Origin of the sequence: uncultured Umboniibacter sp., from assembly GCF_947497555.1 — a bacterium.
In the GTDB taxonomy this organism is placed as follows: Bacteria; Pseudomonadota; Gammaproteobacteria; order Pseudomonadales; family DSM-25080; genus Umboniibacter.
On record NZ_CANMGY010000001.1, the window covers coordinates 461,371 to 518,542 of the forward strand.

The following is a 57,172-nucleotide window of genomic DNA, read 5'->3' on the forward strand; positions in this document are numbered from 1 at the left end:
GCCAGCGAGTTTAAACTCCGCAACGAGCGAGCCCTGGGCAGAGCAATTCCCGAGCCTTCGTGTTCGTGATTGGGTTAAGTGCCAACATTGGCTGATGGGCCAACTCGGTATTTCCCAATGGGCCGCAGTCGTCGGTGGAAGCTTAGGCGGCATGCAAGCCATGCGCTGGTGTGTGGACTACCCCGATGCACTACGCCACTGCATTGTTATCGCTTCTGCTAGCCACCTCACAGCACAGAATATCGCGTTTAATGAATTGGCTCGTCAGGCGATAAAAGCCGATCCGTCGTTTCATCATGGTCAGTTCAAAGCTAAAGGCGCTAAGCCTGAAACCGGCGTGGCGCTCGCGCGTATGATTGGTCACGTGACTTACCTTTCTGGCGACGGAATGAATCAGCGATTCGGCCGTGAACTCCGCAAGGGTAGCTTTGCGCTGGGACAGGGTGATGATATCCAATTCCAGGTGGAGAGCTACCTACAACATCAGGGCAGTGGCTTCGCTAATCGATTCGACGCCAATAGCTATGTCTTGCTAACTCGCGTCCTCGACTTCTTCGATTTAGCTCGAGATTTCAACAATCAACTCGAACAGGCGTTTGCCGCAACCAATGCGAAGTTCCTCGTGTTGGCGTTTTCCACTGATTGGCGTTTTTCTCCCAAACGCTCGGAGGAAATTGTTGACGCACTGATCAAAGCTGGTAAGAACGTTAGCTATGCCGAGATACAGTCAGATAAGGGCCACGACGCCTTTTTAATTCCGAATTCGCGGTACGAAGCTATTCTATCTGCCTATATGAAGAGGGTTTTGCATGACTAATATTCGTCGTGATTTCGCTCTGGTGGGCGAATGGCTAAACAGCGGCTCTCGAGTTTTGGATCTTGGCTGTGGCGACGGTTTGCTCCTTCAATTTCTCCACCAGCAGAAGCAAATTCACGGACTTGGGCTCGAGATCGATGAGCAAAATATTCAACAGTGTATTGAGCGTGGGATTTCGGTCATTGAACAGGACCTCAACAAAGGACTTTCGCGCTTTGACAATGAAAGCTTCGATGCCGTCGTAATGACTCAGGCATTGCAGGCAGTTAATCGTCCAGATAAGTTGGTCGCGGATATGCTGCGCGTTGGCAAACGTTGCATCATTACCTTTCCCAACTTCGGCCATTGGCGTCCTAGGCTATACTTAGCGTTAAAGGGGCGAATGCCAGTATCGGACTATATGCCTTACTCTTGGTACGACACGCCTAACATTCACTTCTTTACCGTGAGTGACTTTGAAGACTTTTGTCGCGAAAACAACTATCGAATTTCGGCCAAAGCAATGATATCAGGTGATGGCGCCACAAAAACCGGCGGCATACTATCCCGACTCTGGCCTAACTTTTTCGCTGAGACAGCGCTTTACCAACTGGAACGTTGAGATAACTATGATTCGAATTTTTTTACTCTTACTGTGCTTCGTCTCGGCTCCGACACTAGCCCAAAACAAACTCTATAGCGATGGCAATGGTATTCGTATCTACCATACCCTGTTCAACTCGCAGATGATGGACGCAAGCTCCGCGAATGCGCTCGGCTTGGTGCGCGCGCCTAATATGGCAACGTTGACCGTTGCCTTGACTAAGCCTGAAGGCGTCGACCAATTTTCACTGGGAAAACCTGGTCTATTACGTGCTCATATTCTTAACATTCTAGGGCAGCGGACCGAACTCGAATTTACACCCATAAATGAAGGCGAAGTCACCTACTATATTGCCCAGATTCGCTACACCGACCGAGAGACGCTTCGCGTGTTTATCCTAGCGGGCTTCGACGATGGCAGTCGAGGTGAGGCTACCTTCCATCAACAGATGTACATCGAAGATGAGTAAACTCGTACTCGCGAGCAGCAACCAAGGGAAGCTCGCTGAACTCAATCGCCAATTAGAGCATCGCGGGATTACCGTGATTTCTCAGGGTGAATTAAACATTCCCGATGCGGTTGAAGATGGTCTGAGTTTTGTCGAGAATGCCATCAAGAAAGCTCGCCATGCCGCGAAACTTAGCGGTCTCCCAGCCCTTGCTGACGACTCTGGTATTGCGGTTGATGCACTCGGTGGTAAGCCAGGTATTTATTCCGCTCGCTATGCCGACAACCAGGGTGATGAAGCAAACAATCGGAAGCTACTCCTTGCCATGGCAGACAAGACTCAGCGCAGCGCACGCTTCCATTGTTGCCTAGTCCTCATGCGTCACGCAGAGGATCCTACGCCCGTTATCTGTAATGGGGTTTGGGAAGGAAGGATCTTAACAGCACCTCAGGGCAGGAATGGTTTTGGCTATGATCCTGTGTTTTTGCCAAGCGGCTCCGATAGAGCCGCTGCCGAGTATAGCTCGGAGGAGAAAATGACAACGAGTCATCGCGCTCAAGCCCTTGCCCTACTGAATGACTTTTTAAACACTCATCCGGAGTGGCTGACCGGTGGCTAGCCCTAGCAGGGCAATCTATGTCCATTTGCCGTGGTGTGTCCGCAAGTGCCCCTATTGTGATTTCAATTCCCACCAACGCGATCCCAATGCCATCCCTGAAGACGAATATATCAACGCGCTAATTAAGGACATTGAGGCCGAGAAAAGCCTCCTTGGCAGGCTCTCATCCCATTCTGTTTTTTTTGGTGGCGGAACGCCCAGCCTGTTTTCTGCGAACGGCATTGCACGGATCTTATCAGCCTTAAATGACGCCTTCCCTTTTACCACGGATGCTGAGATTACACTGGAAGCGAACCCCGGCACGTTCGAGCAAGCAAAGTTCCGAGGCTATGCTCAAGCTGGAGTGAATCGTTTATCGCTGGGCATTCAATCCTTTGATGATGATAAACTCGCTGCGCTCGGTCGAATTCACGGCTCACTCGAGGCCAAGAGAGCGATTGGCTCGGCTCGAGAAGTGGGGTTCGATAATTTTAATATTGATATCATGCATGGTCTGCCGCAACAGAGTGTTGACGAAGCTCTCGCCGATTTAGCCTGTGCCGCCGAGTTCGCGCCTTCCCATCTATCGTGGTATCAGCTAACAATCGAGACGAATACCGCCTTCTATTCCAATCCGCCTGTGCTTCCAGATATTGACGCCTTAGACGATATTGAAGTAGCAGGCTTTGAGTTGCTGCAGTCCCATGGGTTTGAACAATATGAAGTCTCCGCTTGGGCCAGAGATGGTGCAGTCTCACGACACAACTTAAGCTACTGGAACTACGAAGATTACATTGGTTTGGGAGCTGGCGCTCACGGAAAATACAGCCAAGGTAATGCAGTGCGACGGCGACAGAAGACTCGTCGCCCTGAGGACTATATGACTCATCTTAAGGTTAAGGACTTCGAAGTACCGAGTGGAGATAAAGTCTTTGAGTTTTTCCTAAACCGCCTTCGGCTGTTCTCTCCAGTTACCCAGCTTCAGTTTGAACAAACGACCGGCACCGCCTTCGAAACCATCAGCGATAAACTTCGCCTACTCAAGGATCAAGGCCTGATTACCTTAAACCCCAAAGGCTTTGAGTTAACCTATCGCGGACAGCGATTTCTAAATCACGTGCAGTCTCAGTTCCTCCCGGAGAATGAATAGCACGAGTAGAATTAGGTATAAATATCTTTTTACAGGGGGTTGAAAAAGCCCTGCTCAACCCTCACATTTAAGCTAAATGAATTTGGGAGCTAAACTCCCTCTATTGGAGACTATTTCATGAGCGAGCACATTGTTAACGTCAGCGACGCATCATTTGAGAATGATGTACTAAATTCTTCAGCGCCAGTATTGGTCGACTACTGGGCAGAGTGGTGTGGCCCATGCAAGATGATTGCTCCCGTTCTGAACGACATTGCGGATGAATTTGTGGGCCGCGTAACGGTTGCGAAGGTAGATATTGAAGCAAATCCAGAGACGCCAGCGAAATTTGGCATCCGAGGCATTCCCACGCTAATGATTTTCAAAAACGGTGAGATCGCCGCAACGAAAGTAGGCGCAGTGTCTAAAGCGCAGCTAGCGCAATTCATCGAAGAAAATCTGTAACCGCTAAAGCCGACTCATTAAACGAGTCGGCTTTTTCCACTTGCAATCTAGCGGGTCAATGACTCAGTAGTCCGTTGATAATCACCGTCACATTAGAGTGTTATAAGATTTTTTCTCTTTAACCTTTCATATTTAGCGTTGCGTGTTTATACTGAGGTTCAGCATTAAGATTTAGCAGTGCTGTTAACCATCCCTTCGGGATCCCAAAACCACCTTTTTAACGCTTCCTTGTTTTCGACAGACCTGTCGATGTTAGCCGTTTCTAACAACTCAAAAAAAATAGTAAGCCTATGAATCTAACTGAAATGAAACAAAAGCCGATTGCCGAGCTTTTAGATATTGCCGCAGAAATGGGGCTCGATCATCTTGCTCGTTCTCGCAAGCAGGACATTATTTTCTCGATCCTGAAACGCCACGCAAAAGGTGGTGAAGACATCTACGGTGACGGTGTCTTGGAGATTCTCCAGGATGGCTTCGGCTTTCTTCGCTCAGCTGAAGGCTCGTACCTATCGGGGCCGGACGACATTTACGTCTCCCCTAGTCAGATTCGTCGATTTAATTTGCGAACTGGTGATGCCATTGCAGGCAAGATCCGCCCACCGAAAGATGGCGAGCGCTACTTCGCGCTGTTGAAAGTTGCTGAGATTAATTTCGATAAGCCGGAAAATTCTCGCAACAAAATTCTCTTTGAAAACCTGACTCCACTGTTCCCAGATGATCGTTTAAAACTCGAAGCGGGTAATGGCTCATCCGAGGACTTAACGGGTCGAATCATTGATCTCGTTAGCCCGATTGGTAAAGGCCAGCGTGGACTGATTGTTGCACCGCCGAAGGCGGGTAAGACCATCATGATGCAGAATATCGCGCAATCTATCATTCGCAATAACCCTGAAGCACACATCATGGTTCTGTTGATTGACGAGCGACCTGAAGAAGTAACTGAAATGCAGCGTTCCGTGCGCGGCGAGGTGATTGCCTCAACCTTCGATGAGCCACCAGCTCGTCACGTACAGGTAGCAGAAATGGTCATCGAGCGTGCCAAGCGCTTAGTTGAGCATAAAAAGGATGTCGTCATTCTCCTTGATTCAATCACTCGTTTAGCCCGAGCCTATAACACTATTGTTCCAAGCTCAGGTAAAGTCTTAACCGGTGGTGTTGATGCCCACGCACTTGAACGTCCAAAGCGTTTCTTCGGTGCAGCACGTAATATCGAGCACGGTGGATCATTAACCATTATTGCTACCGCATTGGTCGATACCGGCTCAAAGATGGACGAAGTTATTTTCGAGGAATTTAAAGGTACGGGTAACATGGAGCTTCACCTTGATCGTAAGATCGCCGAGAAGCGCGTCTACCCCGCTATCAACATTCGTCGTTCAGGCACTCGTCGTGAAGATCTTTTGATGAAGGAAGATGAACTCCAGCGCGTTTGGATTCTCCGCAAGCTACTCCACGATATGGAAGACCTTCCGGCCGCTGAATTCTTAATCAGCCGACTTAAAGACTTTAAGACCAATGATGAATTCTTCATGTCGATGAAGCGAAAATAGACATGAAACTTAACGGAGCCTAATGGCTCCGTTTTTTCATCTGCCAAACAATCCAATTAGCATCAACTCAACGTAGAAAAGCCATGTATAAAGACTTACGTGAATTCATCGATTATCTCGAATCCTGCGGCCAGCTTAAGCGCATTAGCCACCCCGTTGACCCCGTCTTAGAAATGACGGAGATCTGTGATCGAACCCTAAAGGCTAAAGGCCCTGCACTGCTATTTGAAAACCCAGTAGGCTATGATACTCCAGTGCTCGGAAATCTCTTTGGTACACCCCAACGTGTGGCAATGGGCATGGGTACTGACGACACTGCCAAACTCAGAGAGATTGGCGAGATCCTTGCGTACCTTCGCCAACCTGAACCCCCTAAGGGTTTTAAAGATCTCGTTGATAAGGCTCCGCTACTCAAAAAATTAATGAATATGGGCCCTAAGACAGTGCGCAAACCTGCCTGTCAGCAAGTGGTATTGGATGAAGTTGATCTAGATCTCCTGCCTATCCAAACCTGCTGGCCAGGCGACGCGGGACCGCTAGTGACTTGGCCGTTGGTCATCACTCGCGGACCGGAGAAAGAGCGCCAAAACCTGGGCATTTATCGCATGCAGAAGATCGGCAAGAACAAGCTGATCATGCGCTGGTTGGCTCACCGTGGCGGCGCACTGGATTACCAAGAGTTTCAGCGTATTAACCCAGGCAAGCCTTATCCGGTTGCGGTCGCACTGGGTGCCGATCCCGCAACGATACTGGGCGCCGTGACACCCGTTCCTGACTCGCTATCAGAGTACGCTTTCGCGGGCCTGCTTCGTAACTCCAAAACCGAAGTTGCGAAGGCACTACTCTCCGACCTGTCAGTTCCAGCGAGTGCTGAATTCGTCCTAGAGGGATTCTTGTATCCCGATGAAATGGCTGACGAGGGCCCCTTCGGCGACCACACTGGCTACTATAATGAGGTTGAGTCTTTCCCAGTGTTCACGGTTGAAAAGATTACCCACCGTAAAGACCCCATTTACCATAGTACCTACACCGGACGACCACCTGATGAGCCAGCCATCTTAGGGGTGGCACTCAACGAAGTCTTCGTGCCCTTATTCCAGAAACAGTTTCCCGAAGTCGTCGACTTTTACCTGCCTCCCGAAGGTTGCTCTTACCGTATGGCGGTGGTCAGTATCAAGAAAGGCTACGCTGGGCATGCGAAGCGAGTAATGCTAGGGGTGTGGAGCTACCTGCGTCAGTTCATGTACACCAAGTTCATTATCGTTGTGGATGATGATATTGATGCGCGTAACTGGGAGGATGTGGTGTGGGCCATGACCACTCGTATGGACCCGGCTAGAGATATGACCATCATTGAAAATACGCCAATCGATTATCTCGATTTTGCGTCACCGGTTTCGGGACTTGGTTCCAAGGTAGGCATGGATGCTACTAACAAGTGGCCGGGGGAGACCACGCGAGAGTGGGGTGAACCTATTGAAATGGACCAACAAGTGAAACAGCGCGTTGATGACATTTGGGCCGATTTAGGCATTGACGACTGAAACGATTAACGTTGAGCAAGCGCCACTAAAGCGCTTCGCTCAATTTCGGTCGCTCCGTTTTCATCCTTTAGCTTCCGCAGTACCGAGGCCAACTCTAGTGCCACAGTAGCGCTCATCGTCAGTGCTATGGCCCGCTGGTAGTAATCCTTCGCCTGCCCCCATAACTCAGCTGAGCAACTCAATCTAGCGAGCGCAATAAGTGCAGTTCGATCGGTTCGATCTAGTCCCTGTAGTTTCTTCAATTGCTTCATCGCATCACTGCCCTTAAGCTGCCCGTAGGACTCAATCATGACATCAGGAGACTGACTGCTTAAGAGCGGACGAAGTAGCTTCTCTGCATCGGCTTCGGCAGAGAGTCTCTTTAAGATGGAGGCATAGTGAGCGGCCAAGCCTGCATTGCGGCGATCTTGCTTGGTGAGTGAATCCCAGATAGCGGCCAAGGCGCTATTATCCGTGTGTCCTTTCTCAATATCGTTCATTGCTCTATCCAACTGTCCGGCCGCCGCAGCGAGACGAAAAGATTCGAGCTTAGTGGTATCAAAAACGCCGTACTTCTCCAGCTTGGGAAGCAATTGGTAAAGCGCTGAGAAATCCTTCAACTCCTCATAGGCGATAGCAAGTAATCGCAGAGCGGAGTTATTATTCGCATTCTCCAGGCGCTGCAAAATGGCGATACTCTGTTCCCAGTGACCTTGTTGCTGATAAATCTCTGCCTGCACCATGATAATGGCAGCCTGTGCAGTTCCATCCGCTAATTGGGCTTCTTCAAGTAATTCAAGGGCCCGATCATTCTCACCCAAATATTGCGAAGATCGGGCGGCTAGGAGGTAGTTCAGCATCGGGGAGTCAACATTGCCAACAGATGCTAGGAGCTGCTGTCGAGCTTTGCCAAAATCACCCATTAGATAGGCCAGAAAGCCTCGATTAGTTCTCCTCGTAGCACGCGTCTTAGTGCCCGCGAGTAGTTGCTTCCTAGCCCATCGACCCGGCATCCAAAGGATGGCGATCACTCGAACCAGTAGCAAAATACCGACCATGGCTAATAGCAGTATGCCAACAGCAGTGACCATTGACATCTGCACCATCAGCTCGCCGCGCGCCAGGGCGACATAGCCGGGATCTTCCAATGCCCACATTGCTAACAGCGTGCCAGAAATACCGGCTATCATTAGCCAGATAATGAGTCGCTTCACGGTGATTGCTCCTCCGTGTCTTGTTGCGCGCCAAGACGGAAGCGCTGTAACGCCTCCTCGGCCGCTCCAATATCAAGCTGACTAATAGAAATAGCTTGCTGTCGCAACGCTAATAGCTCGGTACTGAATGCTCGGCGCTCCGGACTATCAGAGAAATGAAGTTGCAGCCAACTATCAGCACGTTCGAGATTTGCTCTCCAAAGCGACTCATTTTGCTGTAGCAGAGCTAATAAAGATTCCTCTAGCATCAGTTCAAGATTTCGACTCACGAAATAGCGTTCTTCGGGAGCCAGTATCGGGGAGACCGATCGATCAAACTCACGGATATCCACCAGCGCAATAATGCGATCGAAGGTACTTATATCGGCTGATAGCTCAGGCTCTGATTGCTCGGCAACTAGAATCTCAGGCTTCAGCTCCAAGTACTCAATCACACTCGAGAGCGCGCGCACCCTAGCAAACACACCCGCCGTATCTATTTCCGCTGCCGCATTCACCGCCATAAGATCACGCGCCAAAGCTGCTCGCACAGGCTGTAGGTCGAGGTTGTTAATTTCTTGAAGCTGTCGATCAGCCGAACCCAGGAGGGCTCTTGCGCCCTGGACGTCGTTGCTAAGCAAAATGCGCTCTCGTGCCATCCGTAACAGAAATTCAAGTTCCTCTAGCTGCCACACCAAACGATCTGCACTACTGACACCCTTGAGGTCAGACTCAACCCGATTGATTTGCTCTTGCAGTACCGTTAAGTCGTCTAGTGCTCGCTCTAATTGCGTCTGTCGGTCAGCGAGAATATCGAGCGTCTTTTCCGCGCCGTCAAGTTGGGAACGAAGTACCTCATTCGAAGCTTCTACCTGATGGATTTCAGCGGTGATGGCTTGGTGCTCGACAAAACGCTCTTGCCAAACCCAGAATACAAATAGTGCAACGATAATAATCATGAGCAAGTTAAAGCGGGCAAGTAATGAGCCGCGCGAAGTCGCCTTTGCTTCCTTAGCGGGCTTCTGCTGCTTCGCCTCAACCGCTTTCTTTTGCGGCTCCTCGGCTTGAACTTTTTCAGCGGTTAGTTTATCCGACATTCCCTTACCCCTTCGCACCACACCAGGCGGTGACTAGATCTTTTTCTGCAGCCGAAACTGCCTCGATTACACTGCAAAAGCCCAACGACAACGCCATTAAGGCTGCCCGTTCACCCGGGACCACTAAAGTGGGAGCCTGTGCTATCTTGCCATCAAATAGCGTAGCGAGCTCTCTCAAAGCCTGGGTACTTGATACAAAGATACCATCCAATGACGAATTAATCAGCCGCTGTATCGCAGCTTCGCCTGCTCGGCTTTGCCGTTGGTAGCGCTCCAAATACTCCACCCTAGCTCCGCGCGCTTCTAATGCCTCACGAAGCAACTCTCTGCCGCCCTCTCCGCGAACGATTAACCAACGCTGATCTAACACATCCTGCAGCGCCTCCTGAGCAAGCAAGCCTTCGGTAGTGGCTGGATTAGCAGTTAAGACATCGTGGCCGGCGGCGCTAATCAGTGCCGCGGAGCCTTTGCCCATTGCGCACCAGTGCTGGCGAGTGGGCCACTGTGGCCAAAACTGCTCAAAATGCGGCAACGCTAACTGAATAGCAGTTTGACTAACAAAAACGACTCCTGCGTACTCGTCCAAAGACATGACCTGAGTACGCCCCTCTGGGCTAAGCGGAAGCTCGGTGATGGCGAAAAGCGGCTCATGGAACCAATCGACCTCAACGCCGCTCAATGTGGACTCGGCAAAGTCTACGAGCTTAGTGTTCCAAAGGCGCGGCCGTTTAGTCACCATAGACTGCCGCCAAGAGTTCACCGGCGCCTTGTTCCAGTAGCGCCTCAGCAACCTGAATGCCTAGCGCTTCTGGATCCGTTCCTCGGCCCTCGGCACGAAGCAGTGTGCTGCCGTCAAGGCTGCCGACTCTGCCACGCAGCCAAATCTGATCACCTTCCCAGATGGCATAACAGGCAATGGGAACTTGGCAACCACCCTCAAGATGACGATTAAGCGAACGCTCAGCCAAGACACAGGGAGCGGTGACAGCGCAATTTAAGACGCTGAGATAGCTCCTAGTCTGTTGATCATTACTGCGCAATTCAATACCGACGGCACCTTGCCCTCCAGCAGGAAGGCTCAATTCAATATCAATGTGTTCGGCAATTCGATTATCGAACCCCAAGCGTTTAAGGCCTGCGGCAGCAAGAATGATGGCATCAAATTGACCGTCGTCCAGCTTCGCCAACCTGGTATTCACATTCCCTCGCAGGTCCTTAATCACCAAATCAGGGCGAGCGAACTTCAACTGACAGCTACGGCGAAGTGAGCTGGTGCCTACCACCGCTCCTTCTGGCAGTTCATTGAGGGATTGGTAGGTATTCGAAACAAAGGCGTCGCGGGGGTCTTCACGCTCACAGATTACTCCCAGTTCTAGGCCACCTGGAAAGTGCATGGGTACGTCTTTCATAGAGTGAACCGCAATGTCGGCGCGTTGCTCCAACATCGCAACCTCGAGCTCTTTCACAAAGAGGCCTTTTCCACCAATTTTGGCAAGCGGGGTATCAAGGATTTGATCACCCTTGGTAGTCATACCAAGAAGTTCTACTGAGAGATCCGAATACGCAGTTAATAGCGCATCTTGGACATAATTCGCCTGCCAGAGTGCAAGCGCACTCTCACGGGTAGCAATGACGATGGCATGATTGGGCATGTTGATTCCACATTCAAAAAATTATTGTGGGAATTATAGTAACACGAGGATATTAACATCTACATCGAAGACAGGCGCTTTCGCACTTCACTTAAGTGACGACGGGAGACCACAGGTCCACCCTCAATACCCTGGAGCTCAACCTGATACTGACCAGAATTTAACCGTTTAAGTCCCATAACGTGCTCAATCGTGACCAGTGAGTTGCGGTGAACCCGCAGCAACGCATCGCTGTACTCAGTTTCGAGGTGCCGTAATGCTTCATCAAGGACACGTTCGCCATCCTCGGTCACGGCCATGACATATTTTTGGTCGGCGTAGAAATATCGGACGTCTTCGATAGGTAACACGGTTAAGCCGCGGCGACTCTTAATGGTGAGGAACCGACGCTCGCCATTGGGCGTTGCTGCCGAGCGCAGGGCCCGACTCCCCTTAGAAACCTTAGCTAACGCGTCTCGAAGGAGATCTGGCCGAACTGGCTTCAACAGATAACCATCGCCTCCAGAACGAAAGGCTTCGAGTGCATGTGATTCGTAAGCACTGGAAAAGATCACCGCTGGCGGGCAAGGCAAATCACTCAACTCGCGCGCCCAGTCCAACCCGCTGGTTCCGGGCAAGCGAATATCAAGAATGATAACCTCTGGCTGTAGGCGTTCATAAAGTTCTCGCGCTTCAACAACATTCACCGCCTCGCCGACGAGCAGCATCCCGCCAACTTGCTCAGCAATATGCTTAAAATGTTTGCGACTCAACGCTTCATCATCAACGATGATCGTTCGCAACATAGGTTTTCCTTCCTAAAGTTGTCCCAAAACGGCCACAATGACCGTTCATTGCACTAAACCGTGCCGACTAGAACTCTTAGACTAGTAAAGCTGGCGTGCTTTGCACAATTAATTTGCCAATTTTACTCGCTACTATGCCGAAACAGATCAGCTTCTATTCCCTACGTGGATTGCAGGACTGGGCGTCCCGACCTAATATACCCTAAGAATTTTCTATTTTTAGTTATAGCAGGCATTGAAATGAGTCAAAACAAACTTTGGGGCGGACGTTTTCAAGAACCTACGGATGAATTTGTAGAGCGATTCACCGCATCAATAACTTTTGATCAACGCCTTTATCGACAAGACATTCGTGGCAGCTTAGCCCATGCGGCAATGCTAGAAAAAGCAGGCATCCTCAATGTCGACGAGCTGACTGATATTCAACGTGGCCTTCAGGAGATTGAAAGCGAAATTGAGGCTGGCAAATTCGACTGGTCAGTAGGCCTCGAAGACGTGCATATGAATATCGAAGCCGCACTAACCGAGCGCATCGGCATCACCGGAAAAAAACTTCACACCGGCCGCTCGCGCAATGATCAAGTTGCTACCGACATTCGTCTGTGGTTACGCGACGAAATAGACCGGATTGAGCAGCAGTGTATCCGAGCGCAGGCCGGCATTATTCAGCTAGCGGCGCAGGAAGCCGAGACGATTATGCCTGGCTTTACCCATCTACAAACCGCTCAACCCGTCACCTTCGGCCACCATCTTCTAGCTTGGTACGAGATGCTGAAACGTGACCACTCACGTCTCATTGACTGTCGCAAGCGTTTAAATGAATCACCGTTAGGCGCGGCGGCACTGGCAGGTACAACCTATCCAATTCAACGTCAGCTTACGAGTGATATGCTGGGCTTCGACCGTCCTACCGCCAACAGCCTAGATTCTGTTTCTGATCGCGATTTTGCTATCGAGTTTTGTTCGGCTGCGGCCCTCTGCCTAACTCACCTTTCAAGGATGTCAGAGGAGTTGGTAATTTGGACCTCGGCGCAGTTTAACTTTGTTAAACTACCCGATCGCTTTTGCACTGGCTCGTCCATTATGCCGCAGAAGAAGAACCCTGATGTTCCGGAGCTAATTCGTGGCAAGACTGGACGAATGAATGGTCACCTTATTGCACTATTAACCTTGATGAAGAGCCAGCCACTGGCTTACAACAAGGACAATCAGGAAGATAAAGAGCCGCTCTTTGATGCCGTTGACACGTTACACGACTGCCTACGTGCCTTCGCCGATATGGTGCCTGCAATTCAGGCCAACAAGGATGAAATGCGCAATGCCGCACTAAAGGGTTTCGCCACTGCCACAGACTTAGCGGACTACCTTGTAGTGAAGGGGATGCCATTCCGCGACGCTCACGAGGTGGTTGGTAAAGCCGTAGCGTTTGGGGTAGATCAACAGCGCGATCTCAGCGAAATGAGTCTCGAGGAGCTACAGGGTTTCAGCGAGACCATCGGCGCCGACGTATTTGAAGTTCTCACGCTAGAGGGCTCGGTCGCCGCAAGAGATCATTTAGGTGGAACCGCACCCAATCAGGTGCGCGCTGCAGCAGAGCGCGCGCTTACTCACTTACAGTCATTTTCAGCGTAAGGCAGGCTCATTATGTTAAATCATCGTATCGTTGCTGTTCTCATTCTTCTAGGCCTGTTAGCGGCCTGTGGCCAAAAGGGCCCGCTCTACCTTCCTGAGGAAGATGCTAGTCAGCCCGCTTTAGAGGATTAAGCTAGCACTATGTCAGCTGTAAATCGCAATTTCTCGCCAACGATAATTCGTGAAGCCGCGAACTCCTTTGGCACGCCGCTATATCTCTATGACGAGGCGGCTATCCGCAACGCTTTTTTACACTGGCACCAAGCACCTTCAAAACACTCGGTGCTGACCTGCTATGCGGTAAAGGCCAACTCAAACATTGCGATACTGCAACTTTTGAGTCGTTTAGGCGCTGGCTTTGACATCGTTTCGCAGGGTGAACTCGAGCGTGTTCTGCACGCGGGTGGCAAGCCGGAGCGAATTGTTTTCTCTGGCGTAGGCAAGTCGAGTGAGGCCATTGCCCGCGCCCTTGAGGTAGGCATCAAATGTTTCAACGTAGAATCCATTCGCGAGCTAGACCACATTAATACGGTTGCCGCGGAGAAGGAAACCAAAGCCAAAGTCTCGTTGCGTATTAATCCAGACGTTGACGCGAAAACCCACCCCTATATCTCAACTGGCCTGAAAGCTAACAAGTTTGGTATTAGCCATGAAGAGGCGGTTACGGCATATCAGTATGCCTGTTCGCTACCTCAGTTAGAGGTCATCGGTATCGATTGTCATATCGGCTCGCAAATCACCGAGCTAGAGCCCTTTTTAGCCTCGCTCGATAAGTTACTTGTGCTCATCGACCAACTCGCTGACGTTGGTATTGATATCCGCCACTTAGACTTAGGCGGTGGTCTGGGAATTTGCTATACCAACGAGCAAGTGCCATCAGCCGAGAGTTACATCGCAGCCGTTAGCGATAAATTAGCTAATCGTGAATTGGAAATTGTTTTTGAGCCCGGGCGCTCCATTGTCGCCAACGCAGGAATCTTAATTACCGAAGTTATTCTCAGCAAAGAAAACACCGGTAAGCACTTCGCGATTGTTGATGCCGCCATGAATGATTTGATGCGGCCGGCTTTGTACCAAGGTCACCATCACATTGATGTGGTTGCAGGCCCGCGTAAGCTTGAGGCTAGTGAACACTGTTGGGATATCGTTGGCCCCGTGTGCGAAACCGGCGACTTTTTAGGACTAAATCGGCAGCTGAGCATCGCTGAGCGAGATTTACTTGTAATTCACTCGGCAGGTGCTTATGGTTTTACCATGTCGAGCAACTACAACAGCCGCCCACGGTGCGCCGAGGTATTGTTGCGCGAAGATCAGCTCGTTGAAATACGTAGCCGCGAAGTGATTACTGATCTCTTTGCCCACGAGCACCTACTAGCGGAGTAATTATGCTGTTGAAATTTACCAAGATGCATGGTCTTGGCAACGACTTTATCGTTGTTGATGCAGTGAGTCAGCGCGTGCGCCTGACCAACCAACAAATTGCTCAGCTTGGTGATCGTCACTTCGGCATCGGCTGCGACCAGTTGCTGATCGTCGAGGCGCCTAGCCGCCCGGAAATGGACTTTAAATACCGTATTTTCAATGGCGATGGCTCTGAAGTTGAGCACTGTGGTAACGGCGCTCGCTGCTTCGCCAAGTTCGTTCGCGACCAGCGCCTCATCCATCGCGACACCATCCATGTAGAAACTAAATCCCGCGATTTAACGTTAACGATTCGCGACGACGGTCAGATTCGTGTCGACATGGGCGCCCCGTCGTTCGAACCCGCTGAACTCAAGCTTGATCGCGACAAAGCAGCCGTGTACTCGCTCAAAGGCGGGGATCGCCACTTCAAAGTCTCTGCGGTATCCATGGGCAACCCCCATATCGTCACCCGAGTCAGCCAGGCCGAGCGCTACCCCGTTGAAAAGTATGGTCGAATACTCACCAAGCATCGCGCCTTCGCTGAAGGAGTGAATGTCAGCTTCGCTGAATTTATTGATCGCCAAACTATTCGCTTACGCGTGTACGAGCGCGGCGCCGGTGAAACGCTCGCCTGTGGAACGGGGGCCTGCGCCACAGCTGTCACCGCAATCCGTAATGACTGGTGTGACACAAAGGTGAATTTATTACTAAAAGGTGGCACACTCGAAGTTGAGTGGGACGGTAATGATGGATCTGTATTCATGACTGGCCCAGCAACTACCGTATTTAGTGGGCAAATAAGAATATGACCATCGAAAAGGTCGAAGATACACCCTTAACTCCTGAGGCCGTGCGCAATTACTTGCGCTCAAACCCTGAATTCTTTCTCGAGAATGCAGAACTCTTGAACACCTTGAAGGTACCGCACCAGAGTGGCGGCGCTATTTCTTTACTCGAACATCAAGTTCATGTGTTACGGGACCGAAATAAGGACTTTCACACTCGCTTAGATAGCCTCCTAGAGCGCGCGCGTGATAATGATCATAAGTTTCAACAAACTCGTCGCTTTGTTCTCAGTGCTCTGGAGTCACAGGATCTAGCCGAACTGAGTGATGCCGTAGAGCGAAGCCTGTACGATGACTTCGGTGTGGAGGCCTGTTCGTTGATTCTGTTTTCCGAAACACCTATAGATGGTTGTCGAGCGGAGCGGGTGATTGATGCGAATCGATACGTGGGTACCATCCTTACCAGCCAGAAGGCTATTTGTGGCGAATTTCCAGCCAACGAGATGAATTGGCTGTTCCGGCGAAACGGTATTCGTTCAGCCGCCATTGCTCCTTTACAACAACTTCAGTTATTAGGCGTCCTCGCGGTGGGTCACAGTGACCCTAACTTCTACCGGAACGGAATGGGGACACTGTTCCTCAATTATGTGGGTGAAGTACTACAACGGCTCATTCCTGAGCTAACGAATCGCCGTGCATAAGGCGGTTGCCCAGTGGGTTGAGCATTTGACGGTCGAGCGTCGCCTCAGCCCACACACCATTAGTAGCTATCGCCGTGATATACAGCGTTTCATTGACGATGAACCACAGCCTTTAGAAAAAACCCTAGCCGTGAGTTCGTTGCGAGCGCAAATTGCCAACATGTCGCGAGCCGGCCTTGCTACGCGCTCGATTGCCCGAGCACTTTCGAGTTTACAGACTTTTGTGAAGTGGGCTCGTCAGCATGGACTGCTATCCGAAGATTTTGCCTTACCTGCGCTCAAGCGCCCAAAACTGCCGAAACCTCTGCCGAAGGTTCTGGATGTAGACGCTACCGTGGCAGCAGTAGTAGTAGCCGGGGATGAGGATGCGGATTTACGCGATCGTGCCCTGCTCGAACTGCTTTACAGTAGCGGCCTTCGCCTGGCGGAGCTTGCCGGCCTTAACGTCAGTGATGTCAACCTCCCGCGACAGCAGCTAAAGGTCTTAGGCAAGGGCTCCAAGGAGCGGATTATCCCGTTTGGTTCGCATGCAAAAAAGGCCCTGCAACGATGGATTGTACGTCGTCAGCTGGCGCCGAGCTCAGCCCTATTTATTAACTTGCAGTCCAACGCTAGGTTAAGTCATCGGGGTATTCAGTATATCGTGGAAAAGCGCGGTCAACAGGCGGGCTTAGACGTTCGACTACACCCTCACCTGCTACGCCACGCGTTTGCGTCGCACCTTCTAGAAGGGTCGGGAGATCTGCGCGCCGTGCAGGAGCTTTTGGGCCATGAAAACATTAGCACCACCCAGGTGTATACTCACTTAAACTTCCAACATTTAACCGCGGTGTACGACCAAGCACACCCTAGGGCCAAGAAAAAATGAACAACATTAAGCTCGTCGCCTTTGACTTAGACGATACGCTTTGGGACGGGGCTGATGTCCTGAATCGCGCTGAAGAGACCACCTTCAATTGGATTCAAGCGCAGCATCCTGATATAGCCGCCTGCTGGTCTATTGAAACCCTCAATGAGTTGCGCAAGTCAGTCATTGCTCCGCAGATAGATTACGCTCTGCAGCTCACCGATTCACGTCAACGTAGCTTCGCCTCGGCCGCCGCCCAGGTGGGTTACAACCACGAGGACGCACACCAATTTGCCGAGGCGGCCATTGAAGTATTCATGCGCGCCCGCACGGAAGTAGTGTTGTTTCCTGAGGTAGAAGCTCTCATGGATTTGTTAGCTCCCGACTTTAAGCTAGCGGCCATCAGTAATGGTAATTGCCGTGTTGAGGAGACAGCTATCGGCAAATACTTCAACATATCAGTAAGCGCTGAGGGGATCGGCGCAGCTAAACCAGAGATAGGGATGCTCAGTCACTGCCAAGAGAACTATGCGCTGAGTCCCAGCGAGTGTGTGTTAGTGGGCGATAGCGATTTCTATGATGGCCAAGCCGCCAGAGCCGCTGGATGGCACTTCATTCATTATGACATCAACGGTCTACCGCTTCAGGGAACCATCAACAATTTAGCTCAACTACCGGATGCCTTAGCAAAACTCAACAGCGCGAACGCTTAGAATACGTTGTCTCAAGCTAGGTCTGTTAGAGACCTAGCTTGATCGTAAAGCAACCCGTCGATGGCTGTTTAGATAGGCCTACTGCCGTAGTTCGAGGCGGGCTTTTGCGGTGGATCGGCCATCAGGTTCTTTTCAACCTCAACAATTTCACCGCCACTTTGTAAGAACTGCGCAATATCGTCCGAGAGCTGCTCTCGCACTGAACGATTTGACGTCATTGTGCGGAGTTCGCCGCTGCCGTCATACGTTGCATCATTAGCGCTTTTATCTTCAGTAACCTTTGACTTCTTCTTCGCCATCAGAGACTCCTTTTTAGCAAATTACTCAACCGTCTCTATTAAAATGGTTGCTTATTCTATAATTTGCCAATTTATTTTCAAAAAAATCTCTCTGCGCGAGTTAACGGTCACTTTGAGCGAGACGTTTCACACCATTCGACGACCGCATCGAAATCACCGCGAAACTCGACCTCACCCTCGCGTTTACTTTGTTGCCAGTTGTACATTGGGTCATAGTATTCGGTCAGAATGGTTGCTATCCAGGCTCGGTGTTCGTACGGATCCCTACTCGTTTCATAGGCCTCAAAGGCCGCTTCAATCCGACTTTGGAGCTCACCATGCCTCAGCCCACCTAGGCGCTTCTTAATCCGTGCGAATTGAGCAAGAACCGCCTCTCGATAAGGCCTTACGTAGTCGTCACCATAGCGATCTTGATAGTCAACCACTCGGTTAACAACATAATCTCTCAGTAAACGATCAATCCGCTCCTCTTCGGTGGCCTCGATTTCTACCCTCGGGTAATGCTGCATCGCCTGTTGCAGCGTGGGCGGCACGCAACAGCGTCCAATAAGCCGACCCTCATCCTCCAACCAACAGCGGCTACTCGTATCTCGTTGGAGTAGCTTAAGCGCCACCTCATTCTCGAAACTGGTTTGCGCTGGCTGCTCTTCAATGCCCTGGCCGAATACTGAACCCTTGTGACGAGCGAGCCCCTCTAGATCAATCGCGTGAGAAAGCTTAAGGAGCACATCGGTTTTTCCCGAGCCCGTGGCGCCGCTGACGACACCTAAGTTAGCACTGGGCGCCTGTTCCATTTCGGCCAGCAGGGTATGTCTTAGCGCCTTATAACCGCCGTCGACTCGCGGCACGTCATGGCCCAAGCTCAATAGCGCGGCTTGCGTCAAACGGGAGCGGAGACCGCCACGCCAACAATAGAGTACACCGTTAGGGTTATCCTTCGCCCAGGTATCCCATGCGGCTAAACGCTGCGCTTTTACTTCGCCAGATATTAGCTGATCGCCAAGCGCTAGCGCTGCCTGCTCGCCCTCCTGTTTGTAACAGGTGCCCACCTGAGCCCGTTGCTCGTTATCTAATAGCGCAATATTGGTCGCATTAGGTAGTGCTGACACGGCCACTTCTCCGGGCGAGCGCAAATCGAGTAGCGGCGTATTGGCCTTCAGTAGGGCAGGCAGATCACTAATAACACGAAATTCTGTCATAGGGAGTCCTTGCTGGCATTGGCGCTAAGGCAGAGCCGCTGCTGAGCCTGTAGCGCAAGATAAATGGCCGCGATAGCGCGCCCCTCACTAAAATCGTCGCGCTCGAAGAGTTGTTCTAGCTCGGCGATCGGCCAGGCGACCACTTCTAACGGTTCGGGCTCATCACCTTCAAGCGAAGCGGGATACAGATCCCAACAGAGGTAGCAGTCAATGCTGTATTGCATATATCCAGGCGCCAACGTCATGCGTTTTAGATACTGTAGCTTCCGCGCATCGACGCCCACTTCCTCCCGAAGTTCCCGATGGACAGCGTCCTCCGACGACTCCGCTTCGTCAACCGCGCCTTTGGGTAGCGAGAGCTGATAACTATCCGTTCCCGCGCTATACTCTCTGATGAGTAGTAATTTATCGTCGCTAGTGATGGGAACCATCATAACTGCCGGCGGGCCACCTGAGGTAATGAGCCGTTCGTAGGTTCGTCTCGTACCATTAGAAAACTCGAGCTCAAGCTGCTCAACAGAGAACAGTGTTGATTGAGCAACTCGCTGTCGAGCTAATATTTTTGGCGCTGATGGCATATCACAAACCTTTGTAGTGGATGACCTATGATACCCGACTGGGACCAGATCGACACCGTTTTGCTAGATATGGACGGTACCTTATTAGACCTTAGCTTTGATATGTACTTCTGGGGTCAGTTAATTCCGGAAACCTATGCGAAGAAGCACGGCATCAGCTTTGACGATGCCTATCGTCATTTGGAGCCTATATTTATGGGCGAGCAGGGTAATCTTGCCTGGTACTGTTTAGACTATTGGACTAAGGCACTGGATATGCCGGTGGCCGAGATGAAGAGAGCGGTTAAAGATCGTATTGGCGAGCGTCCCGGTACTCAAGCTTTCCTGGCTTGGCTGAAGGCACAGGGTAAAACTATCGTGATGGCCACTAACGCCCATCGCGAAACACTGGCCATTAAATTGGCGGAAGTTGATATTGAGCACTACTTTGATGCGTTGGTAAGTTCGCACGATTTCGGCCACCCGAAGGAAGACCAGGAATTCTGGGACGCTATTATCCACCAGCAGGGCTTTGACAAAGCGCGCACGCTTTTTGTGGATGATTCCTTCTCGGTCCTAGCGTCAGCCGAACGATTCGGTATTGGCCATCTACTGTGCATCACTCAGCCATCTAGCCAGCATCCTGCTCGTGAAGTTAGCCAATGGCCTGCCGTCAATTATCTTGATGAGGCGCTCCCTCATGAGTAGTCCGCTCACTGCCGTCAGAGCTGATAAATGGCTGTGGTCCGTTCGCCTCTTCAAAACCCGATCGCTCGCAAAGGCGGCCATCGAAAGCGGCAAGGTATTGGTCGCTGGACAGCGGATTAAGCCCAGCAGGGACTTACATATTAATGACGAGCTAAAGGTGACGCTAGGCTACGATGACAGGATCATCATTGTTCGTGGCCTCATCGAAAAGCGCGTTGGGGCGCCAATTGCGCTTGATCAATATGAGGAAACAGAAGCTAGTATCAAAGCTAGGGAGAAGGCGGCGGAACTTCGTAAAGCCCATCGCGGTGCCGACATTTTGAGCGAGCATCGCCCAACGAAGAAGCAGCGCCGACAAATTCACCGTTTTAAACGAATTGATACCGCCGAAGGTTGAGATTTTTAAGATCAACCCCATTTAAGGGCTAACCCCCAAGACTAGGTAACACAGATTATGAGCACCCAAGACCAGATTCAACGCTTTTTGTTTGATGAGGCGGACATTCGCGGCCAATTTGTGCAGATTGACGATGCACTGAACGCGGCACTGAAGAGTCACAGCTACCCTGAGCCCATCAAGGCGCTATTAGCGGAATTTCTGTGCGCCACCGCTATTCTATCTACCACGTTGAAGTTCGAGGGGGTGGTCACGCTTCAGGTTCGATCAACCGGACCACTTAAGACGATTATGGCGGAGTGTAGCAACCATACCGACCTCCGTTGTATCGCTCAGTACGACGAAGCTGCGGACCCTGCTGTGTTTGAACAGCCACTTAGCCAGCTACTAGGTGATAGCGCTTTAACCATTACGATTGATCCAACTGTAGGTAATCGCTATCAGGGAATTGTTGCCTTTGAGAAGGAAGATCTGGCTGGCGCACTGGCAGATTACTTTGAGCAGTCAGAACAACTACGTACGAAATACTGGATGCATTATGGCAATAATCGAGCCGCCGCGTTAATGCTGCAGATCCTTCCTGGTGAAAATGTACTACCAAAAGATGACAACGATACCTTTTTTGACCAATTGAGCGCTTTCGGTGATACGGTGACGAAGGACGAAGCCACTCAGTTGGAAGCGCCTGAATTATTACACCGATTATTCCACGAAGAGGCGGTTAGTATCTTCGACCCTCGAGAGGTTCGCTTTAAGTGTAGCTGCTCCTTTGAAAAGATGGCTCGAGCACTTAGCTCTGTCCCTAGAGCCGAGATAGCGCAGGCGATTGATGAAGAGGGTGGGGCAATTGACGTAGACTGCCAGTTCTGCCGGGAGCGCTATAAATTTGATCGAAGCAGCCTAAATTTCGTATACGAAATGATTGAAAAACCGCTCCACTAACTACCAACGAATGGGCCTCGAACGAGGCCTTTTTAAGCTCTAGAAACCGCACTAAAAACACCTCTGAAAGCCCCATAAAGCCTGTAGTTTTACTACAAAATTGCCTAAAAAAAATACTGTTTCGGACGCACTATTTAGCTACACTATTGGCTGTGAAAGAAACTATTTTCATTCGTAGATAAGTACGTTTTTCGTACTCGATTTTTCGTATAGGAAGCAGCATTTTTCACTGGCAGTATCGCTGTCTCACACTCCACACGTTTTTCGCCTCGAGCGACTAGGAATTTACATGACACAAATGATTGATACCCAAAAGGCTCACATCGATCTTACTTCGGCCCAATTCATTCAGCACGCTGTTCGTCGTGGTGAGGGTGAGCTCGCAGCTACTGGCGCACTATCGGTAATTACAGGCAAACGCACAGGTCGTTCACCTGCCGATCGTTTTATCGTCGAAGAGCCCTCTACTAAGAGTGCAATCAACTGGGGTCCGGTCAACCGTCCGTTTCCACAGGACAAGTTCAACGCGCTTTGGCAGCGAGTTGAAGATTACCTAGTAGAGAAGGACGAATTCTTCGTCTCTAGCCTTCACATTGGCGAACACGCTGAGCATTATCTACCTGCGAAGGTCATCACTGAAACTGCATGGCAGGGCCTGTTTGGCTTGAACATGTTCATTCGTGCAGAGGAATTCAACCCAATCAATAAGGAAGAGTGGCAGATTCTTAACGTTGCCTCCTTCGAGTGTGATCCAGAGCGCGATGGCGTTAACTCGGACGGCACTGTCATCATCAACTTCGCACAGCGTAAAGTACTGCTTGCTGGCATGCGTTACGCCGGCGAAATGAAGAAGGCCATGTTCTCGGTACAGAACTTCCTGCTACCTGAAAAAGACGTGATGCCAATGCACTGTGCCGCTAACGTGGGCGAAGAGGGCGACGTGTGCTTGTTCTTCGGCCTATCTGGTACCGGTAAAACCACGCTTTCAGCTGATCCAGAGCGTTACCTCATTGGTGACGATGAGCACGGTTGGGGCAAGGGTTCTGTCTTCAACATCGAAGGTGGTTGTTATGCGAAGACCATTAACCTGTCGCAGAAGAACGAGCCAGTTATCTGGGACGCTATCCGCTTTGGCGCCATCATTGAGAACGTAAAACTTGATGACGCGGGAATCGCTGATTACGACGACACGTCACTCACTGAGAATGGTCGTTGTTCGTACCCACGTAGCCACGTAGAAATGCGCGCGCCTACCAACAACGGTGGCGAACCAAAAGCTGTGATCTTCCTAACCTGCGATGTGTCGGGCGTTCTTCCGCCGGTATCAATACTGAGCAAAGAAGCGGCGGCCTATCATTTCCTAAGCGGTTACACAGCTCGCGTTGGCTCTACTGAGCTAGGTGCTGCTGCCGGTATTAACCCAGCGTTCTCTACCTGCTTCGGCGCACCATTCATGCCACGCCCAGCAGGTGACTATGCTGAATTGCTCATGAAGCGCATTGAAGACTTCGACTCTCGTGTCTACCTCGTTAACACCGGTTGGACCGGTGGTTCGGGTGCTCCAGGCGGCGAAGGCAAGCGCTTCCCAATTCCAGTCACCCGTGCGGTGATTGCAGCTATCCAAAGCGGTGCGCTTGAGAATGTAGCAACAACTCAAATCGACTCGCTAAACCTCACTATCCCGAACGAAGTGCCCGGTGTTGATGAGGTTTACCTAAACCCACGTAACACTTGGAGCGATCAAGCAGCCTATGACGAGCAGGCTAACAAGCTAGCTAAGCTGTTTGTTGAGAACTTTAAGCAGTTCGACGTGAAGGACGAAATCATCGCGGCTGGTCCGAAGGGTTAGACTATCCAGATAGTCTGATCTGATGAAAAGAGCGCTTAGGCGCTCTTTTTTTCGTCTGAAGAAAATCATCCTCAAACGCTATTTTTAGTCAAATATAAAAAAACCCCAGCCACTTTCGTAGTCTGGGGTTAATGGATTCTTTAATACGGTGAAATCATCTTAGAGCTCACGATCATAGTTTAGCTATCGCTTTACCTTAGCCTCATCATATTCTTCACTATTCAACCACGCGCCAGCTTTGGCCTTCGCCTGTTTAGTTCTCGCCAGCACAATGTAGAGGCTTGGCGTTAACAGCAGGGTTACGACCGTAGCGCTCAATACGCCAAACGCTAAGGAGACCACCATTGGTTTCAGGAACTGGGCCTGAGGCGAGTGCTCGAACAGTAGAATAGGTGCGAGTCCAACAAAGGTAGTGATGGAAGTCAGTACAATAGGGCGGAAACGATCAACCCCGGCCTGCATGACGCTTTCATATAACTCTCCACCTTGGCGATAGAGCTGGTTAATCCTATCCACCAATACCAAGTTATCGTTTACCACAATACCGGCCACCGCAAGAATACCGAGCGCGGAGAACATGGTCATATTAATGCCAAATACAATATGACCAATCAGCGCGCCAACAAAGCCAAAGGGTATGGCCGAAGCAATCAAGATAGGCTGGCTATAGCTCTTAAAGGCAATGGCCATCAACATTAAGTTGATTAGGATTGCCATGGTAATCAAGCTAATGAAGCTGCTCAAAAATTCCTGTTGCTCGCGCATATTACCTGAGCGATCGATAGAAGCCGCTGGGTTTGATGCCTGCCACTGAGGCGCGTAATTATCCAGGATATCCTGAACAATAATATTTGGATCGCTAGTGCCTTCTAATACCTTTGCCGTCACCGTTGCCGCTCGGCGACGATCGATGCGCTGAATCATGTTGTAGCCCGGCACAATCACGGCCTCTGCCACGGAACTGAACGGCACTTCGGCACCCGACGGGGTACGGACAAACATGGTATCAAGGGTATCAATGGTGCGGCGCGCCTCCTCTGGGTAGCGAATCATTACCCGAACGTCTTCATTGCCACGCGGAATACGCTGTGCTTCTTCACCATAAAAGCTTTGACGTACCTGTCGCGCCACAGTGCGCAGTGTTAACCCTAGATTCTCTGCCTGCGGCTTAAGGCGAATTTCGATCTCATCGCGCGAGGCTTCCATTGAATCTTCGATATCCATAACACCTGGATAAGTCGCCAACTGGTTGCGGACATTGCGCAACATATTATCGAACTGAACCGGATCAGTACCTGAGATATTTACACTCACGTCAGGGTTATCACCGCCAAAGGAACAGTCGAGCCTAAATTCTTTTACCGGTGGCATATCAGTAATGCTTCGGCGCCACTCATCGGCCAAAGCACAGGTATCTACACTGTAGGTCGGGTCATCAATTTCAATAATCACCACGGAATTGTTCCGCCACGACCAACGCATTGTTCTACCTAAGACGTTGTCACCATTTTCGTTCAGAACCACGTCGGTGAGCTCCATCCTATCTAAGCCGGCACGGATACTGTCGGACACCTCACGAGTTTGCGAGAACGGCGCACCTGATTCAAGCGTCGCTCGCGCAACCAAGGCGTCCGAATTAATTTCGGGAAAGAACGAGGTGCGAACATAACCAAGTCCATATATCAAGGTCAGTACCACGAAGGTGATCAGGAAGGTCGGAATCGTTACCCGTTTAGCATTAATGCTCTTCTTGAGCAGTGGGAGGTAGACCTTGTTGGCAAAGGTCATCAAACTCTCAGCTGCCGCATTACGCCATCTGCCGACAAAGGTTCTTGGCGGCTTCTCAGGGCCAATATGCGCCAAGTGAGCAGGGAGAATAAGCAGCGACTCAATGAGCGAGAAGGTCAGGGTGATGATAACTACCATCGCAATAGGGCGCTGGAATGCCGCACTATTACCCGGCAAGAACAACATCGCAGCGAAGAATACCATGGTCGACAATACCGCAAAGATAACGGGCCCCGCGACCCGAGATGCACCAGCAATCGCTCCTGCCGTACCCTTCATCCCATTTTTCTGCTCGGTATAAATGGACTCGCCGCTGATAATGGCATCATCAACCACAATACCTAAGATCATCAGGTAGGCGAACATCGAGACCATATTCAATGTCGTATCGGTAATTGGCATGAACCAGATAGCCCCCATGAAGGAGACCCCGATACCTGCCGCTACCCAGAATGCCAAAATAGGGCGCAGGAACAACATCAGAATGATAAAGACCAGAATTAGGCCTTGAAACGCGTTGCTCAATAGTAAGTTCATTCGGCCTTCAAAAGCCTCTGAGCGATCGCGCCAGGTCATAATAGTCAGACCGCTTGGCAGTGTTTGCTGTGCTTGCGCAACATACTCTTTTACCGCAGCCGTAACCTCCGGCAAATCTGGGTCCGAGCCAGTGGCTACTTCAACTGAAGCGCCACGAACACCATCAACATCTGCATAGAGATCAAACTCTTCAAAACCATCGCTAACCACCGCAATATCGCGAACACGAACCACGGTGCCATCGGGAAGCGCCCGAACGACCAACTCTTCAAAGTCAATTGCATTGTAGGCCTGGCCGCGTGTTTGTACTTGGATATCACCGCTAGCCGAACGGATTGTTCCGGCCGGCAGATTAAGCGATGAATTACGCACCGCACTCACAACATCGTCAAAGCTCAAACCGAAGCGTCGCAACTGCGCATCGGAAATCTCGATGCTCATCTCGTTGGCACGAATAGCCTCAAGGTTGACCTGGCTTACGCCCGGTAATAGCGATAAATCATCGCGTACGCGCTCCGAATAAAGCTTCAGTGTCTGCTCGGGGACGTCACCGACCACCAGCACGTCAATCACTTCGATACTGAACACCATCTCGCGAACAAGTGGTCGCTCAGCTTCTACTGGGAGGGTAATTACACTGTCGACGGCACCTTTCACATCGGCGAGCAAGCGTTGGATGTCATAGCCTGCAATGCCTTCAATTTGAACTCGACTGCGAGACTGTTGCGAGAATGATTGAATTTCCTTCACTCCCTCAACATTGCTCACCGCATCTTCCAGCCTGCGAGTCACCAGCTCTTCCACTTCAACTGGGCCTGCACCCGGATAGGAGGTCTCCACCACTACAATGTTGAGCGGGATGGATGGAAAAACTTCCTTTCCGAGCTTACCAACGGAAAACAGCCCGCCGACAATGATTAGAATCATCAGTAGGTTGGCGGCTACGCTATTCTCGGCAAACCAGCGAATAATTGGGCGCATAGTTTAGAGTCCTTCTCTAGCTGCAATGTCCATTCCTGGAACCGCGTAGGGCATCTGCGCGGTCACCACCTGCTCACCTTCGTTCAACTGGGCAATTACTAGCGCGCCATCACTATTTGACTGCAGTAGCTGAGCCTCAACAAATTCGAGTTTGCCGTCGCGAATAACGTAAATGACGTTACCCGGCTTCAGCGCTTCACGTGGCAACAGCACCGCGTCGTCAATGACTGCGCCTTCGATATGCGTTTCAACAAATAACCCGACTGGGAGTGGCGTTTGACCTTCGTCGGCTACCGAGTAAGGATCTTCAACTTCTACTACCGCGAAAACTGTTTGCGAAGCGACATTAATAGACGCCTCGATGCGACGAATCTGACCCGTCCAGCTGTGCTCAACACCACCAAACACCCCTCTAACTTCAACCTCTATCGCTGCACCACGGTCGCCAATCATAGGCAGGTTAACGAGACGCACCTGACGATCTGTTAGCGGTACACGAACCTCAACGGACTCAGTGGAGTAGATGTGAGCAACTGGCTGACTAGCACTGATGAACTGCCCTACCGCAACCTTTTTCTCTGCAATCACGGCGTTGAACGGAACAATAATCGTTGTACGTTCTAAATCAAGTTCAGCCTGTTCAACTTCTCCCTGCGCTGCGCGCAGTGCGGCTTCCGCCGCTTCTAATTGGGGCTTACGAAGGGCCAGTGCGTTGGCGTCATCATTGCCTAGATCGCGCCACTCACGTTGAGCTTGAAGAGCCTGGCCGCGCTCCTGAGCAACGGCACGCTGCGCTTCGGAGAGTCTGGACTGCGCCCGAAGGAGCGCCAGTTCGTAGTCACTCTTCTCAATTTGGATCATCATATCGCCGGCGCTGAAGAAGCCACCCGCATCGAAGTGATCTGAGACGTCGATGATTTGTCCCGAAACTCGCGAGATAACATCAATCTTTTTAGACGGCTGCACGGTACCCTGCGCAATCACCGATGCCGCTCTAGGCTCGGTACTAACGGTTACAACATCTACCAGAGGAACCGGCGCCGCAACATCGTCTCGCTGCTCAGGGACTGGTTTCCCCTTTACCAACGCGAAAATTAGGATCGGTGTCACAAGGACAAGAAGGATTAAAAGAATAATCGATTTGGGTTTCATTCAGCAGGCTCTTTAAGGTAATTTAGCAGCAACCTAATAACGGTTTGGTCACAATCGCTGGGATATTAACTCATGCGATGGTAATCGCTATCCGTCATTACCGAAACACTAAGAAGACGACTAATTTATTCTCTGCCGGCAGATTTTAAGCATGATTATTAACCAAATTTCCAAAACAATTGCCGCCGAACTCGCGGTTCGCCCAGAACAGGTTCACGCTGCGGTCACCCTCCTTGACCAGGGTGATACCGTGCCCTTCATCTCTCGCTATCGAAAGGAAGTTACCGGCGGGCTAGATGACAGTCAAATGCGCCAGCTTGAAGAGCGACTGCGCTACCTGCGGGAACTTAATGACCGGAGAGCGAGCATTCTCAAAGCCATTGAAGAACAGGGCAAACTGAGCCCCGAGCTGGAAAAGGAGCTCTTAGAAGCGGATACCAAATCGCGCCTAGAGGATCTCTACCTGCCATTTAAGAAAAAGCGAAGAACCAAAGGGCAAATTGCCATTGAGGCGGGCTTAGAGCCACTCGCTGATCTGCTACTGCAGGATCAATCTCTGATTCCCGAAGAAGCTGCTAAAGCATTCCTATCCTCCGAGTATGCCATTACCTCCGAGAAGGACGCCCTCGATGGCGCGAAATTCATATTGATGGAGCGCTGGGCAGAGCAGGCCGTGTTAATTGACGGCGCTCGTCAATTCATGCGCAAAAACGCCATCCTCCGCAGTCTAGTGGTTGCTGGGCAGGAAAATACCGGCGCGAAGTTTAGTGACTACTTCGACCACCACGAGCGCTTGGAGAAAACACCTTCGCATCGAGCTCTGGCGATGTTGCGAGGCCGCAACGAGGGCATTCTGTCGCTAACGCTAGTGCTGCAAGATGATTTGGACGGGACGCCCTCAGCTGCCCACCCCTGTGAGGCCCTGATTCGTCAATTCGCTTCCGTCCAAGAGCACGGTTCCGCGGCGAAATGGCTAGGCGAAGTTGTCCGTTGGTGCTGGCGCATCAAGCTAGCTCCACACATAGAAACCGACTTAATGAACAACCTGCGTGAGCACGCAGAACAGGACGCCATTGGTGTCTTTGCCAACAATCTTAAGGATCTGCTTCTCGCCGCACCCGCTGGCCCTAGAGCCACTCTGGGGCTTGATCCGGGGCTGCGTACCGGAGTGAAGTGTGCCGTGATTGATGCAACGGGCAAAGTGTTAGACCACGGCGCCATCTTCCCCAATGCGCCACAAAATCGGCTCGCAGATGCCGGTGCTCAGGTTGCGCACTGGATTAAAAAGCACCAGATCGAACTGATTGCCATTGGCAATGGCACCGCGAGCAGAGAGACTGAGCGCTTTGTTCGCCAACTTATAAAAGCCACACCAGAACTGAAGGCAACGCCAGTAATCGTTAACGAGTCGGGGGCATCCATTTACTCGGCATCGGAATTTGCGTCCCGCGAATTACCTGACTTAGACGTAACCATTCGCGGCGCGGTAAGTATTGCAAGAAGGTTGCAGGACCCGCTGGCTGAACTGGTAAAGATTGACCCTAAATCCATTGGCGTGGGTCAGTATCAGCACGATGTCAGTCAGTTACAGCTGGCGCGTCAGCTTGATGCCGTCGTGGAGGACTGCGTGAATAGCGTGGGCGTTGATTTAAATACTGCCTCGGAGGCACTCCTCGCTCGCGTTGCTGGCCTCAATACCACGATTGCGGGCAACATTGTGACCTACCGTCACGAAAATGGCGCCTTCGACCAACGCAACCAGCTTAAGAAAATTGCCCGTCTCGGCCCTAAAGCGTTCGAGCAGGCGGCTGGGTTCCTCCGCGTGAATGGCGGCAAAAACCCGCTGGATCGCTCGGGGGTGCATCCCGAGTCCTACGGTGTCGTCAAGGCAATGGCGGCAGCTAACGACGCGACCATTGAGTCACTTATTGGCAATGCCACCCTGTTGCGCACGATACCACTTAAGGACTTCGTCTCGGCCGAGGCCGGTCTCGTTACGTTGAAGGACATTGTCAGCGAACTGGAAAAACCCGGGCGTGACCCGCGCCCAGAGTTCCGCACGGCAGCGCTAAACGATAGCGTAGAAACCATGAAGGACTTGCAGCCAGGTCAACGCCTCGAGGGCACCGTCACCAACGTCACTAACTTTGGCGCCTTCGTGGATATCGGTGTTCATCAGGATGGCCTAGTGCATATTTCGGCGCTCGCCGATAAGTTCGTCAGCGATCCCCGTGAGGTCGTTAAAGCAGGCGATATTGTTACCGTAAAAGTTATCGAGGTTGATATCGATCGTAAACGTATTGCACTCTCTATGAAGATGGGCGATAGCGCTGCTTCGGGCTCACCTGCGGTAGAACGTTCCTCAGCGGGGACGGCAAAGCCGAAACATCAACCACGAAAGGGAGCCCAACGGGGAGCAAACAGCACACCGCAGGGCAACAACGCCATGGCGGCGGCGCTAGCCAAGGCTATGAACAAGCGTTAATCTAGGTTTAGGAGGTCAGCTATGAGCTACTCGCGATTCACCATTGAACAGCAGGATCACGTGGCGATCGTTCGCTTCAGTCGAACCGATAAACGCAACGCTATGGATGCTGAAACCTGGCACGAGCTAAAAACCATCTTCGAGACATTGTCGAATGAGGGTGCAGTACGCTGCGCTATCATCGCTAGCGAGGGCAAGCATTTCTGTACCGGCATGGATCTCGCTGTGTTTCAGGACAGCTCCAAGCTATTTGCTAGTGAAGAGCCGGGGCGGCAAGGCGAGTACTTCCGTCATTTAGTTGCCTACCTTCAAGCGTGTATATCGGCTGTTGAGGCCGCTAGATTCCCCGTGATTGCCGCCGTTCAAGGTGGCTGTATCGGCGCGGGTTTTGACCTGATTAGTGCCTGTGATATTCGCCTCTCCACGGATGATGCGTGGTTTCAAATTGCCGAAACTAACATCGGTATGACCGCTGACGTGGGTACTCTGCAGCGGGTTGGGAGTATTATGCCGGCGGGGCTAGCGCGAGAGTTATGCTATACGGGAAGACGGCTAACGGCTTCCGAAGCCCGCACTACTGGTTACCTAAATCAGACCTTTGAATCCCATCAGGAACTGCTAGCTGGCGCCCTTGAGATGGCTCAAGTTATTGCCACCAAGAGCCCTATGTCGGTAACTGGCTGTAAGCATTTACTCAACTACAGTCGTGACCATAGCGTTGCCGATTCACTCCACTATCAGACGCTCTGGCAGGCTGCCCACTTCCACTACCGAGATATGACCGAAGCCGCTTTCGCCGCCTTTGAAAAGCGCGAAGCAAATTTCGAAGCGCTACCCGCTATTAACCCGCAAAAGGACTTTAACTAGGAGTTTCCTATGGATTACGCACTGCCAATGCTGGCATTAGTAACTTGGACCACCATAATCTGGTGGGCGCTATTATTAGTCAGATTAAGCGAAATCAAAGCGAACAAGTTACTTCCCGCTCAACTTAACACGCCTGAAGACGCACGAGAGCTGTTGTCGCTCAGACAAAATATGTTAGCAAGGAATTTCGCTAACCTCCTTGAACTACCGATGTTATTTTACATATTAGGCACACTGTCTATTCTTTTAGAGGTAGATAGTAAATTTTCAGTGCTGTTGGCGTGGCTATTTGTTGCGTCTAGGGTTGCCCATTCGCTGATTCACACAGGCTACAACACGGTGCTGCATCGTTTTTATGCCTATGTTTTAGGCGGCTTAATACTGACTACTTGGGTAATTACGATGTTGCTTAACTCGGTATTACTTTAAACTTCGCACAACTGACGATGGTAGACGAATATGAAGACGGTTTATTGCATTCAACGCAGTGATGGTCTCTTTTACGCTAAGCAACTCTGGATTGAATTGGCAAAGTTGCGGCAAGCGTTTCACTCGTCTGACTACGACGTTGTGCTAAATGAGCTCATTGAGTACAACAGTAAACATACCAATGAGCGTCTGGCCGTGGTGGCCTGTAGCGCCGACGAGAAAGGGCGGCCAACTGCGCTAGCCTCGGGAGAATTTGCCTAGTGACCACAGTTTTTAACGCCATGCAGCAAGCTATTGCCAATCAGCCGAATATTCTTCGGGGCGCCAGGCGCGGCATCGAGCGAGAATGCCTTCGCATTGACCGTAATGGGCATCTTGCTATGACACCGCATCCGAAAGATCTAGGTTCGGCGCTGACCCATGGCTCCATTACTACGGATTACTCCGAGGCGCTGCTTGAGTTCATCACGCAGCCACACAGCAGCATTTCCGGCACCCTCGCCCAACTAGACGAGATCCATCGCTACACGACATCGGTCCTGGAGCAACAGGGTGAGATGCTATGGCCAGCATCCATGCCCTGCATTATGGCCGAGGATGATGAGATCCCCGTGGCTCAATATGGCAGTTCAAACTCGGCAAAATTGAAAACGACCTATCGATATGGTCTAGGAAATCGCTATGGCCGCCTCATGCAAACCATTGCAGGCATACACTATAACTATTCGATCAGTGATAGCTTCTGGCAGTTCAAACAACAGCAACTGAGTAACAGCCAATCACTCCAGGACTTCAAGACGGATCAGTACTTTGGGGTGATTCGTAACTTCCGCCGAAACTTTTGGCTGCTCATGTATTTGTTTGGCGCCTCGCCCCTACTGTGCCAAAGCTTCGTGAAGAACAATCCAAGCCACCAGCTCAAACAATTCACTCACTGTACCTACGGCGGCGATCACGCCACATCGCTGCGCATGGGCGACTTGGGCTATCAAAGTAACGCCCAGGCGTCACTCACCGTTAGTTATAATGAGCTCCCTAGCTATCTGCAGACACTCAAACAGGCCATCGTGGAGCCGCATCCAGACTATCAACACATTGGGGTTAAAGTTGCTGACGACTATCGCCAACTCTCCGATGCGCTATTGCAGATTGAAAATGAGTTCTATTCAACCATTCGCCCTAAACGCACTGCACAGCGCGGCGAAACGGCACTGCATGCGCTGCAGAGCCAAGGGGTGGAATACATTGAGGTTCGCTGTTTGGATATCAATCCCTACGACGCTCGCGGAATCAGCTCGGAGCAGTGTCACTTTGTGGAAGTATTCATGACTTGGTGTGCCATGACGGACAGTCCGTTAACTACCCAAGAGGAATATGATGGTATTGCCGAAAATCAAAAGCGCGTAGTCAATCAAGGTCGTGACCTAGCATTGGCGTTACACCACCGCGACGGAAATCGACTACTTGGCGAATGGGCCACTGAAACACTTACTGAGCTTGTAGAGGTTGCTAAGCTGCTGGACGAAGCTGAGGGTGGTCATAACTATCTCGATGCCGTACTAGCTCAGCAACCGAAAGTGACCGACAGTGCCAACACGCTATCCGCTCAGTTCGCCGAGGATTGCCTCGCCGAGCGAAGAGGCTTTGCCGCCACCGCAAAAACGATGGCTAAACAACACCACGAGTATTGGCTTTCTCAACCGTTAACCGCCGGGCTTAGCGATCACTACCAACAGTTAGCCGTCGAATCCATTGCGTCACAGCATGCATTAGAAGCGGCCGACGACATGAGTTTCGATGAATATTTGGCCCAATTCATGAGCCAATATCGCGAACTTAAGATTTGAGGAGATTAGTGGCCGAAGCTAAAACAGCCGCTTTCCTCAATGGGCCTATTACGCCGAATCGCTTCCTTCAGGCCCACCAAACGCAGCCAGCAAGTCATCTAAGAAGCCGCGATAGACCACCACCATTGAAGCAAACTCGTGGTCTAACTGAGCGGCAATCGAGTCACCATCTACGGTATCTAAACTCTCCTGGAAGGCATCCGTTAGTTTGAGTCGCTTAATGGCCAAATCCTCATCGACTATCGCCGACATCTGATCGCGCCACAGCAGCTCAAGGCGTTTTACTCGCTTACCCGATTCGAGCATGAGTTTAACTTCATCGCCCAACAAATCCTGTTCCTTCAATCGAGCAACACCACCGTCAACTTGACGACTAACTAACTCGGCTTCTTCGCCGACGACAAAATTCTGCGGCGCACGAGACTCTAGCCAGAGTGTTAGGGTGTCAGAGGGAAGTTGTTGCGTTGACCAGGGAACTAGCGCAAAGCTACCAATACTATCGCGCACTAAATTAATTAATTCTTCCGCTCGCGCAGCGCTACTACTATTTACCACAAACCAACCACGCTTTAGATCTAGGTAGCCGCTAATGAGGCTGGATTTAGTGAACGCTCGCGGCAATAACTCGACGAGGAGATCATCCTTCATCTGCGCTTTTTCTTTTTTATAGACCTTGCGCGCCTCATCCGCTTCGATATCGGCAATTCGCTCCGCAAGGAGCTCATTGATCACGCTGGCAGGGAGCACTTTTTCCTGTTTCTTCGCGGTAAGCCAGATACCTTCAGCCGCTTCATGGACCAGCGCTGTCGCATGCCTGCCAAAGGGAGAAATCCAACCTAACTTACTGGCATCTTGGCTGCCGCATTCAACGAATGCGTTGGGTTGTAGTTTCTCCTCTAGCACCATTGAGGTGAGGTCAAAGGGCTGGGTGAGCTGATACAAACGTAAATTCTTAAACCACATACTGCTAATTCTCGATAATATCTAAGCCGCCTATGGTAACATTGGCGTCAATGAAAAACCCGTGGAGTATCCCGAGAATTTTAGGTGATTAAACGGTTTTCTAAGCTAAGGTAATAGTTAGGAATTACAGCAGACGCTGGTCAATTTGGAAGATCACACATGAAATGGCTTACCCTTATCCACTACCGCATTGCTTCGATAATCCGATTTTGGATTCGACCAACGGTGCTCCCAAATGAGCTAGACGACGTCCAGGACGAACTGACGGGTGATATCTATTATGTGCTGCATGATCATTCCTTTACTGATCTCGTTGCGGCACAACAGGCTATTAAATCGTCTTCATTGCCGGCCCCAGCATCGCGAGACCATTGGTACGCGCTGACTGAGAAGACCGGATCTTTCTTCGCACGTCGCCACATCTATGACGCGAACCAAGCAGGGCAATTAATTCAAAGGGCTCGTGCCGGCCAGGTCATTCAGTTCGTGCCGCTCTCGATATTCTGGGGAAGAGCGCCAAAGCGAGAACAGTCCTTTTGGCGGCTCCTTTTTTCCTACAACAATTACGAATTAGGCGGCGGGATCCGCAAGTTTCTCGCCACCATCGCAGCGCGTAAGGATTTAGAAATACACGTTAGCAAACCGCTTTCACTCAACGCATTGGTGAGCAACGAGCAAAACAACGAAATATCAGCGCGTAAGCTTCATCGAGTTCTCCGTGTTCACTACCGTCAAGTTAAAACTGCAGTAGTAGGTCCGGACCTGTCCCACCGCCGCACAGTCGTTCGAGATCTCGTAAAAAGCCGCGCCGTGCAGCAGGTAATCGATGACAAGATCAAAAATGGCGACTCAACACGAGAACAGTTAGAAGCCAAAGCGCAAAAATATGGCAATGAAATTGCTTCGAGCTACAACACGCGAGCAATTCGAATTCTAGACAAGTTTCTTACCCGCTTTTGGAATAAAGTCTATGATGGTGTGGAGGTTGAGGGAATCGATCGTGTAAAAGAACTCGCTGGGACGCACGCCATCGTCTATCTTCCCTGCCATCGTTCTCATATTGATTACCTACTGCTAAGTTACGCGCTTTTCAAACAGGGACTTGCGGCACCCCATATTGCTGCAGGGATCAATCTTAATCTACCAATCGTTGGACGCCTTTTGCGCGGCGCTGGTGCCTTTTTCATTCGCCGTAAATTCCGTGGTGAACCGCTCTACAGTGCCGTGTTTAACGAGTATCTACATACTTTATTGCGTCGCGGTTTCCCGGTGGAATTTTTTATAGAAGGTGGGCGCTCAAGAACGGGCCGATCGCTTCCACCTAAGACGGGTATGATCGCGCTTATGCTTCGCTCCTACCTGCGCGATCACTCGAAACCTATTGCCATCGTGCCGATTTATGTTGGTTATGAAAAGGTACTCGAGGGCAACACCTATCTTGGCGAGCTCCGTGGTAAGCGTAAAAAATCGGAATCTATTTTCGGCCTCTTCAAGGTTGTCAAAACGCTAAAGGGTGAATTCGGTAAAGTTCGCGCTAATTTCGGAGAGCCTTTATGCCTCGATAATTTCCTAGATGAGCGGCAACCCGATTGGCGAAAGGCCGCCTCGGATAAGCCGGATTGGCTGCCTGAATTAACTAATGAACTGGCCGACGAAGCGATTAAGCGTATTAATGAATCGGCGCACGTAAATCGAGTCAGTTTGGTCGCCGCCGCAATTCTCTGCGCCCCACGACAGGCTTTGGGTGACACTACGTTGCTAGCGCAGATTGATTTCTATAAAGAACTGCTCAAAGCCGTTCCCTACAGCGCCGAGACGACCTTTGACGACCACGATGCGCTAGGGATGGTGGATCACTGCGAGAAGCTAGGCTTCACCGAGAAACGCATTGATTCAATGGGTGCGGTGTACCACCTTAGCGAGGTGAATAGTGTGCTACTCACCTATTACCGCAACAACATCCAACATTTGTTAGTCATTCCTTCGCTGCTTGCCTATGCATTAAACAATATGCGCGGTATCGGGCGTGAGTCGCTAATTCAGCTGGTGAATAGTGTGTACCCTTATCTAAAAAAGGAATTGTATCTAAATCTTGAAGATTACGAGGTGGAATCGGCGATTGAGGCCCACTTAACTTTCCTTCTCGAACATGGCATCTTGACCACAGAGGGGACCATTATTCGCGGCGCTGAACCCGGGTCAAATCAACAATTGATTCAACGCTTACTTGCTGCACATTGTCAGCCAATGCTCGAACGCTTCTATATTGTACTAAGCTTAATTCGGGCGGCGGATCAGCAGCCTTTATCAACGAAGCTTCTAGAGCAGAAGAGTGTTGATGTAGCACAGCGCTTAAGTATGATTCACGGAATCCACTCACCGGAATTTTTTGACAAGCGCCTTTTTGCTGGTTTCATTGAGCAACTCTATCGCCGGAAGGTGATTCAGGACGATGAAGGCTTCATTCGCTTTGGCCAACCGTTAACAGATATCCTGCTGCTTGCTGAACGCGTGATGAGTGTGGAAGTTGTCCAAAATCTGCGACTAGCAAAACCTCAGGCTGAGTTACCTTAACAGTAGGATTACACACAACTACGATGACTATTTTTACGACACCTGTGATTCGAACGCTCTTTCGTTGGCTATTTCAAATTGGCTTATTTGTGAGTGGTTGGCGAGTAGAAGATAAGCCGCTTCCCGATACCCGAAAAGGTGTGATTGTAGCGGTGCCCCATACTTCAAATTGGGACTTCCCAGTCATGATGGCGATTGCCTTTAAACTCGGTTATGACCTTCACTGGATTGGTAAGGCGAGTTTATTCAGGGGGCCCTTAGGGCCTTTAGCTCGATGGCTCGGCGGTATTCCTGTTGATCGCGACGCCCGCCGTAACCTAGTAGAGCAGGTCGCTACGCGTTTTAAAACCTCACAGGATTTATTTATTGTAATTGCCCCTGAGGGCACCCGCGGTCAGGTTGAGCAGTGGCGGTCGGGTTTCTATCACATGGCTAATCAGGGCGGTGTACCGCTTATCTTGGCGCACATTGACGGCCCTTCAAAAATAGCAGGCGTCCACTCGGAAGCGTTCTACACCACCGGTGACTATGACCGTGATATTAAGGAGATTCGTAAGTTTTATCGTTCATTCGTGGGCATTAAGGCCAAACGGCATTCTGAGATTGACGACGGGTAATCATAGAATCGTCATCGCTAAAATGAAAAATAAAAAAGGCCATGCTAATTTAATCGCATGGCCTTTTTTTATCGATAGCGATGACGGCTTTTTAACTAGCGCGTTCGTTACGCTCTTTATCAATTAGGTAACTAGCAATTTCCAACATCTGCTCAAACGTCAACGGGTTATCACGAGTTGAGCCAATCACATACTTACCGGCAATCATTAATTGAGGTGTACCAGTCACCCCTGCATTACGCTGGCGGCTATCGGCCATGCGAACCTGAGAGTCAACCGGGAAGCTAGTGATGAGGGAGCGGAAGCGGTTGGCGTCAAGGCCCATGCTCTCGACTAAATCTGCCATTTCGTCAACCTCAGTAAGACGCTTACGCTCTACTAAAATACTGGTGAAAACTTGCATGTGCTGTTCGTTAGTCGCTTCCATAGCCTTCAATGCGTAATACAACTTGGCGTGCTCACGCATCGCGCCCTGCCACATTGCTGGCGATTTGGTCACTCGCACGTCACTCGGGGCTGTATCTTCGAAGCGCTGAAAATAGGGCTCGAAATTGTAGCAGTGACCACATCCGTACCAGAAGAATTCAGTGACTTCGATAGAGGTTGAGCTAGTACGTAGTGGCGTCTCTAAAACGCGGTAATCCGTACCGGCTTCATACTGGGCCATACTGAATTGCGCTGTTGTTAGCGCGAAAATCGCGAGTGCACAAAGGCGAAGAAACTTCATATAAACTCCGGATACAAAATAGACAAATAATGTTTGAGATAAAAGAGAGCTTTTAGCGTAAAGAAAAAGGGTGGCCTTAGCCACCCCTCTCTTGTGCGAATTCTACTTAACAGACCAAGTTTTTGACTCAGTTAACACCCGCGATGTAGTTTGCCAACGCACGGATTTGGCGATCACTCAACATGGCAGCGACATCACGCATGATACGTGAATCACCATCGTTAGTTCGCGCAGAAGCATTGGTAGGGTCATCGGCACCGGTGCGGAACGCAAGCAGCTGAGTTGCAACATAATCAGCATGCTGGCCTGATAAACGAGGGAAACCTGCCGGAGCGTTACCCATACCTGTTGGGCTATGGCAACCAATACAAGCCGCTACGCCACGCTCTAAGTCGCCACCGCGGAAAAGCGCTTCTCCCTCTGCAAGTAGCTCTGCATCGTCAGCGCTAGCGCCTGACAACTGCATAGTGCCCGCCGCATAATATGCTGCAAGATCTTGAAAATCTTGATCGGTCATATTTGCTACGATGCCTGTCATCTCTAAAATATTACGCTCGCCAGACTTGACGTCACGAAGCTGCTTCAGCAAATACTTCTCTCCCTGACCGGCGATCTTCGGCCAAGCTGGATTAACTGAATTACCGTCTGCACCGTGGCAAGCTGCACATACAGCTGACTTAGATTCCCCAGCGCTTGCATCACCAGCCGCCATTGCAGGAGACATAGCTACAAGACCTAACGATAAAAGCATACCCTTGAAAAGCTTATTCATTACGATTTACCTAATAGTGATGTTATCCGGCGAGTAATATGATGTACTCGCTATTCCTTTGTAGTCAATTTAGGTTGCCGTCACCGCAAATGCAACGGTTTGCGCTAAAATTAACTAGATTCCCTACCTATTGTATGGATGATCGTCATTATATACTATCGCTTTCTTTTCGTCAGCGACTAACGAGGCAATAATAGATGGTAGATTTTCGACAGGCTAGTTTCGTCACCAGTGCAGCCAAATTGTCTCAATGCCCTGAGGATATCGGCGCAGAGGTAGCCTTTGCGGGCCGATCTAATGCTGGAAAATCATCGGCCATTAATACTCTGTGTGATCAAAAAGCGTTAGCACGAACGTCGAAGACTCCAGGGCGCACTCAGCTGATCAACTTTTTTGCTATGAACGAAGAGCAGCGGCTGGTTGATTTACCAGGCTACGGTTACGCGAAAGTACCCGTGGCGGTTAAAGAGCACTGGCAGAAACACCTCTCTGACTATCTAGAGCGTCGCCTCTGCCTTCGCGGGGTGATTCTTCTCTCTGACATTCGCCACCCACTAAAAGAGTTCGACATCCACATGCTAGATTGGGCGGCAAAGGCGCAGATGCCGGTTCACATCCTACTTACCAAAGCCGATAAGCTAAAGCGCGGCCCAGCTCAGTCCACCTTGCTAGGTGTGCAAAAGGCGGTAAGTTCCTATGGCCCTCAGGTTACAGCGCAAGTCTTTTCGGCTACTAAGCGCACCGGTCTGGATCAGTTGCGAAGCCATTTAAATGCTTGGTTGGACCTCAGTGATTTTGACGACGAAGACGAATTCGAGGTCTTGGACTAGACTCCAAAGATCATGAGCGCTAAACGGACGCTAGTTTAGCGCCACTACCTTACCTAAGCTTCCATTGCTACTCGCAGCTTACCAACACGGCACTACCTATGACCTCAAATATTGACTACAAGGCCAACCCACTGCACGGCTTAAAGCTCGAGACGCTCGTTGCCGAAATCGTGGCGCACTATGGTTTTGAAATTCTTTTCGCCTACCTGAATATTAATTGCTTCAAGACGAATCCCAGTATTGAGTCGAGTATTAAGTTTCTGAAGAAAACTCAGTGGGCGCGAGAGAAGGTTGAAGCATTCTACCTGTATGAATTCAAGAGCTTACCCAGAGCAACCGACGAGCAATTTCAGTATCCACCCCGTGATCGAATTGTCCCGTCTTATCAGAAGCCAGGCGAGCCCGCAGAGTTGAGTTTGGAAGATGCTGAACGGCTGCGTCAGGAACGTGAGCGCAAAGCGGCGGAATTCTCGTCGAGAGGTCGTCGATGGTAAACCGTCGAAAAAAAGCCAAGCAACTCTTCCTCGCCAAAAAGAAGAAAGCCAACGCCAAGCTCTCGCCCTCCACTAAGCCAAAGTACATCACAAAGGCAGATCGCGAGAAGCTTGCGGCGTCAAACGAAAGCATTGAGGACGAAAGTACTGGGGATGAAATCCGTTAAATTCCCAAGTTCCTCACGCTACTCGCTAACGCCCCTTATTCATCTACACTTCAGCACGCAGTGCTAATACTAGTTGTAGGGGTAAAAGCTTATCTGCTTGAACTTAAATAGCTTGGGTAATAGCAGCGTATTGCGCCAGAAGTGTTAGAATGCGCCCCAATAGATAGTTAACTGCCAGGCTTTTCATGCCTTGCATTGAGTGGCCACTTCCTAAGGATTCCTATGAAAAAGACGTTTAATCTTGAACACCCTAAGATCAAGGTGCCTCGCGTGGTTGATTCGGTAAAGCACGAAATAAAGAAATACCTCAAGCGCGAACGCGCTAAGGCGCTTCCGTCTGGCGCAAATTACTGGCGCTTTGACTGTAAGTTCGGCCAATCTGAAGAAACTGCTGTAGCCATCACGCTACCAACGCTTAATAGCCACATAGATGAGCTTGTTGATAACAACATCCTTACCCTTTACGTGGAACTTAAAGCACAACCTGTTTACGCAGACTAAGTCCTACACTTAGGGAGCTACACTTATCATTACTAACGATATTTTGCGCCGCGTGCGCTATATGTTCGACTTCAGTGACCCAGTTACGCTGGAAATCTTCAAACTTGGTGGCCATGAAAGTTCGAAGGAAGAGCTACATACTTGGTTAGCTCGGGAAGAGGAAGATAACTTCGTGCGCTGCCCGGATGACATGTTGGCACGCTTCCTAAATGGCTTGATAATCAAGAATCGTGGCGCCCGCGATGAGCGAATTCCTGAGCCTGAGCAAAAGATGACCAATAATATCGTGCTGCGCAAGCTGAAGATTGCACTCAATCTTCAAGCTGACGACCTCTTAGAGATGCTTAAGCTCGCGGACCTCAAGGTCAGCAAACACGAGCTTAGTGCGCTATTCCGCAGACCCGGACACAAGAACTATCGCTCCTGCCTAGATCAGTTTTTACGCAGTGTGCTTGATGGTATGACCAAGCATTATCGACCTACGAAAGCAAAGCCTAGCAAGTAGGTTGCGCCCTTCTCAGCGAGAGCCCTTGTCGTCCTCTCTGCAAGCTGAACTCACGCCTTCTCTATACGCTACAATAGAGAGGGCACGATACCTCACTCAGATCGGATCTAGTTATTTGTAACAGTATCGAAAAAAAATGACTCGCGTACCCTACGCTCACGCTGTCCAGCAGGACACTAGTCATTGCATTGAATAAAGAGGGTACAACAGTGAAAAAGATTCTTATTCCAGTAACCAACCACGCAACGCTGGGCACCACTGACGAAGCTAACGGTACTTTCGCACCAGAACTTACCCATGCACTACAGGTTTTTCTTGATGCCGGTTTTGACTATGACATCGCCTCAATCTCCGGCGGCGCAGTTCCGGTTTATGGTACCGACATGCCGGAAGACGCGGTCAACACCCAACTCTTAGCGGACGCCACTTTGCAGGCCAAGCTAGCCAACTCGATACCGGTGGCACAGGTTGATGGTGATGCCTACGATGCCATCTTCTACCCGGGCGGGTTTGGTCTCTTATCTGATCTAGCAGAGAACGAAGACTTTGCTGCGATAAGTGCTAAGCACTATGAAGAGGGCGGTATTGTGGCGGCGGTCTGCCATGGTCCAGCGGCGCTTCTTCCTATCACACTAAGTAATGGCGAGAAATTACTCGCGCATACCGCCGTAACAGGCTTCACCCGCGAGGAAGAGGTTGATTACGGCACCATTACGAATATCCCATTCCTACTGGAAGAAGCACTCGCACGGAACGCAGCGCGCTATAGTAAAGTGCAGCCTTGGGGTAGCTTTGTGGTAGAAGACGATAGAGTGATCACCGGCCAAAATCCAGCTAGCGCACACGCGGTAGGCGAAGCCGTCACGAAACATCTAAACCAGTAAGTAACCACCCAGGCGTTTCTAAACGCCAGGCAAAAAAAACCCTAGCAAATGCTAGGGTTGAATATCTGGGGACGTAAACATTAGGGATTAATGAATAACTGTTTATAAGACAACGCGAGTTTTAAGAAAGTTCAGACTTTTTTAAAAAAAGATTAATGTGCCTCATCCCAGTTCATTCCAATACCGTAATCGGCGACTAATGGCACATCCAAATCTGCCGCTTGTGACATGATTTTACAGAGTGAAATAGCAACCTGCTGCGCCTGTTCTTCTTTGACCTCAAGTACGAGCTCATCGTGAACCTGCATCACCACCCGGGCATCAACATCGTCCGCCACCAGCCACTTATCCACCGCGATCATGGCACGTTTAATGATATCCGCAGCCGTACCCTGCATCGGTGCGTTAATAGCAGTTCGCTCTGCCGCTTGGCGACGCATGCCATTGGTGCTATTGATGTCGGGTAGATAAAGCCTGCGCCCATACAATGTTTCTACATACCCTTGATCTGCTGCTTGGGCGCGAATTCGCTCCATATAATCTGCCACGCCTGGGTAACGCTCGAAGTAACGCTCAATGTAAGCTTGAGCATCTTTGCGACCAACGTTAATTTGTTTAGCTAGGCCAAAGGCACCCATTCCGTAGATCAAACCAAAGTTGATGGCTTTCGCTTTGCGGCGGCTCTCCGCATCCACTTCCATAGGCAGCAGGCCGAAGACCTCTGCGGCGGTAGCACGGTGAATATCCTCGCCCGCTGAGAATGCCGCAATCAGGCCTTTATCCCCAGATAGGTGCGCCATAATACGCAATTCAACTTGGGAGTAATCTGCAGCCAACATCACATAACCCGGTGGCGCCACAAAGGCCTGCCGGATGCGGCGGCCTTCAGCAGTGCGAATAGGGATATTTTGCAAATTTGGATCCGAGCTCGATAAGCGCCCTGTCGCGGTGACCGCCTGATGATAACTTGTGTGTACACGGTTAGTGCTAGGGTTAATGAGCTGCGGCAACTTATCCACATAGGTAGACTTTAATTTGGTAGCACTGCGGTACTGCAGGATCACCTGCGGTAGCTCATACTCCTCAGCTAACTCAATCAGAGCAGGTTCGGCCGTGGATGGCGCTCCTTTCGGTGTTTTCTTCTTTACTGGGATGCCAAGCTTATTATACAGAATCTCGCCCAGCTGCTTGGTTGAACCTAGATTAAAGGTCTCACCCGCAATCTCATGAGCCTGCACTTCCAAACGACTAATCGTTTCGCCCAATTCAATACTTTGCTTCGCCAGCTGTGCGGGATCGATCATTACCCCTGTCCGTTCGATACGTGACAACACATCTACCAACGGGCGCTCAACGCGGTTATAAAGCGAGAGCAGTGAAGGTTGGGTTAACAGCTGACCGAATAATTGTTGATGTAGTCGCAGGGTGATATCCGCATCTTCTGCTGCGTAGGGCGCTGCCGTGGTGATATCAATCTGATTAAAGCGCAACTGTTTAGCGCCTTTGCCGGCAATTTCTTCAAAGGAAGTAGTCTTCACCCCAAGGTGTCGATCCGCCAAGGTGTCCATGTCATGTTTGGAACCCACGCTATTGAGAACATAGCTCTCCAACATGGTGTCAAAGCAAATGTTAGCAATTTGGATATCGTAACGAGCGAGAACATTCTGATCATATTTGAGGTTCTGCCCAACAATTTGCTTATTCGGATCTTCGAGGATGGGTTTGAGTGCCTGTAACACGGCATCTCTATCTAGCTGCTTTGGCGCATCGAGATAGTCATGGGCTACCGGCACATACGCAGCTTTGCCAGACTCTACCGAGAAGGAAACGCCCACAATCTGCGCTTCCATGTAGTTGAGACTTGTGGTCTCAGTATCGAAGGCAATCAGGGGCGAACTCTGAAGCAGTGCAAGCCATTCATCGAAGGCGGCTTGCGTCAAAACGGTTTCATACTCCACATTTACCGGTGCCGCAGCAACGGGCGCTGCAGGCTCGGCGGCGGCACTGGTTACGGTACCACCTAACTCGCGGATCCAGGTCTTGAACTCCATGGCTTCGTAGAGTTCAGCCAAGCGCTCGTTATCAGGTTCGTTAACTGCCAGATCTTCAGCGCCTACTGCCAACTCACAATCCAGTTTGATGGTGGCCAACCAGTAGGACATTTCTGCGGCCTCGCGATTCGCCTCAAGCTTAGGAGCCATGGTCTTGGCACCTCGAAAACCGAGTGTTGCTACCTCGTCGAGTCGTTCATATATTTGCGCAATACTGCCCAACCCTTGAATCAACCCCAGCGCGGTCTTTTCGCCCACTCCCGGAACGCCCGGTATGTTATCGGCCTTATCGCCCATCAGCGCGAGTAAATCGATAATTAATTCTGGGCCAACACCGAATTTCTCAACGACACCGGCAGGGTCCAACTTAGTTTCCGTCATGGTGTTCTCAAGGGTGACGAATTCATTGACCAACTGAGCCATATCCTTATCTCCGGTGGAGATAATGGTATGAATGCCTTTCTCTGAAGCTTCTCGAGCTAGAGTGCCGATCACATCATCCGCTTCCACACCTTCCACGACGATGCGTGGTAGACCCATGGCATCAATAATGTCGTGGATAGGCTGAATCTGTGAACGCAAGTCGTCGGGCATCGGTGGGCGCTGCGCTTTGTATTCACTGTAGCGTTCGTCACGGAAGGTCTTACCTTTGGCGTCAAAGACCACGGCCACCGGACTACCGGGGTAATCCTTAAGCAGCCGCCGCATCATATTGATAACACCTTTAACGGCGCCAGTGGGTTGGCCCTTGGAATTGTTTAGAGGCGGCATCGCGTGAAAAGCGCGATAGAGGTAAGAGGAACCGTCAACGAGAACGAGGGGCGTTGTGGCCTGAGTCATAGAATTCACTACCGATAAAATTTAAGCTAAAGAATAACGCGATTTACAATGATTATCAGCCTCTTCGGTGGCTATTTTCGTTAATCGCTTGGTGTTACTATCGCACTATCGGATTGAATCTCGGAGACCTTTCATGGCCGTTTACACCCAACTCACCACCGCACAGCTTGAGTTACTGTGCGAACCCTTTAATCTTGGTGAGGTGGTCTCGTTTCGCGGTATTGAAGATGGGATCGAAAATACCACCTACTTCGTGGATTTCAGCCGTAACGGTGAGATTGAAGAAACGGTTCTCACCATTTTTGAATATCTTAGCGCCGATGATTTACCCTTCTTTATCGAACTGACCACGAAGCTTGCCGAACGAGGCTTGGCGGTTCCGTGTCCGTATCGAACTGTCGAAGACAATGCCGTGGTGTATTTTGAGGCCAAAGCGGCCTTGCTATTTCCGCGCGCCGAAGGCGGTCATGTGACTCAACCCACTGCGGATCAGTGCGGTCAAGCGGGTGAATTCCTCGCTGCGATGCACCTCAGCCACGTACGCCCACCCTCCTTACACCACGTAAACACCCGAGGACTCGGATGGATGCAGCGTACCGCGGAGACTATCTATCAAGGCTTGGAAACGGCGGAACAGGAATTAGTGGATCAGCAATTTGCTGACCACCTTCAACACCTCGATTCAATTAGCTCATTGCCTAGCGGAATTGTCCATGCGGATCTATTTCACGACAATGCCCTGTTCCATGATGGCCAACTGTCGGCCGTCATCGACTTCTATTTCTCTGCTACAGATGTTTTCCTGCTTGATCTCGCTATTGTGGCCAACGACTGGTGCTGGGATGAGCGGCATAACGACTACGATGCCCAAAAGCTGCAGCAGCTAGTTTCACGCTATCACGCGGTCCGCCCAGTTACTAGCCAGGAGCAGTCGCTATGGTGGTTAGTTTCTAGGGTCGCCATGATGCGCTTTTGGCTATCTCGCCGTGAAGATGAGCTGCAACAGACCGGTCGACGTTTGAAATCTGCCTATCAGCTGCGCCGCAGATTGGCGCAATTAATTGCACATCCTAGCGATATTGCACAATACTGTTGATATACTCCGTGCAATTTCATTAATCATCGCGAAGAGATTCACCCATGGATCACACCTTAATGTTGGTCGGTTTTGCCGTACTGGTATTCATTGTCACCTGGCTGGCGGGTTTGCCGCCGTTTCGACATCAACATCGCAAGCGCATTGGCGTTGATTACTCTACGGGTGAGGCGCTTGCCTGCGGCATTTTCCTGGGCGCGGCACTACTACATATGCTGCCGGAAGCGAATGAGGCATTTCATAATCTAGGCTATCACTACCCGTTTGCGTTTGTGGGTGCTGGAATCGTCTTTTTGCTGCTGCTTTGGTTGGAACACTTAGGTACCCACCTTGCGGATCATCACCACGCCAATAGTCCAGCCTATGCATGGTTATCCACAGCCGTTCTCTCTATCCACTCCGTACTCGCCGGTGCAGCGCTGGGTTCCACAGATCATCTGAGCACCGCCATCATTATTATGGTTGCTGTAATAGCCCACAAATGGGCTGCAAGCTTCGCACTTGCCGTAAAGCTAGTACAAAGTGGCAAGACACTGCAAAGCAACCTCGTTGCCTTCGGCCTATTCGCCTTTGCCTTCCCTCTGGGATTGATCGCTGGAGTATTAACGGCTGACGCTAGCGCTAGTAGTACCGCTCAACTGCTAGAGCCGTCTTTTAATGCCTTTGCCGCAGGTACTTTCCTATACCTCGGGACACTGCACGGTTTAACCCGCGCTACCTTGATTAATCGCTGCTGTAATCGCCGTGATTTCAACTTCGTGATTATTGGTTTCGTGTTGATGGCAGCAGTGGCTAGCATTCACTAGCCACTCACCGCAACCTAACCGCGCCAGGATTGGCGGATAGAATTGAACGTTAAGACCAGCTGAGTTGGCAGGAAGGGCGGCTTGAAGAAGCCCTGATAGTGGCCATAAGGATTAATCAGGGCGATGTTGCCACTGTGATCGACGGAGTAGTAAGTGTCATCGGCATAGACCTTATTAAAGGCCACGTTGAAGTCAGCCGCTAGCTGCTTTACCTGCAAGTACTCACCGGTTAAACCACGGAAATCTTCGTCGAAGAAGCGAACGTAGGGACCAAGTATCTCGGCACTGTCTCGGTCTGGGTCTACGCTAACCAACATAAACTGGACATTCTCGGCCCTACCTTGGTTCTCGAGCATCGCCTTCATATCACGCATCTGAGCCATGGCTGACGGGCAGATGTCGGGGCAATTTACAAAACCGAAAAACGCCAAGGTCCATTTGCCCTCAAAGATCGTATTGTCAGCGGGAGCGCCCGATTCATCCAAGAGTTGAAAGGGGCGAGGTATCCGCGCGGTATCAAAGACGAACGCATTATTGGCGCGTAATTCAGGCGTAGAAAGCACCCGCGGCTGCGTAAACTTCCAGAAGAAGCCAATCAGCATCAGTAACGAAAAGCCTATGGTAAGCACTAAGGTCCACTTAATGCCCTTTGATTGTTGATGAGTTACTGCTGCGGTCATACTAGGGCTCCATTAGCTTGAATGCTGAAGGTTGGCGTCATTAAGTAGTGGTCCAAAATCATGGCCACGAACAACACCAACAGATACACAATGGAATACTTAAAGGTTTCCATACCCGCATTGGGGTGCTTATCGAAATATAAAATCAAGCTCCAGTAGAGAAAACCAGCGCCCAATACCACAGCCGCTGCGAGGTAGAGCAGTCCAAACATCCCCGTCAGCCAAGGTAACAGGGTTACCAGTAGCAAGATCACGGTATATAGCAGTACGTGGAGTTTGGTGTAGGGAATACCGTGCGTTACCGGCAGCATGGGAATGTCCGCTTTGGCATAATCATCACGACGGTGAATAGCGAGCGCCCAGAAATGCGGCGGCGTCCAGATATAAATCACTAGCACCAACAGCAACGCGTGAGGATGAATTTCACCCGTTACCGCCACCCAACCTAATAGTGGTGGTGCCGCGCCGGCTAATCCACCAATAACAATATTCTGTGGGGTCGCTCGCTTAAGGTATAAGGTGTACACCACCGCGTAACCCAGCAGGGAGGCAAAGGTTAACCAAGCGGTAAGCGCATTAATAAAAGCGAACAGAATACCCATTCCTAGGCCACCGGTAATGAGTGCGAAGAGCACGCCTTGGGTGGTAGTAAGTCGTCCAGTGGCTACTGGTCGATTTTGGGTGCGAGCCATCTTGGTATCAATGCGCTGATCAACAAGATGATTCACCGCAGCAGCAGAGCCAGCGCACAGCGCAATCCCAAGATTGCCCAGTACGAAAACATCCAAGGGGATTAGTCCCGGTGTTGATAACACCATGCCAATTGCCGACGTGACGATCATCAAGGCCACTACATTCGGTTTACTCAACTCCAGATAATCGCGCCACATTGGCCGCGCTGGGATACTCGTAGTTTGCGTCATGCTCGTTGCTCCACGGCAGCGTGCTGCGCGTTTGTTGTCATCGTGAATAGGCGGTGATCTAGGGTAACCAGGCAAAGCAATAAGGCGGCACCACCGGCGTTATGTAATACCGCCACAGCTAGGGGCAGGGCGAAGATAATGTTACTTAAGCCCAACGCAATCTGCGCACCCAAAACCAATCCCGTTGCCAATACCCAGCGACGGGCAAGGTGATCACCCGCTCGCCAAACCTTCAGTAATAGGGTTAGAAGAATCAACGTGACGACGATAGCGCCAACACGATGACTGAAGTGAATCGCTATTCGCGCATCATTATCTAGCTGACCGCCTAAATAGTTAGGGCCAATCTCCTGAAAGATGTCGAAGCCCTCTTGGTAATCCGCAGTCGGTAGCCAATAGCCATGACAGGTGGGCAAGTCCGTACAGGCTAATGCCGCATAGTTGGAGGAGGTCCAGCCGCCTAAGGCCACCTGAAGCACTACTGCAACGGTAGCCACCACGGCTAATCGTTTAAGTGCCACCAAGCCGCTGTTTTGCGGCCACTTAAACCGCCATAGCCTTTGGAAAAGTAGCCATAGCAACGCCAGCGTTGTGAAGCCCCCCAAAAGATGAAGTGTGACCACTTGAGGCCAAAGCTTTAAGGTGACCGTCCAGGCACCAAAGGCGCCTTGGAGCAGGACCATAAAGAGCAAACCAATCGATAACTTGCGCGGGCCGTTACGCCAGCAGAGTAATACCAAGCCAATGATGAATAGACCTACCGCAGAGGCGAAGTAGCGATGAACCATCTCCGGCCAAGTCTTATCCGCTTCTACGGGGGTATCAGGGAAGGCTTGGTTCGCCGCAATGACCTCATCGGCTTCGGTGGGCCATAGCACATGTCCGTAGCAGCCTGGCCAGTCTGGACAACCTAGGCCTGCATCGACCAATCGGGTAAAAGCACCTAAATTCACCGCTAGCGCGGTAATGACGAGCGCCGCGATCACTACTTTGCGGGCGAGAGCAATTTTTTCGTTCATTGAGGCCCCCCTTAGCGAACTAGCTTTTTCAGATCGAAGAGCAAGTCTTCGCCGGTGTGCTCGCTGCGATATGCCATCATTAGCCAACCGCGCGGATCAACCAGAAAATAGTCACCGTCCGCAAGCTGTGTTGGCTCACTGACGAGCGCCCATTGCGCTTGATTCGCCATCACCATAGTTGTGCCCGGGTGCTCGGCTTCCATAAACGCCACGAACTCGGCCGTTGGTGGGCTAGTAAGTACAGCGATACGGTCAATATCAATCGCACGTTTGCCCTGGCGCAAATGAACTTGTCGTGTGGTGTATAGGGTGTCTCGACACGCAGTACTGCAGTCTCCCAACACAGGAATAACCATGTGCCAAAGCGACTCAGGCGTATATAAACTGCCGTCGAGTTTGTTGTAGACAAAGTCTTCCGTGGCAATAGGGGGCTGAATTAGCTCACCTTTATTAGTGGTGCCAGTCGGCACACCAAAACCAGTATAGAAAACTGCATAAGCCGTAGCGAGAACCACCAGGGGAATGATCAGTAGAACAGCAAGCTTGCGCCTGTTTGATCGTATCGTTGCCTCGGTGAGGGAATCTTCAGCGTACATCTGCATGAACCTCTCCATTATTATTATTTTTTTTACTTCTTATGAATACCACAATCCAGAGGATTAGCAAAGCAAAGCTCATGCAAAACCACTGCACAGCATAGCCAAGGTGTTTTTCTGGGCCAATTCGATTGAACTGCCAGTTGGTCGCTAGTGCATCGGGATGCTCAGCAACTAACCTTATCTCGGTAATTATCGGGGCGCCTAAACGGTCCGAAAGCACCTTTAGATCACGCGTCTGAACAAGGGTACTAGCGGTGTCGACACGCTGATTTAATACTGGATTTTGATCCACGGGCGCTATTCGCCCAAGCACTTTCGAATTCTTCGCAGCGCTGATGGCAGGTAGCGACGCACCGTAATTCCAACCTACAAAGCCGCGATTCACTAACACCAGCCCTTCATTAGTCCGAAACGGAACTAAGACTTCTACGCCAGCCTGACCGTCATAGGTTCTATTCTGCAACAGTAACGCCTCTTCGTTCAGCCATTGCCCCTGCGTTTCGACCAAGCGGTGTACAGGATAGCTGTCCATCTGAGCAAGCCTCGCTGCCGGCTGCTGCAATTGTTGCTCCAAAGCCTGCCATTGTTCTGCTCGCCAGTCCGCGCGTTGTAGCTGCCAAAAACCGAGGTTAATCAGCAGGATCAACAACGCCAAACACAGCACATGGAAAGACCAGTGCAGTCGACGAATTGTTGCAGGATTTTGACTTAGCATGTGCTTTAATACCTCATCACACATTTTATGTTGGAGCGGAAATCGTGCTTAAACTTCTTATCGCAATTTTGTTTGTCGCTATGGTGATTTCACTCACCAGTGGCTTCGTCTTCCTAATGAAGGATCACGCTTCAAGCAATAAAAAGCGCCTAATGTGGGCACTCGGTATACGTATTGCTCTGGCCGCCGCGCTTATTGGCACCACAGCCTACGGCATCTGGAGTGGTCAGCTACAAGTGGGTGCACCGTGGTCTAATCGCTACTAGGAAATAAAAGGGCCGATCACGCCGGCCCTCTGATTTACTTATACCAATACGTAAACGAAGATAAATAAACCTACCCAGACTACATCAACAAAGTGCCAGTACCAGCTAGACGCTTCAAAGCCGAAGTGGTCATCAGCTTTAAAGTGGCCTCGATAACTGCGCACCAGCTGAACAAACAGCATGAAGGTACCCAAAGTTACGTGCAGACCATGGAAGCCGGTAAGTAAGAAGAAGGTTGAACCATAGATTCCAGACTCAAGCGTCAGCCCCAACTGCGTATAGGCTACCCAGTATTCTTCCGCCTGGAAGAATAGGAAAGCAACACCCAGGATCAGCGTGGCAATTAGCCAGTTGTGGAACTTCTTGCGCTGATCATGCTTTAAGGCATGGTGTGCAAAGTGAACCGTCACACTGGATAGCAACAGTAGGATAGTATTGAGCAAAGGCAAACCGTTCCAGGGAATCACTTCGCCCGGGCCTTTGAACATTGCACTATCGCCGTTAGCTGCCTGGTCAGGTGTTACCATCAGCGGCCAGGTTGCCTGAAACCCGTTCCAAAGTTCATTAGTCACTGCTTTATCGCCTTCACCACCTAACCACGGTAGTGCAAAGGCGCGCACGTAAAACAGTGCGCCAAAGAAGGCAGCAAAGAACATCACTTCGGAAAAGATAAACCAGCCCATACCCCAAACATAGGAGCGCTTGAGCTGCGCAGAGTTCATCCCCGCAAGGTTTTCTCGCGCCGCAGTGGCAAACCAGCTATACAAAACACCGGAAAAAAACAGCCCACCAAAGGCGAAAACCCAGGGGCCGTTACTTGATCCATTTAGCCATAAACCAGCGCCAAACACAGTTAAGAACAACGCTAGCGACGCCAAAATTGGCAGCTTGCTTTGTTCCGGTACGTAATACGTTCCTTCAGCAGACATAATCAGTCTCCTTTATTTTGCGCCCACCGACGCGCGCGCCGGTGAAACGTCAAATATTGTGTACGACAGGGTAATGGTACTCACGTTGTCCGGGACTTCGGGATCAACAATAAACACCAACGGCATCTCAATACTTTCACCTGCGGCCAACGTCTGTTGGTTGAAGCAAAAGCATTCAGTTTTATGAAAGTAACTACTTGCTCGAAACGGCAGCACACTCGGTACTGCTTGTGCGACCATTTCCTTACCCGTTGGATTGGTGGCCAAGTAATTAACTTGCACCTGCTCCCCTGGGTGAACAAAGACTTCCGTCACTTCTGGGCCAAACTGCCAAGGCATTTCCTCGTTGTTCATTGAAATCATCTGAACTCGAATGGTTCTGGACTCATCAACGACAACTTGCTCTGCCTGGTACGGCCCACCCGTTTTACCGTTGAGCCCCGTTACCTCGCAAAAGAGGTTGTACAGGGGCACCATTACAACAAAAACGAAAGCGAACATGGCAACCACAACAATGGACAGTTTGGCCACCTGACGTTGAATTTGCTTGTTTTGCTTATCGCTCATATCGCCCTCTCCTAAACCTTAGGTGGTGTAGTGAAGGTGTGGTAAGGGGCTGGACTATCAACCGTCCATTCTAGACCCTCAGCACTATCCCAAACCTTCGCCGTAGCCTTCTTACCATTGCGAATGGTCTTAACCACCACAAAGAGGAAGAACACTTGCGAGAAGCCAAAGATGAAGGCGCCTATAGTTGAGATTTGGTTGAAGTCAGCAAACTGCAGCGCGTAGTCTGGAATACGACGCGGCATACCCGCTAAGCCAACAAAGTGCATTGGGAAGAACGTGATGTTCAAGCCAATGAAACTTAACCAAAAGTGCGTCTTACCTAAAGCCTCATCCACATAGTGTCCACACCACTTTGGCAACCAGTAATACACCGCGGCGAAGATCGAGAAGATTGCGCCCGGAACCAGTACATAGTGGAAGTGAGCAACCACGAAGTAAGTATCGTGGTACTGGAAGTCAGCTGGCGCAATGGCCAACATCAGCCCAGATAGACCGCCAATGGTGAATAAAATCACAAACGCGATTGAGAACAGCATCGGCGTCTCGAAGGTAATGGAACCCCGGAACATCGTAGTGATCCAGTTGAACACCTTCACTCCCGTAGGTACCGCAATCAACATGGTTGCGTACATAAAGAAGAGTTCGCCCGCTACTGGAATTCCCACCGTGAACATATGGTGAGCCCAAACAATGAAGCTCAAAATGGCAATAGAGGCCGTGGCGTATACCATGGACGCATAACCAAACAATGGCTTGCGCGCAAAGGTTGGAATAATTGCCGAGACAATACCGAAGGCCGGTAAGATCATGATGTAAACTTCAGGGTGTCCGAAGAACCAGAAGATGTGCTGGAACAGGACTGGGTCACCGCCACCACGTGCATCAAAGAACGCCGTGCCGAAGTGAATGTCGAACAACATCATTGTTACCACACCCGCAAGAACCGGCATCACTGCAATCAGAAGGTAAGCAGTAATTAACCACGTCCAAACAAACAGCGGCATCTTCATCAGCGTCATGCCCGGTGCACGCATGTTCAAAATGGTCGCGATAATATTAATCGCACCCATGATAGACGACGCACCCATGATATGGACGGCAAAGATAAAGAAGGTAACACTTGGTGGTGCATAGGTGGTTGATAATGGCGCATAGAAGGTCCAACCGAAGTTAGGGCCGCCGCCATCCATGAAGAGTGTGGCTACCATCATTGCAAACGCAAAGGGTAGAATCCAAAAACTCCAGTTGTTCATGCGGGGTAGTGCCATGTCTGGCGCACCAACCATCATGGGTATAAGCCAGTTTGCCAAGCCAACGAAGGCTGGCATGACTGCCCCGAATACCATGACGAGACCATGCATGGTTGTCATTTGGTTGAAAAAGCCCGGATCGACGAGCTGTAAACCTGGTTGAAATAGCTCTGCTCGAATTACTAGTGCGAACATGCCGCCCAGTAGGAACATAGCAAAGCTGAACCAGAGGTACATCGAACCGATGTCTTTATGGTTGGTTGTATACAACCAACGCGTGATGCCTTTAGCAGGCCCGTGATGTTCTGCCATCATATCCTCCCGCTACTGCGCTGCTTTGTATTGATAAACGTCTACGGCTTGCATGCTGTCACCCATATTGTTACCGAAAGCACTTCGGGTATAGGTCAGCACAGCGGCCATATCGAGATCATTAAGTTGGTTGCCAAAGGCCTGCATCGCCGTACCGGGAACACCATTCACCAACAAATCTAGCTGGGCATTGATGTCACCGCGAACAATAGCACTTCCCGCAATGGCTTTACCCACACCGCCTTCACCGTTAGGGCCATGACAGGCAGCACAGTTGCGCTGATACACGGCTTCACCGCGCTCCATTAGCTCTTCAAAGCTAAAGTTCTGCGCCATCAACTCACGTAGAGTCTCTGCCTCTTGGCGCTTTTCAGCAAGCCAAGCATCGTAGTCAGCCTGATCTAAGGCTTGCACCACAATTGGCATAAATCCGTGGTCACGACCGCAGAGCTCCGCACACTGACCGCGGTAAATACCCGGCTCATCAATAACGGTCCACGCTTCGTTGTTATAACCGGGAATCGCATCTTTCTTTACTGCCAATGCCGGCACCCACCATGCGTGGATAACGTCGTTAGCGGTAATAATGAAGCGAATCTTTTTACCGGTAGGGACAACGAGTGGCTCGTCGACTTCAAGCAGATAGTGCTCGCCTTTCTGGGCTACGCCCTGAATCTCATTCTGCGAAGTACGCAAATTTGAGAAGAAGCTGACATCTTGACCCACATAGTCGTAGCGCCACTTCCATTGGTAACCGGTAATTTGAATATCGATTTCCGAATCAGAGGTGTCGTAGATATCAACTAAGGTCTTAGTTGCTGGTAATGCCATAATGACGAGAATGATGACTGGAATCACCGTCCAAGCAATTTCTAGCGTTGTACTTTCATGGAATTGTGAAGCTTCTTTACGAACACTTCTCCGGTGAGCAATCATGCTGTAGAACATCACGCCGAAAACAACGACACCGATGCCAACACACCACCAGAATATATCCATGTGCAAACCGTAGATCTCTCGACTTGTATCCGAGACACCTTCGGTCATATTTAAACCCCAGCGAGCACCTTCTTCGGCCATCGCGGAACACGATGCAAAAGCGGCGACCACTAAGGAATAGAGGCCCTTCTTGTCCTTTTTGAACATTCCCTCTGTCTCCATGCACTTATTTTTATGACTATTGCGTTATAACTTTGGGTAGTTTCAAGCACAGTCCTGCACGGAAAGAGGGCGATTGTAGTTTGGTTTGAGCCGCATACGTCAACACCACCTCGTGCGGGGACTAACGCCTAACCTGTCTACAGCTCGGAAAGGAGAAAGTTTTCTACTGTGATAGAAAACAGTTCGAGTATAACGAACAAAAAATAATTAAACTAGATACCAATTTCGCTTTTTATTTGATCAAAGTGTTTGATTTTTAAGCCTATTGTCTATATTTCGAACATTTACTGGAGGTTTTGTGATCACAAAGACACACCGTAGCGTTTGGGCATTAGCCGGCCCAATGTTGGTCACAAACCTCTCAATTCCGCTATTAGGTTTTGTGGATACCGCCGTTCTAGGGCACCTTGATGCGCCCACAGACCTCGCCGCAGTGGCCCTTGCCACCGCGATTCTATCCTTTGTGTATTGGGGCTTTGGCTTTCTCCGAATGGGCACCACTGGATTAACGGCTAATGCATTTGGCGCCAATAATAATGAACAGTTATCGCGCCTTATTATGCAGGGGCTATGCCTAGCCCTGCTGATCTCAACAGTCGTATTACTAAGCCAATGGCTTTGGCGTTCACCGGCCATTTCAGCCATGGGAGCCAACTCAGCCACCAGCGCTATTGCTAACAACTATCTTGCCATTCGATTATTTAGCATGCCTGCTGTGCTAGCAACCTATGTCGCGGTGGGTTGGCTACTGGGAATTGGCAACGCCAAGGCAACCCTAGTGATTGCCGTAGGCACAAACCTGCTTAATATCCTCGGCGATCTGATCTTTGTACTAGTGTTTGGTTGGGGTGCCGAGGGAGCCGCCTTGGCGAGCGTTATCGCGGAATACGTAGGAGTATTAATTGCCGCAGCCTATTTATTGCACTACCGACGAAAGTTTCAGCTAGCTCAACCCAAAAATT

59 protein-coding genes (2 of these 59 running past the window's edge) are annotated in these 57,172 nt (G+C 50.5%); 36 read left to right on the top strand and 23 right to left on the bottom strand.

Translation table 11 applies throughout. The features are described from left to right. From Q0698_RS02000 to ubiD, 8 genes are all read left to right on the top strand, one after another. Positions 1-817, top strand: the 3' portion of a protein-coding gene (locus Q0698_RS02000; RefSeq protein ID WP_298633203.1) for a homoserine O-acetyltransferase. The gene continues 314 nt to the left of window position 1, outside the view; the window shows 817 of its 1,131 coding nt (coding positions 315-1,131); its start codon lies beyond the left edge, outside the window; the stop codon is at positions 815-817. Position 818: 1 nt separating this feature from the next. Beyond that, on the top strand, positions 819-1,418 hold the full coding sequence (gene metW, locus Q0698_RS02005) for a methionine biosynthesis protein MetW (RefSeq protein ID WP_298633483.1): 600 nt from the start codon (positions 819-821) through the stop codon (positions 1,416-1,418). A 7-nt stretch (positions 1,419-1,425) separates the two neighbouring features. Next, a complete protein-coding gene (locus Q0698_RS02010; RefSeq protein ID WP_298633204.1) occupies positions 1,426-1,869 on the top strand; it encodes a DUF4426 domain-containing protein in 444 nt (147 codons plus the stop codon). Next, complete coding sequence (rdgB, locus tag Q0698_RS02015; RefSeq protein ID WP_298633206.1) at positions 1,862-2,467, top strand: RdgB/HAM1 family non-canonical purine NTP pyrophosphatase; 606 nt, start codon at positions 1,862-1,864, stop codon at positions 2,465-2,467. Before Q0698_RS02010 ends, rdgB begins: the two co-directional genes overlap by 8 nt. Continuing rightward, a complete protein-coding gene (gene hemW / locus Q0698_RS02020; protein WP_298633208.1) occupies positions 2,460-3,596 on the top strand; it encodes a radical SAM family heme chaperone HemW in 1,137 nt (378 codons plus the stop codon). Before rdgB ends, hemW begins: the two co-directional genes overlap by 8 nt. A 117-nt stretch (positions 3,597-3,713) precedes the next feature. Further along, entirely contained in the window at positions 3,714-4,040 is a 327-nt protein-coding gene (trxA, locus tag Q0698_RS02025) for a thioredoxin TrxA (RefSeq protein ID WP_298633210.1), read from the top strand. A 290-nt stretch (positions 4,041-4,330) separates the two neighbouring features. Further along, entirely contained in the window at positions 4,331-5,590 is a 1,260-nt protein-coding gene (gene rho / locus Q0698_RS02030) for a transcription termination factor Rho (protein WP_298633211.1), read from the top strand. 83 nt (positions 5,591-5,673) lie between these two features. Then, entirely contained in the window at positions 5,674-7,134 is a 1,461-nt protein-coding gene (gene ubiD, locus Q0698_RS02035; RefSeq protein WP_298633213.1) for a 4-hydroxy-3-polyprenylbenzoate decarboxylase, read from the top strand. Between the two features lie 5 nt (positions 7,135-7,139). On the opposite strand, the gene Q0698_RS02040 is transcribed toward ubiD, so the two are convergent. Genes Q0698_RS02040 through Q0698_RS02060 form a run of 5 tightly spaced genes read right to left on the bottom strand, consistent with a single transcriptional unit; the run spans position 7,140 to position 11,840 of the window. Continuing rightward, entirely contained in the window at positions 7,140-8,327 is a 1,188-nt protein-coding gene (locus Q0698_RS02040; RefSeq protein WP_298633215.1) for a heme biosynthesis HemY N-terminal domain-containing protein, read from the bottom strand. Further along, positions 8,324-9,403, bottom strand: a complete 1,080-nt coding sequence (locus Q0698_RS02045) for a uroporphyrinogen-III C-methyltransferase (protein WP_298633218.1) — start codon at positions 9,401-9,403, stop codon at positions 8,324-8,326. The genes Q0698_RS02040 and Q0698_RS02045 overlap by 4 nt, the downstream gene beginning before the upstream one ends. Positions 9,404-9,407: 4 nt before the next feature. Next, positions 9,408-10,142 carry a uroporphyrinogen-III synthase gene (locus tag Q0698_RS02050; protein WP_298633220.1) on the bottom strand — a complete coding sequence of 245 codons (735 nt, stop codon included), beginning with the start codon at positions 10,140-10,142 and terminating at the stop codon, positions 9,408-9,410. Continuing rightward, positions 10,132-11,055: a hydroxymethylbilane synthase gene (hemC, locus tag Q0698_RS02055; protein ID WP_298633222.1), complete on the bottom strand. Its 924-nt coding sequence runs from the start codon at positions 11,053-11,055 to the stop codon at positions 10,132-10,134. The genes Q0698_RS02050 and hemC overlap by 11 nt, the downstream gene beginning before the upstream one ends. Before the next feature lie 59 nt (positions 11,056-11,114). Then, positions 11,115-11,840, bottom strand: a complete 726-nt coding sequence (locus Q0698_RS02060; protein ID WP_298633224.1) for a LytTR family DNA-binding domain-containing protein — start codon at positions 11,838-11,840, stop codon at positions 11,115-11,117. 240 nt (positions 11,841-12,080) lie between these two features. Between Q0698_RS02060 and argH the strand changes: the two genes are divergently transcribed. Genes argH through Q0698_RS02095 form a run of 7 tightly spaced genes read left to right on the top strand, consistent with a single transcriptional unit; the run spans position 12,081 to position 17,922 of the window. Beyond that, positions 12,081-13,472 carry an argininosuccinate lyase gene (gene argH, locus Q0698_RS02065; RefSeq protein WP_298633226.1) on the top strand — a complete coding sequence of 464 codons (1,392 nt, stop codon included), beginning with the start codon at positions 12,081-12,083 and terminating at the stop codon, positions 13,470-13,472. A 12-nt stretch (positions 13,473-13,484) separates the two neighbouring features. Next, entirely contained in the window at positions 13,485-13,604 is a 120-nt protein-coding gene (locus tag Q0698_RS02070) for a lipoprotein (protein ID WP_298633228.1), read from the top strand. 9 nt (positions 13,605-13,613) lie between these two features. After that, positions 13,614-14,855, top strand: a complete 1,242-nt coding sequence (gene lysA, locus Q0698_RS02075; RefSeq protein ID WP_298633230.1) for a diaminopimelate decarboxylase — start codon at positions 13,614-13,616, stop codon at positions 14,853-14,855. A gap of 2 nt (positions 14,856-14,857) precedes the next feature. Further along, positions 14,858-15,685, top strand: a complete 828-nt coding sequence (dapF, locus tag Q0698_RS02080) for a diaminopimelate epimerase (RefSeq protein WP_298633232.1) — start codon at positions 14,858-14,860, stop codon at positions 15,683-15,685. Then, entirely contained in the window at positions 15,682-16,362 is a 681-nt protein-coding gene (locus Q0698_RS02085) for a DUF484 family protein (protein WP_298633233.1), read from the top strand. Before dapF ends, Q0698_RS02085 begins: the two co-directional genes overlap by 4 nt. Further along, entirely contained in the window at positions 16,355-17,230 is an 876-nt protein-coding gene (locus Q0698_RS02090; protein ID WP_298633235.1) for a tyrosine recombinase XerC, read from the top strand. Before Q0698_RS02085 ends, Q0698_RS02090 begins: the two co-directional genes overlap by 8 nt. Next, positions 17,227-17,922, top strand: coding sequence for an HAD family hydrolase (locus Q0698_RS02095; RefSeq protein ID WP_298633237.1), 696 nt, complete (start codon positions 17,227-17,229; stop codon positions 17,920-17,922). Before Q0698_RS02090 ends, Q0698_RS02095 begins: the two co-directional genes overlap by 4 nt. A 68-nt stretch (positions 17,923-17,990) precedes the next feature. On the opposite strand, the gene Q0698_RS02100 is transcribed toward Q0698_RS02095, so the two are convergent. The 3 genes from Q0698_RS02100 to nudE all read right to left on the bottom strand — a co-directional run bounded on the left by Q0698_RS02100 (position 17,991) and on the right by nudE (position 19,998). Further along, on the bottom strand, positions 17,991-18,221 hold the full coding sequence (locus Q0698_RS02100; RefSeq protein WP_298633238.1) for a hypothetical protein: 231 nt from the start codon (positions 18,219-18,221) through the stop codon (positions 17,991-17,993). 107 nt (positions 18,222-18,328) lie between these two features. Continuing rightward, positions 18,329-19,420, bottom strand: coding sequence for a tRNA 2-selenouridine(34) synthase MnmH (gene mnmH / locus Q0698_RS02105; RefSeq protein WP_298633239.1), 1,092 nt, complete (start codon positions 19,418-19,420; stop codon positions 18,329-18,331). Further along, complete coding sequence (gene nudE, locus Q0698_RS02110; RefSeq protein ID WP_298633241.1) at positions 19,417-19,998, bottom strand: ADP compounds hydrolase NudE; 582 nt, start codon at positions 19,996-19,998, stop codon at positions 19,417-19,419. The genes mnmH and nudE overlap by 4 nt, the downstream gene beginning before the upstream one ends. A 27-nt stretch (positions 19,999-20,025) precedes the next feature. Here nudE and yrfG point away from each other — a divergent pair, with 27 nt between their 5' ends. The 4 genes from yrfG to Q0698_RS02130 all read left to right on the top strand — a co-directional run bounded on the left by yrfG (position 20,026) and on the right by Q0698_RS02130 (position 23,873). Then, positions 20,026-20,685 (top strand): GMP/IMP nucleotidase, encoded by a 660-nt coding sequence (gene yrfG, locus Q0698_RS02115; RefSeq protein WP_298633243.1) that lies wholly within the window; start codon positions 20,026-20,028, stop codon positions 20,683-20,685. Further along, positions 20,678-21,082, top strand: coding sequence for a S4 domain-containing protein (locus Q0698_RS02120; RefSeq protein WP_298633245.1), 405 nt, complete (start codon positions 20,678-20,680; stop codon positions 21,080-21,082). The genes yrfG and Q0698_RS02120 overlap by 8 nt, the downstream gene beginning before the upstream one ends. A gap of 57 nt (positions 21,083-21,139) precedes the next feature. Next, positions 21,140-22,024 (top strand): Hsp33 family molecular chaperone HslO, encoded by an 885-nt coding sequence (gene hslO, locus Q0698_RS02125; protein ID WP_298633246.1) that lies wholly within the window; start codon positions 21,140-21,142, stop codon positions 22,022-22,024. 289 nt (positions 22,025-22,313) lie between these two features. Next, entirely contained in the window at positions 22,314-23,873 is a 1,560-nt protein-coding gene (locus Q0698_RS02130; protein WP_298633247.1) for a phosphoenolpyruvate carboxykinase, read from the top strand. Between the two features lie 183 nt (positions 23,874-24,056). Here the strand turns inward: Q0698_RS02130 and Q0698_RS02135 are convergent, their stop codons facing one another. Continuing rightward, positions 24,057-27,179: an efflux RND transporter permease subunit gene (locus tag Q0698_RS02135; RefSeq protein ID WP_298633249.1), complete on the bottom strand. Its 3,123-nt coding sequence runs from the start codon at positions 27,177-27,179 to the stop codon at positions 24,057-24,059. A gap of 3 nt (positions 27,180-27,182) precedes the next feature. After that, positions 27,183-28,331, bottom strand: a complete 1,149-nt coding sequence (locus Q0698_RS02140; protein ID WP_298633251.1) for an efflux RND transporter periplasmic adaptor subunit — start codon at positions 28,329-28,331, stop codon at positions 27,183-27,185. 151 nt (positions 28,332-28,482) lie between these two features. Here Q0698_RS02140 and Q0698_RS02145 point away from each other — a divergent pair, with 151 nt between their 5' ends. Genes Q0698_RS02145 through gshA form a run of 5 tightly spaced genes read left to right on the top strand, consistent with a single transcriptional unit; the run spans position 28,483 to position 33,959 of the window. Then, positions 28,483-30,816 carry a Tex family protein gene (locus Q0698_RS02145; RefSeq protein WP_366140249.1) on the top strand — a complete coding sequence of 778 codons (2,334 nt, stop codon included), beginning with the start codon at positions 28,483-28,485 and terminating at the stop codon, positions 30,814-30,816. 21 nt (positions 30,817-30,837) lie between these two features. Then, positions 30,838-31,683, top strand: coding sequence for an enoyl-CoA hydratase-related protein (locus Q0698_RS02150; protein WP_298633253.1), 846 nt, complete (start codon positions 30,838-30,840; stop codon positions 31,681-31,683). 9 nt (positions 31,684-31,692) lie between these two features. Then, on the top strand, positions 31,693-32,112 hold the full coding sequence (locus tag Q0698_RS02155) for an MAPEG family protein (RefSeq protein ID WP_298633255.1): 420 nt from the start codon (positions 31,693-31,695) through the stop codon (positions 32,110-32,112). Positions 32,113-32,142: 30 nt separating this feature from the next. Beyond that, on the top strand, positions 32,143-32,373 hold the full coding sequence (locus Q0698_RS02160; protein WP_298633256.1) for a hypothetical protein: 231 nt from the start codon (positions 32,143-32,145) through the stop codon (positions 32,371-32,373). Beyond that, on the top strand, positions 32,373-33,959 hold the full coding sequence (gshA, locus tag Q0698_RS02165) for a glutamate--cysteine ligase (protein ID WP_366140250.1): 1,587 nt from the start codon (positions 32,373-32,375) through the stop codon (positions 33,957-33,959). The genes Q0698_RS02160 and gshA overlap by 1 nt, the downstream gene beginning before the upstream one ends. Positions 33,960-34,007: 48 nt before the next feature. Here the strand turns inward: gshA and Q0698_RS02170 are convergent, their stop codons facing one another. Next, positions 34,008-34,922, bottom strand: a complete 915-nt coding sequence (locus tag Q0698_RS02170) for a recombination-associated protein RdgC (protein WP_298633258.1) — start codon at positions 34,920-34,922, stop codon at positions 34,008-34,010. Positions 34,923-35,081: 159 nt separating this feature from the next. Between Q0698_RS02170 and plsB the strand changes: the two genes are divergently transcribed. Continuing rightward, entirely contained in the window at positions 35,082-37,496 is a 2,415-nt protein-coding gene (plsB, locus tag Q0698_RS02175) for a glycerol-3-phosphate 1-O-acyltransferase PlsB (protein WP_298633259.1), read from the top strand. Positions 37,497-37,519: 23 nt separating this feature from the next. Continuing rightward, positions 37,520-38,113 (top strand): 1-acyl-sn-glycerol-3-phosphate acyltransferase, encoded by a 594-nt coding sequence (locus tag Q0698_RS02180; RefSeq protein WP_298633261.1) that lies wholly within the window; start codon positions 37,520-37,522, stop codon positions 38,111-38,113. 91 nt (positions 38,114-38,204) lie between these two features. Here Q0698_RS02180 and Q0698_RS02185 read toward each other — a convergent pair whose 3' ends face one another. Beyond that, positions 38,205-38,840: a thiol:disulfide interchange protein DsbA/DsbL gene (locus Q0698_RS02185; RefSeq protein ID WP_298633263.1), complete on the bottom strand. Its 636-nt coding sequence runs from the start codon at positions 38,838-38,840 to the stop codon at positions 38,205-38,207. A 127-nt stretch (positions 38,841-38,967) separates the two neighbouring features. After that, on the bottom strand, positions 38,968-39,612 hold the full coding sequence (locus tag Q0698_RS02190) for a c-type cytochrome (protein WP_298633265.1): 645 nt from the start codon (positions 39,610-39,612) through the stop codon (positions 38,968-38,970). A gap of 197 nt (positions 39,613-39,809) precedes the next feature. On the opposite strand from Q0698_RS02190, the gene yihA reads away from it, so the two are divergent. From yihA to Q0698_RS02220, 6 genes are all read left to right on the top strand, one after another. Next, positions 39,810-40,442, top strand: coding sequence for a ribosome biogenesis GTP-binding protein YihA/YsxC (gene yihA, locus Q0698_RS02195; RefSeq protein WP_298633267.1), 633 nt, complete (start codon positions 39,810-39,812; stop codon positions 40,440-40,442). 98 nt (positions 40,443-40,540) lie between these two features. Next, positions 40,541-40,936: a VF530 family DNA-binding protein gene (locus Q0698_RS02200; RefSeq protein ID WP_298633268.1), complete on the top strand. Its 396-nt coding sequence runs from the start codon at positions 40,541-40,543 to the stop codon at positions 40,934-40,936. Continuing rightward, entirely contained in the window at positions 40,930-41,103 is a 174-nt protein-coding gene (locus Q0698_RS02205; protein WP_298633270.1) for a DUF2986 domain-containing protein, read from the top strand. The genes Q0698_RS02200 and Q0698_RS02205 overlap by 7 nt, the downstream gene beginning before the upstream one ends. 222 nt (positions 41,104-41,325) lie before the next feature. After that, on the top strand, positions 41,326-41,604 hold the full coding sequence (locus Q0698_RS02210) for a DUF6172 family protein (protein ID WP_298633272.1): 279 nt from the start codon (positions 41,326-41,328) through the stop codon (positions 41,602-41,604). Positions 41,605-41,647: 43 nt separating this feature from the next. Further along, positions 41,648-42,109, top strand: coding sequence for a DUF1456 family protein (locus tag Q0698_RS02215; protein WP_298633274.1), 462 nt, complete (start codon positions 41,648-41,650; stop codon positions 42,107-42,109). Between the two features lie 209 nt (positions 42,110-42,318). Then, positions 42,319-42,993: a type 1 glutamine amidotransferase domain-containing protein gene (locus Q0698_RS02220; RefSeq protein WP_298633276.1), complete on the top strand. Its 675-nt coding sequence runs from the start codon at positions 42,319-42,321 to the stop codon at positions 42,991-42,993. A 152-nt stretch (positions 42,994-43,145) separates the two neighbouring features. Here the strand turns inward: Q0698_RS02220 and polA are convergent, their stop codons facing one another. Beyond that, positions 43,146-45,884, bottom strand: a complete 2,739-nt coding sequence (polA, locus tag Q0698_RS02225) for a DNA polymerase I (protein ID WP_298633278.1) — start codon at positions 45,882-45,884, stop codon at positions 43,146-43,148. A 133-nt stretch (positions 45,885-46,017) separates the two neighbouring features. Here polA and Q0698_RS02230 point away from each other — a divergent pair, with 133 nt between their 5' ends. Both Q0698_RS02230 and Q0698_RS02235 read left to right on the top strand, forming a co-directional pair. Further along, entirely contained in the window at positions 46,018-46,980 is a 963-nt protein-coding gene (locus Q0698_RS02230; protein ID WP_298633280.1) for a homoserine kinase, read from the top strand. Between the two features lie 44 nt (positions 46,981-47,024). Then, entirely contained in the window at positions 47,025-47,786 is a 762-nt protein-coding gene (locus tag Q0698_RS02235; RefSeq protein WP_298633282.1) for a ZIP family metal transporter, read from the top strand. A 14-nt stretch (positions 47,787-47,800) separates the two neighbouring features. On the opposite strand, the gene Q0698_RS02240 is transcribed toward Q0698_RS02235, so the two are convergent. Genes Q0698_RS02240 through Q0698_RS02260 form a run of 5 tightly spaced genes read right to left on the bottom strand, consistent with a single transcriptional unit; the run spans position 47,801 to position 51,722 of the window. Continuing rightward, on the bottom strand, positions 47,801-48,466 hold the full coding sequence (locus Q0698_RS02240) for an SCO family protein (RefSeq protein ID WP_298633284.1): 666 nt from the start codon (positions 48,464-48,466) through the stop codon (positions 47,801-47,803). Then, the gene (gene cyoE, locus Q0698_RS02245; protein WP_298633285.1) at positions 48,463-49,389 is read right to left on the bottom strand and encodes a heme o synthase; all 927 of its coding nucleotides are present in this window, start codon (positions 49,387-49,389) and stop codon (positions 48,463-48,465) included. Before cyoE ends, Q0698_RS02240 begins: the two co-directional genes overlap by 4 nt. Beyond that, positions 49,386-50,408: a COX15/CtaA family protein gene (locus Q0698_RS02250; RefSeq protein WP_298633287.1), complete on the bottom strand. Its 1,023-nt coding sequence runs from the start codon at positions 50,406-50,408 to the stop codon at positions 49,386-49,388. The genes cyoE and Q0698_RS02250 overlap by 4 nt, the downstream gene beginning before the upstream one ends. Before the next feature lie 11 nt (positions 50,409-50,419). Beyond that, positions 50,420-51,010: a hypothetical protein gene (locus Q0698_RS02255; protein ID WP_298633289.1), complete on the bottom strand. Its 591-nt coding sequence runs from the start codon at positions 51,008-51,010 to the stop codon at positions 50,420-50,422. After that, positions 50,994-51,722 carry an SURF1 family protein gene (locus Q0698_RS02260; RefSeq protein WP_298633291.1) on the bottom strand — a complete coding sequence of 243 codons (729 nt, stop codon included), beginning with the start codon at positions 51,720-51,722 and terminating at the stop codon, positions 50,994-50,996. The genes Q0698_RS02255 and Q0698_RS02260 overlap by 17 nt, the downstream gene beginning before the upstream one ends. A gap of 44 nt (positions 51,723-51,766) precedes the next feature. On the opposite strand from Q0698_RS02260, the gene Q0698_RS02265 reads away from it, so the two are divergent. Continuing rightward, positions 51,767-51,988, top strand: a complete 222-nt coding sequence (locus Q0698_RS02265; protein ID WP_298633293.1) for a DUF2909 domain-containing protein — start codon at positions 51,767-51,769, stop codon at positions 51,986-51,988. A gap of 38 nt (positions 51,989-52,026) precedes the next feature. On the opposite strand, the gene Q0698_RS02270 is transcribed toward Q0698_RS02265, so the two are convergent. The 4 genes from Q0698_RS02270 to coxB are packed head-to-tail and all read right to left on the bottom strand — an operon-like array spanning position 52,027 to position 56,195. After that, positions 52,027-52,917, bottom strand: coding sequence for a cytochrome c oxidase subunit 3 (locus Q0698_RS02270; RefSeq protein ID WP_298633295.1), 891 nt, complete (start codon positions 52,915-52,917; stop codon positions 52,027-52,029). A 12-nt stretch (positions 52,918-52,929) separates the two neighbouring features. Continuing rightward, positions 52,930-53,484: a cytochrome c oxidase assembly protein gene (locus Q0698_RS02275; protein ID WP_298633297.1), complete on the bottom strand. Its 555-nt coding sequence runs from the start codon at positions 53,482-53,484 to the stop codon at positions 52,930-52,932. A gap of 11 nt (positions 53,485-53,495) precedes the next feature. Continuing rightward, positions 53,496-55,049 (bottom strand): cytochrome c oxidase subunit I, encoded by a 1,554-nt coding sequence (gene ctaD, locus Q0698_RS02280; protein WP_298633299.1) that lies wholly within the window; start codon positions 55,047-55,049, stop codon positions 53,496-53,498. A gap of 12 nt (positions 55,050-55,061) precedes the next feature. Further along, positions 55,062-56,195 (bottom strand): cytochrome c oxidase subunit II, encoded by a 1,134-nt coding sequence (gene coxB, locus Q0698_RS02285; protein ID WP_298633300.1) that lies wholly within the window; start codon positions 56,193-56,195, stop codon positions 55,062-55,064. 313 nt (positions 56,196-56,508) lie between these two features. Here coxB and Q0698_RS02290 point away from each other — a divergent pair, with 313 nt between their 5' ends. Continuing rightward, positions 56,509-57,172: the 5' end (the start) of an MATE family efflux transporter gene (locus Q0698_RS02290; protein ID WP_298633302.1), read on the top strand. It continues 668 nt past the right edge of the window; only the first 664 of its 1,332 coding nucleotides appear in the window; the start codon lies at positions 56,509-56,511; its stop codon lies beyond the right edge, outside the window.

Excerpts from the sequence above, each read along its gene's own strand:
- Q0698_RS02010 (WP_298633204.1), top strand. The coding sequence starts at position 1,426 with ATGATTCGAATTTTTTTACTCTTACTGTGCTTCGTCTCGGCTCCGACA.
- rdgB (WP_298633206.1), top strand. The coding sequence starts at position 1,862 with ATGAGTAAACTCGTACTCGCGAGCAGCAACCAAGGGAAGCTCGCTGAA.
- trxA (WP_298633210.1), top strand. The coding sequence starts at position 3,714 with ATGAGCGAGCACATTGTTAACGTCAGCGACGCATCATTTGAGAATGAT.
- rho (WP_298633211.1), top strand. The coding sequence starts at position 4,331 with ATGAATCTAACTGAAATGAAACAAAAGCCGATTGCCGAGCTTTTAGAT.
- ubiD (WP_298633213.1), top strand. The coding sequence starts at position 5,674 with ATGTATAAAGACTTACGTGAATTCATCGATTATCTCGAATCCTGCGGC.
- Q0698_RS02045 (WP_298633218.1), bottom strand. The coding sequence starts at position 9,403 with ATGTCGGATAAACTAACCGCTGAAAAAGTTCAAGCCGAGGAGCCGCAA.
- Q0698_RS02050 (WP_298633220.1), bottom strand. The coding sequence starts at position 10,142 with ATGGTGACTAAACGGCCGCGCCTTTGGAACACTAAGCTCGTAGACTTT.
- hemC (WP_298633222.1), bottom strand. The coding sequence starts at position 11,055 with ATGCCCAATCATGCCATCGTCATTGCTACCCGTGAGAGTGCGCTTGCA.
- Q0698_RS02060 (WP_298633224.1), bottom strand. The coding sequence starts at position 11,840 with ATGTTGCGAACGATCATCGTTGATGATGAAGCGTTGAGTCGCAAACAT.
- argH (WP_298633226.1), top strand. The coding sequence starts at position 12,081 with ATGAGTCAAAACAAACTTTGGGGCGGACGTTTTCAAGAACCTACGGAT.
- Q0698_RS02070 (WP_298633228.1), top strand. The coding sequence starts at position 13,485 with ATGTTAAATCATCGTATCGTTGCTGTTCTCATTCTTCTAGGCCTGTTA.
- lysA (WP_298633230.1), top strand. The coding sequence starts at position 13,614 with ATGTCAGCTGTAAATCGCAATTTCTCGCCAACGATAATTCGTGAAGCC.
- dapF (WP_298633232.1), top strand. The coding sequence starts at position 14,858 with ATGCTGTTGAAATTTACCAAGATGCATGGTCTTGGCAACGACTTTATC.
- Q0698_RS02085 (WP_298633233.1), top strand. The coding sequence starts at position 15,682 with ATGACCATCGAAAAGGTCGAAGATACACCCTTAACTCCTGAGGCCGTG.
- Q0698_RS02095 (WP_298633237.1), top strand. The coding sequence starts at position 17,227 with ATGAACAACATTAAGCTCGTCGCCTTTGACTTAGACGATACGCTTTGG.
- Q0698_RS02100 (WP_298633238.1), bottom strand. The coding sequence starts at position 18,221 with ATGGCGAAGAAGAAGTCAAAGGTTACTGAAGATAAAAGCGCTAATGAT.
- mnmH (WP_298633239.1), bottom strand. The coding sequence starts at position 19,420 with ATGACAGAATTTCGTGTTATTAGTGATCTGCCTGCCCTACTGAAGGCC.
- nudE (WP_298633241.1), bottom strand. The coding sequence starts at position 19,998 with ATGCCATCAGCGCCAAAAATATTAGCTCGACAGCGAGTTGCTCAATCA.
- yrfG (WP_298633243.1), top strand. The coding sequence starts at position 20,026 with ATGATACCCGACTGGGACCAGATCGACACCGTTTTGCTAGATATGGAC.
- Q0698_RS02120 (WP_298633245.1), top strand. The coding sequence starts at position 20,678 with ATGAGTAGTCCGCTCACTGCCGTCAGAGCTGATAAATGGCTGTGGTCC.
- hslO (WP_298633246.1), top strand. The coding sequence starts at position 21,140 with ATGAGCACCCAAGACCAGATTCAACGCTTTTTGTTTGATGAGGCGGAC.
- Q0698_RS02130 (WP_298633247.1), top strand. The coding sequence starts at position 22,314 with ATGACACAAATGATTGATACCCAAAAGGCTCACATCGATCTTACTTCG.
- Q0698_RS02135 (WP_298633249.1), bottom strand. The coding sequence starts at position 27,179 with ATGCGCCCAATTATTCGCTGGTTTGCCGAGAATAGCGTAGCCGCCAAC.
- Q0698_RS02140 (WP_298633251.1), bottom strand. The coding sequence starts at position 28,331 with ATGAAACCCAAATCGATTATTCTTTTAATCCTTCTTGTCCTTGTGACA.
- Q0698_RS02145 (WP_366140249.1), top strand. The coding sequence starts at position 28,483 with ATGATTATTAACCAAATTTCCAAAACAATTGCCGCCGAACTCGCGGTT.
- Q0698_RS02150 (WP_298633253.1), top strand. The coding sequence starts at position 30,838 with ATGAGCTACTCGCGATTCACCATTGAACAGCAGGATCACGTGGCGATC.
- Q0698_RS02155 (WP_298633255.1), top strand. The coding sequence starts at position 31,693 with ATGGATTACGCACTGCCAATGCTGGCATTAGTAACTTGGACCACCATA.
- Q0698_RS02160 (WP_298633256.1), top strand. The coding sequence starts at position 32,143 with ATGAAGACGGTTTATTGCATTCAACGCAGTGATGGTCTCTTTTACGCT.
- Q0698_RS02170 (WP_298633258.1), bottom strand. The coding sequence starts at position 34,922 with ATGTGGTTTAAGAATTTACGTTTGTATCAGCTCACCCAGCCCTTTGAC.
- plsB (WP_298633259.1), top strand. The coding sequence starts at position 35,082 with ATGAAATGGCTTACCCTTATCCACTACCGCATTGCTTCGATAATCCGA.
- Q0698_RS02180 (WP_298633261.1), top strand. The coding sequence starts at position 37,520 with ATGACTATTTTTACGACACCTGTGATTCGAACGCTCTTTCGTTGGCTA.
- Q0698_RS02185 (WP_298633263.1), bottom strand. The coding sequence starts at position 38,840 with ATGAAGTTTCTTCGCCTTTGTGCACTCGCGATTTTCGCGCTAACAACA.
- Q0698_RS02190 (WP_298633265.1), bottom strand. The coding sequence starts at position 39,612 with ATGAATAAGCTTTTCAAGGGTATGCTTTTATCGTTAGGTCTTGTAGCT.
- yihA (WP_298633267.1), top strand. The coding sequence starts at position 39,810 with ATGGTAGATTTTCGACAGGCTAGTTTCGTCACCAGTGCAGCCAAATTG.
- Q0698_RS02200 (WP_298633268.1), top strand. The coding sequence starts at position 40,541 with ATGACCTCAAATATTGACTACAAGGCCAACCCACTGCACGGCTTAAAG.
- Q0698_RS02205 (WP_298633270.1), top strand. The coding sequence starts at position 40,930 with ATGGTAAACCGTCGAAAAAAAGCCAAGCAACTCTTCCTCGCCAAAAAG.
- Q0698_RS02210 (WP_298633272.1), top strand. The coding sequence starts at position 41,326 with ATGAAAAAGACGTTTAATCTTGAACACCCTAAGATCAAGGTGCCTCGC.
- polA (WP_298633278.1), bottom strand. The coding sequence starts at position 45,884 with ATGACTCAGGCCACAACGCCCCTCGTTCTCGTTGACGGTTCCTCTTAC.
- Q0698_RS02230 (WP_298633280.1), top strand. The coding sequence starts at position 46,018 with ATGGCCGTTTACACCCAACTCACCACCGCACAGCTTGAGTTACTGTGC.
- Q0698_RS02235 (WP_298633282.1), top strand. The coding sequence starts at position 47,025 with ATGGATCACACCTTAATGTTGGTCGGTTTTGCCGTACTGGTATTCATT.
- Q0698_RS02240 (WP_298633284.1), bottom strand. The coding sequence starts at position 48,466 with ATGACCGCAGCAGTAACTCATCAACAATCAAAGGGCATTAAGTGGACC.
- cyoE (WP_298633285.1), bottom strand. The coding sequence starts at position 49,389 with ATGACGCAAACTACGAGTATCCCAGCGCGGCCAATGTGGCGCGATTAT.
- Q0698_RS02250 (WP_298633287.1), bottom strand. The coding sequence starts at position 50,408 with ATGAACGAAAAAATTGCTCTCGCCCGCAAAGTAGTGATCGCGGCGCTC.
- Q0698_RS02255 (WP_298633289.1), bottom strand. The coding sequence starts at position 51,010 with ATGCAGATGTACGCTGAAGATTCCCTCACCGAGGCAACGATACGATCA.
- Q0698_RS02260 (WP_298633291.1), bottom strand. The coding sequence starts at position 51,722 with ATGCTAAGTCAAAATCCTGCAACAATTCGTCGACTGCACTGGTCTTTC.
- Q0698_RS02270 (WP_298633295.1), bottom strand. The coding sequence starts at position 52,917 with ATGTCTGCTGAAGGAACGTATTACGTACCGGAACAAAGCAAGCTGCCA.
- Q0698_RS02275 (WP_298633297.1), bottom strand. The coding sequence starts at position 53,484 with ATGAGCGATAAGCAAAACAAGCAAATTCAACGTCAGGTGGCCAAACTG.
- ctaD (WP_298633299.1), bottom strand. The coding sequence starts at position 55,049 with ATGGCAGAACATCACGGGCCTGCTAAAGGCATCACGCGTTGGTTGTAT.
- coxB (WP_298633300.1), bottom strand. The coding sequence starts at position 56,195 with ATGTTCAAAAAGGACAAGAAGGGCCTCTATTCCTTAGTGGTCGCCGCT.